At 71.4% G+C, this 56061-nt stretch carries 53 protein-coding genes (2 of these 53 running past the window's edge); 22 read left to right on the top strand and 31 right to left on the bottom strand.

The features are described 5' to 3' along the window. On the bottom strand, window positions 1–354 hold the start of the coding sequence (locus ACFRAL_RS01150) for an HAD-IIA family hydrolase (RefSeq protein WP_336394231.1). The gene continues 456 nt to the left of window position 1, outside the view; only the first 354 of its 810 coding nucleotides appear in the window; it begins with the start codon at window positions 352–354; its stop codon lies off the left edge, out of view. 40 nt (window positions 355–394) lie between these two features. Between ACFRAL_RS01150 and ACFRAL_RS01145 the strand changes: the two genes are divergently transcribed. Continuing rightward, on the top strand, window positions 395–1354 hold the full coding sequence (locus ACFRAL_RS01145; protein ID WP_378878835.1) for an SDR family NAD(P)-dependent oxidoreductase: 960 nt from the start codon (window positions 395–397) through the stop codon (window positions 1352–1354). A gap of 118 nt (window positions 1355–1472) precedes the next feature. Here the strand turns inward: ACFRAL_RS01145 and ACFRAL_RS01140 are convergent, their stop codons facing one another. The 6 genes from ACFRAL_RS01140 to ACFRAL_RS01115 form a co-directional block, all read right to left on the bottom strand. Further along, on the bottom strand, window positions 1473–2108 hold the full coding sequence (locus tag ACFRAL_RS01140) for a metal-dependent transcriptional regulator (RefSeq protein ID WP_336394233.1): 636 nt from the start codon (window positions 2106–2108) through the stop codon (window positions 1473–1475). A 23-nt stretch (window positions 2109–2131) separates the two neighbouring features. Then, window positions 2132–3418, bottom strand: coding sequence for an Nramp family divalent metal transporter (locus ACFRAL_RS01135; protein ID WP_336395033.1), 1287 nt, complete (start codon window positions 3416–3418; stop codon window positions 2132–2134). Between the two features lie 82 nt (window positions 3419–3500). Next, window positions 3501–3914: an ATP-binding protein gene (locus ACFRAL_RS01130; RefSeq protein ID WP_336394234.1), complete on the bottom strand. Its 414-nt coding sequence runs from the start codon at window positions 3912–3914 to the stop codon at window positions 3501–3503. Next, window positions 3904–4236 (bottom strand): STAS domain-containing protein, encoded by a 333-nt coding sequence (locus ACFRAL_RS01125; protein ID WP_336394235.1) that lies wholly within the window; start codon window positions 4234–4236, stop codon window positions 3904–3906. The genes ACFRAL_RS01130 and ACFRAL_RS01125 overlap by 11 nt, the downstream gene beginning before the upstream one ends. After that, the gene (locus ACFRAL_RS01120; RefSeq protein ID WP_336394236.1) at window positions 4233–6194 is read right to left on the bottom strand and encodes a glycosyltransferase family 2 protein; all 1962 of its coding nucleotides are present in this window, start codon (window positions 6192–6194) and stop codon (window positions 4233–4235) included. Before ACFRAL_RS01120 ends, ACFRAL_RS01125 begins: the two co-directional genes overlap by 4 nt. Next, window positions 6191–7339 carry a PP2C family protein-serine/threonine phosphatase gene (locus ACFRAL_RS01115; RefSeq protein ID WP_378878831.1) on the bottom strand — a complete coding sequence of 383 codons (1149 nt, stop codon included), beginning with the start codon at window positions 7337–7339 and terminating at the stop codon, window positions 6191–6193. The genes ACFRAL_RS01120 and ACFRAL_RS01115 overlap by 4 nt, the downstream gene beginning before the upstream one ends. Before the next feature lie 124 nt (window positions 7340–7463). Between ACFRAL_RS01115 and ACFRAL_RS01110 the strand changes: the two genes are divergently transcribed. After that, the gene (locus ACFRAL_RS01110; RefSeq protein ID WP_378878829.1) at window positions 7464–8141 is read left to right on the top strand and encodes a TrmH family RNA methyltransferase; all 678 of its coding nucleotides are present in this window, start codon (window positions 7464–7466) and stop codon (window positions 8139–8141) included. A gap of 12 nt (window positions 8142–8153) precedes the next feature. On the opposite strand, the gene ACFRAL_RS01105 is transcribed toward ACFRAL_RS01110, so the two are convergent. From ACFRAL_RS01105 to ACFRAL_RS01095, 3 genes are all read right to left on the bottom strand, one after another. Then, on the bottom strand, window positions 8154–9368 hold the full coding sequence (locus ACFRAL_RS01105) for an FAD-dependent oxidoreductase (protein WP_336394238.1): 1215 nt from the start codon (window positions 9366–9368) through the stop codon (window positions 8154–8156). Further along, window positions 9365–10426 (bottom strand): semialdehyde dehydrogenase, encoded by a 1062-nt coding sequence (locus ACFRAL_RS01100; protein WP_336394239.1) that lies wholly within the window; start codon window positions 10424–10426, stop codon window positions 9365–9367. Before ACFRAL_RS01100 ends, ACFRAL_RS01105 begins: the two co-directional genes overlap by 4 nt. Window positions 10427–10514: 88 nt before the next feature. Then, window positions 10515–11834 carry an MATE family efflux transporter gene (locus ACFRAL_RS01095; RefSeq protein WP_336394240.1) on the bottom strand — a complete coding sequence of 440 codons (1320 nt, stop codon included), beginning with the start codon at window positions 11832–11834 and terminating at the stop codon, window positions 10515–10517. Between the two features lie 145 nt (window positions 11835–11979). On the opposite strand from ACFRAL_RS01095, the gene ACFRAL_RS01090 reads away from it, so the two are divergent. The 3 genes from ACFRAL_RS01090 to ACFRAL_RS01080 all read left to right on the top strand — a co-directional run bounded on the left by ACFRAL_RS01090 (window position 11980) and on the right by ACFRAL_RS01080 (window position 16119). Further along, window positions 11980–13962 carry a M13 family metallopeptidase gene (locus ACFRAL_RS01090; protein WP_378878825.1) on the top strand — a complete coding sequence of 661 codons (1983 nt, stop codon included), beginning with the start codon at window positions 11980–11982 and terminating at the stop codon, window positions 13960–13962. A 64-nt stretch (window positions 13963–14026) separates the two neighbouring features. Then, window positions 14027–14938: a serine hydrolase gene (locus tag ACFRAL_RS01085; protein WP_378878823.1), complete on the top strand. Its 912-nt coding sequence runs from the start codon at window positions 14027–14029 to the stop codon at window positions 14936–14938. Between the two features lie 68 nt (window positions 14939–15006). Next, window positions 15007–16119: a 5-methyltetrahydropteroyltriglutamate--homocysteine S-methyltransferase gene (locus tag ACFRAL_RS01080; protein ID WP_378878821.1), complete on the top strand. Its 1113-nt coding sequence runs from the start codon at window positions 15007–15009 to the stop codon at window positions 16117–16119. A gap of 144 nt (window positions 16120–16263) precedes the next feature. On the opposite strand, the gene ACFRAL_RS01075 is transcribed toward ACFRAL_RS01080, so the two are convergent. Genes ACFRAL_RS01075 through ACFRAL_RS01060 form a run of 4 tightly spaced genes read right to left on the bottom strand, consistent with a single transcriptional unit; the run spans window position 16264 to window position 19860 of the window. After that, window positions 16264–17226, bottom strand: a complete 963-nt coding sequence (locus tag ACFRAL_RS01075) for a VOC family protein (protein WP_378878819.1) — start codon at window positions 17224–17226, stop codon at window positions 16264–16266. Window positions 17227–17284: 58 nt separating this feature from the next. Beyond that, the gene (locus ACFRAL_RS01070; protein ID WP_378878817.1) at window positions 17285–18373 is read right to left on the bottom strand and encodes a 4-oxalomesaconate tautomerase; all 1089 of its coding nucleotides are present in this window, start codon (window positions 18371–18373) and stop codon (window positions 17285–17287) included. Next, window positions 18360–19088: a 4-carboxy-4-hydroxy-2-oxoadipate aldolase/oxaloacetate decarboxylase gene (locus ACFRAL_RS01065; protein WP_336394246.1), complete on the bottom strand. Its 729-nt coding sequence runs from the start codon at window positions 19086–19088 to the stop codon at window positions 18360–18362. The genes ACFRAL_RS01070 and ACFRAL_RS01065 overlap by 14 nt, the downstream gene beginning before the upstream one ends. A gap of 16 nt (window positions 19089–19104) precedes the next feature. Beyond that, window positions 19105–19860, bottom strand: coding sequence for a PIG-L deacetylase family protein (locus tag ACFRAL_RS01060; RefSeq protein ID WP_378878815.1), 756 nt, complete (start codon window positions 19858–19860; stop codon window positions 19105–19107). 150 nt (window positions 19861–20010) lie between these two features. Here ACFRAL_RS01060 and ACFRAL_RS01055 point away from each other — a divergent pair, with 150 nt between their 5' ends. Together ACFRAL_RS01055 and ACFRAL_RS01050 are read left to right on the top strand one after the other, a co-directional pair. After that, window positions 20011–21417 carry an aminomethyl transferase family protein gene (locus tag ACFRAL_RS01055; RefSeq protein ID WP_378878813.1) on the top strand — a complete coding sequence of 469 codons (1407 nt, stop codon included), beginning with the start codon at window positions 20011–20013 and terminating at the stop codon, window positions 21415–21417. Between the two features lie 63 nt (window positions 21418–21480). Then, on the top strand, window positions 21481–22356 hold the full coding sequence (locus ACFRAL_RS01050; RefSeq protein WP_336394249.1) for an IclR family transcriptional regulator: 876 nt from the start codon (window positions 21481–21483) through the stop codon (window positions 22354–22356). A 75-nt stretch (window positions 22357–22431) separates the two neighbouring features. On the opposite strand, the gene ACFRAL_RS01045 is transcribed toward ACFRAL_RS01050, so the two are convergent. The 4 genes from ACFRAL_RS01045 to ACFRAL_RS01030 form a co-directional block, all read right to left on the bottom strand. After that, window positions 22432–24054, bottom strand: coding sequence for a tannase/feruloyl esterase family alpha/beta hydrolase (locus tag ACFRAL_RS01045; RefSeq protein ID WP_378878811.1), 1623 nt, complete (start codon window positions 24052–24054; stop codon window positions 22432–22434). Window positions 24055–24224: 170 nt separating this feature from the next. Further along, window positions 24225–25004 carry a DUF1932 domain-containing protein gene (locus ACFRAL_RS01040; protein WP_378878809.1) on the bottom strand — a complete coding sequence of 260 codons (780 nt, stop codon included), beginning with the start codon at window positions 25002–25004 and terminating at the stop codon, window positions 24225–24227. 9 nt (window positions 25005–25013) lie between these two features. Further along, complete coding sequence (locus tag ACFRAL_RS01035; protein ID WP_378878807.1) at window positions 25014–25910, bottom strand: IclR family transcriptional regulator; 897 nt, start codon at window positions 25908–25910, stop codon at window positions 25014–25016. A 113-nt stretch (window positions 25911–26023) separates the two neighbouring features. After that, on the bottom strand, window positions 26024–27391 hold the full coding sequence (locus ACFRAL_RS01030; RefSeq protein ID WP_378878805.1) for an aminomethyl transferase family protein: 1368 nt from the start codon (window positions 27389–27391) through the stop codon (window positions 26024–26026). A 259-nt stretch (window positions 27392–27650) separates the two neighbouring features. On the opposite strand from ACFRAL_RS01030, the gene ACFRAL_RS01025 reads away from it, so the two are divergent. Genes ACFRAL_RS01025 through ACFRAL_RS01005 form a run of 5 tightly spaced genes read left to right on the top strand, consistent with a single transcriptional unit; the run spans window position 27651 to window position 32430 of the window. Next, the gene (locus tag ACFRAL_RS01025) at window positions 27651–28430 is read left to right on the top strand and encodes an ABC transporter ATP-binding protein (protein ID WP_336394254.1); all 780 of its coding nucleotides are present in this window, start codon (window positions 27651–27653) and stop codon (window positions 28428–28430) included. After that, window positions 28417–29127 (top strand): ABC transporter ATP-binding protein, encoded by a 711-nt coding sequence (locus tag ACFRAL_RS01020; RefSeq protein ID WP_336394255.1) that lies wholly within the window; start codon window positions 28417–28419, stop codon window positions 29125–29127. The genes ACFRAL_RS01025 and ACFRAL_RS01020 overlap by 14 nt, the downstream gene beginning before the upstream one ends. Window position 29128: 1 nt before the next feature. Then, a complete protein-coding gene (locus tag ACFRAL_RS01015; protein WP_336394256.1) occupies window positions 29129–30010 on the top strand; it encodes a branched-chain amino acid ABC transporter permease in 882 nt (293 codons plus the stop codon). Further along, window positions 30010–31140 carry a branched-chain amino acid ABC transporter permease gene (locus tag ACFRAL_RS01010; protein ID WP_336394257.1) on the top strand — a complete coding sequence of 377 codons (1131 nt, stop codon included), beginning with the start codon at window positions 30010–30012 and terminating at the stop codon, window positions 31138–31140. The genes ACFRAL_RS01015 and ACFRAL_RS01010 overlap by 1 nt, the downstream gene beginning before the upstream one ends. 18 nt (window positions 31141–31158) lie before the next feature. Then, a complete protein-coding gene (locus tag ACFRAL_RS01005) occupies window positions 31159–32430 on the top strand; it encodes an ABC transporter substrate-binding protein (RefSeq protein ID WP_336394258.1) in 1272 nt (423 codons plus the stop codon). A gap of 110 nt (window positions 32431–32540) precedes the next feature. On the opposite strand, the gene ACFRAL_RS01000 is transcribed toward ACFRAL_RS01005, so the two are convergent. Continuing rightward, on the bottom strand, window positions 32541–33200 hold the full coding sequence (locus ACFRAL_RS01000) for a GntR family transcriptional regulator (RefSeq protein WP_378878801.1): 660 nt from the start codon (window positions 33198–33200) through the stop codon (window positions 32541–32543). Between the two features lie 237 nt (window positions 33201–33437). On the opposite strand from ACFRAL_RS01000, the gene ACFRAL_RS00995 reads away from it, so the two are divergent. From ACFRAL_RS00995 to ACFRAL_RS00985, 3 genes are all read left to right on the top strand, one after another. Next, window positions 33438–34934: an aldehyde dehydrogenase family protein gene (locus ACFRAL_RS00995; RefSeq protein WP_336394260.1), complete on the top strand. Its 1497-nt coding sequence runs from the start codon at window positions 33438–33440 to the stop codon at window positions 34932–34934. A gap of 152 nt (window positions 34935–35086) precedes the next feature. Beyond that, window positions 35087–35758 (top strand): Type 1 glutamine amidotransferase-like domain-containing protein, encoded by a 672-nt coding sequence (locus tag ACFRAL_RS00990; RefSeq protein WP_378878799.1) that lies wholly within the window; start codon window positions 35087–35089, stop codon window positions 35756–35758. Between the two features lie 76 nt (window positions 35759–35834). Next, a complete protein-coding gene (locus ACFRAL_RS00985) occupies window positions 35835–37505 on the top strand; it encodes an alkaline phosphatase D family protein (RefSeq protein ID WP_378878797.1) in 1671 nt (556 codons plus the stop codon). A gap of 233 nt (window positions 37506–37738) precedes the next feature. Here ACFRAL_RS00985 and ACFRAL_RS00980 read toward each other — a convergent pair whose 3' ends face one another. The 4 genes from ACFRAL_RS00980 to ACFRAL_RS00965 all read right to left on the bottom strand — a co-directional run bounded on the left by ACFRAL_RS00980 (window position 37739) and on the right by ACFRAL_RS00965 (window position 41691). After that, on the bottom strand, window positions 37739–38383 hold the full coding sequence (locus ACFRAL_RS00980) for a PadR family transcriptional regulator (RefSeq protein WP_378878795.1): 645 nt from the start codon (window positions 38381–38383) through the stop codon (window positions 37739–37741). Between the two features lie 113 nt (window positions 38384–38496). Then, the gene (locus ACFRAL_RS00975; RefSeq protein ID WP_378878793.1) at window positions 38497–39906 is read right to left on the bottom strand and encodes an aminomethyl transferase family protein; all 1410 of its coding nucleotides are present in this window, start codon (window positions 39904–39906) and stop codon (window positions 38497–38499) included. Between the two features lie 28 nt (window positions 39907–39934). Beyond that, complete coding sequence (gene purU / locus ACFRAL_RS00970; protein ID WP_336394267.1) at window positions 39935–40810, bottom strand: formyltetrahydrofolate deformylase; 876 nt, start codon at window positions 40808–40810, stop codon at window positions 39935–39937. Next, window positions 40807–41691 carry a methylenetetrahydrofolate reductase gene (locus ACFRAL_RS00965; RefSeq protein ID WP_336394268.1) on the bottom strand — a complete coding sequence of 295 codons (885 nt, stop codon included), beginning with the start codon at window positions 41689–41691 and terminating at the stop codon, window positions 40807–40809. Before ACFRAL_RS00965 ends, purU begins: the two co-directional genes overlap by 4 nt. Before the next feature lie 331 nt (window positions 41692–42022). Between ACFRAL_RS00965 and ACFRAL_RS00960 the strand changes: the two genes are divergently transcribed. From ACFRAL_RS00960 to ACFRAL_RS00940, 5 genes are all read left to right on the top strand, one after another. After that, entirely contained in the window at window positions 42023–43012 is a 990-nt protein-coding gene (locus ACFRAL_RS00960) for an ABC transporter substrate-binding protein (RefSeq protein WP_336394269.1), read from the top strand. A 91-nt stretch (window positions 43013–43103) separates the two neighbouring features. Further along, on the top strand, window positions 43104–43943 hold the full coding sequence (locus ACFRAL_RS00955; protein WP_378878790.1) for an ABC transporter permease: 840 nt from the start codon (window positions 43104–43106) through the stop codon (window positions 43941–43943). Further along, window positions 43940–44764, top strand: a complete 825-nt coding sequence (locus tag ACFRAL_RS00950; protein WP_336394271.1) for an ABC transporter permease — start codon at window positions 43940–43942, stop codon at window positions 44762–44764. The genes ACFRAL_RS00955 and ACFRAL_RS00950 overlap by 4 nt, the downstream gene beginning before the upstream one ends. Further along, a complete protein-coding gene (locus ACFRAL_RS00945; protein ID WP_378878788.1) occupies window positions 44757–45560 on the top strand; it encodes an ABC transporter ATP-binding protein in 804 nt (267 codons plus the stop codon). The genes ACFRAL_RS00950 and ACFRAL_RS00945 overlap by 8 nt, the downstream gene beginning before the upstream one ends. Further along, window positions 45557–46381, top strand: coding sequence for a PaaX family transcriptional regulator C-terminal domain-containing protein (locus tag ACFRAL_RS00940; RefSeq protein ID WP_336394273.1), 825 nt, complete (start codon window positions 45557–45559; stop codon window positions 46379–46381). Before ACFRAL_RS00945 ends, ACFRAL_RS00940 begins: the two co-directional genes overlap by 4 nt. Before the next feature lie 171 nt (window positions 46382–46552). Here ACFRAL_RS00940 and ACFRAL_RS00935 read toward each other — a convergent pair whose 3' ends face one another. The 5 genes from ACFRAL_RS00935 to ACFRAL_RS00915 all read right to left on the bottom strand — a co-directional run bounded on the left by ACFRAL_RS00935 (window position 46553) and on the right by ACFRAL_RS00915 (window position 51698). After that, complete coding sequence (locus tag ACFRAL_RS00935; protein ID WP_336394274.1) at window positions 46553–48076, bottom strand: long-chain fatty acid--CoA ligase; 1524 nt, start codon at window positions 48074–48076, stop codon at window positions 46553–46555. Between the two features lie 49 nt (window positions 48077–48125). Beyond that, complete coding sequence (locus ACFRAL_RS00930) at window positions 48126–48578, bottom strand: MaoC family dehydratase (protein ID WP_378878785.1); 453 nt, start codon at window positions 48576–48578, stop codon at window positions 48126–48128. A 21-nt stretch (window positions 48579–48599) separates the two neighbouring features. Next, on the bottom strand, window positions 48600–49790 hold the full coding sequence (locus tag ACFRAL_RS00925) for an acyl-CoA dehydrogenase family protein (protein WP_378878783.1): 1191 nt from the start codon (window positions 49788–49790) through the stop codon (window positions 48600–48602). A 1-nt stretch (window position 49791) separates the two neighbouring features. Beyond that, a complete protein-coding gene (locus ACFRAL_RS00920; protein WP_378878781.1) occupies window positions 49792–50679 on the bottom strand; it encodes an amidohydrolase family protein in 888 nt (295 codons plus the stop codon). Between the two features lie 68 nt (window positions 50680–50747). Further along, the gene (locus tag ACFRAL_RS00915) at window positions 50748–51698 is read right to left on the bottom strand and encodes an SDR family oxidoreductase (protein WP_378878779.1); all 951 of its coding nucleotides are present in this window, start codon (window positions 51696–51698) and stop codon (window positions 50748–50750) included. A gap of 130 nt (window positions 51699–51828) precedes the next feature. On the opposite strand from ACFRAL_RS00915, the gene ACFRAL_RS00910 reads away from it, so the two are divergent. Further along, on the top strand, window positions 51829–52293 hold the full coding sequence (locus ACFRAL_RS00910) for a MarR family winged helix-turn-helix transcriptional regulator (RefSeq protein WP_336394279.1): 465 nt from the start codon (window positions 51829–51831) through the stop codon (window positions 52291–52293). A gap of 65 nt (window positions 52294–52358) precedes the next feature. Here the strand turns inward: ACFRAL_RS00910 and ACFRAL_RS00905 are convergent, their stop codons facing one another. The 3 genes from ACFRAL_RS00905 to ACFRAL_RS00895 form a co-directional block, all read right to left on the bottom strand. Then, window positions 52359–53585, bottom strand: coding sequence for an MFS transporter (locus ACFRAL_RS00905; RefSeq protein ID WP_378878777.1), 1227 nt, complete (start codon window positions 53583–53585; stop codon window positions 52359–52361). Window positions 53586–53667: 82 nt separating this feature from the next. Continuing rightward, the gene (locus ACFRAL_RS00900; protein WP_378878775.1) at window positions 53668–54855 is read right to left on the bottom strand and encodes a 4-hydroxybenzoate 3-monooxygenase; all 1188 of its coding nucleotides are present in this window, start codon (window positions 54853–54855) and stop codon (window positions 53668–53670) included. Between the two features lie 257 nt (window positions 54856–55112). Next, a complete protein-coding gene (locus ACFRAL_RS00895) occupies window positions 55113–55865 on the bottom strand; it encodes an IclR family transcriptional regulator (RefSeq protein WP_378878773.1) in 753 nt (250 codons plus the stop codon). 51 nt (window positions 55866–55916) lie between these two features. Here ACFRAL_RS00895 and ACFRAL_RS00890 point away from each other — a divergent pair, with 51 nt between their 5' ends. Continuing rightward, window positions 55917–56061, top strand: partial view of an IclR family transcriptional regulator gene (locus ACFRAL_RS00890; RefSeq protein WP_378878771.1) — the beginning only. It continues 614 nt past the right edge of the window; the window shows 145 of its 759 coding nt (coding positions 1–145); the start codon lies at window positions 55917–55919; its stop codon lies beyond the right edge, outside the window.

Below are 56061 nucleotides of genomic sequence, written 5' to 3'. Positions count from 1 at the left end.
GTAGTCGGGGTTCGTCTCGGTCATGATGAACCCGGCCTCGTGGAGCGCCGTCGTCAGGCCCGCCTCGCCGATCACGAACGCCGTCCCGCCGGGCATCTGCGACTTCAGGAAGTCCGCCGTCGCGAGCGCCGACGTCCAGATGGACTCCTCGGGCACCAGGAGTCCGGAGGCCCGCAGCCGGGCGGCGAGGTCGCGGGGCGTGAAGATCGAGTTGTTGGTCAGCACCAGGAACGGCACGCCCTGCTCGCGCCACTGCTGCAGCAGGTCCGAAGCCCCCGGGATCGGCGTGTTCTCGTGCACGAGGACGCCGTCCATGTCGGTGAGCCAGCAATCGATGTCGGACCGGGTGCGCATGCGTCCAGACTAGGCGGCGGGCAGGCGTAGGGTCGAAGCCGTGACGTGGGACCCCCGCAGCCTCCCCGACCTGGCGGGTCGGGTGTATCTGGTGACCGGCTCGAACACCGGTCTCGGCTACTTCGCGTCCGAGCAGCTGGTGCGGGCGGGGGCGCGGGTGATCATGTCGGCGCGGCATCCGAATCGTCTGTCGGGGGCCCGCGCCGCGATCCGCAGGAGGGTTCCGGATGCCGCACCCGACGCCACCGATCCGCTCATCCTCGACACGTCCAACCTCGGATCGGTGCGCTCCGCGGCCGCCAGCATCCGCGGCCGCGGCCCCCTGGACGGCGTGCTGCTCAACGCCGGGATCGTCCACCCGCCGAAGGTGCGCCAGACGACGATCGACGGCAACGAGGTCGTCTTCGCCACGAACGCGCTCGGCCACTTCGCCCTCGCCGGCGAGCTGCTGACGGCGCTCGCCGAGGCCGCCGGGCGCATGGTGTGGGTCGGCAGCATGTCGACGTCGCTCACCCCCTACGACCCGGTCGACCCGCAGCTCGTCGAGAACTACTCGGCGTGGCGCGCCTATGTGCAGTCCAAGGTCGCCACCGCGGCGCTGGGCTTCGAGGCCGACCGGCGCCTGCGGGCTGCGGGGGTCGACGTCGCGAGCATCGTCGCCCACCCCGGGTACTCGATCGGCGGGCGCACGCCCGGCATCGTCGGCGTCAACGAGCCGTCGCGCGCCAAGCGGTTCCGCGACAACCTCCAGGCGGCCTTCTCGCAGTCCAAGGAGCACGGGGCGTGGCCGCTGGTGCGCGCCCTGACCGATCCCGAGGCCGAGAGCGGCGGCTTCTGGGGCCCCCGCACCGGCTCGCGCGGCGAGCCGCGGGAGCAGACCGCCGCGAAGGTCACGCGCGACCCCGAGGTCGGCGCCCGGCTGTGGCAGGTGGCCGAGCAGGCGACCGGCGTCCGGTGGCCGTTCGACGCCGCCGCACGCATCGGCGCCGCCCGGCGCTGACGGCCGCCTGGCCGACACAGCGTCGGAGGTCTTCGGCGACACGCCGGGTGGCGGCATCCGCTGTCGGCGTGTCGTCCGGATGTTCCGATCCCGTGCTCCCGGACGGAGCAGGAGGGTGTCAGGCGGTGAGCCACACGGCGTCGGAGGCGCCGGCGGGAAGTGCGACGTCGGTTCCGCCGATGCGGAGGGTGACGGCGTCCGTCACCGTCACCGTCGTGCCCACCGCGACGCCGGCCGTCTCGACCGCGCGCAGCAGCTCGGGGTCCCGGTCGCTCACCCGCAGCACGCGGCCCACGTGCCCCGACGGCGCGGTGGCCAGCAGCACGAAGGGCTCGCGGTGCACCTCGCCCGCGGCATCCGGGATCGCATCGCCGTGCGGGTCGAACCGCGGGCGCCCCAGGCGCTCGTCGATGCCCTCGAGCAGCCGGTCGCTGATGGCGTGCTCGAGCACCTCGGCCTCGTCGTGCACCTCGTCCCACGCGTAGCCGAACTCCTGCACGAGCCATGTCTCGATGAGCCGGTGCCGGCGGATGATCGCCGCCGCCCGGCGCACGCCGTCGTCCGAGAGCGCGATCGGGCCGTAGGGGCGATGGGTCACCAGGCCCTGCGCCGCGAGCTTCTGCACCATCTCGGTGACGCTCGACGGCGCCAGGCCCAGCTCGGCGGCCAGCTGCGACGGGGTGATGCGATCGTCCTGCCACTCGGTGTGGTGGTAGATCGTCTTCAGATAGTCGTCGACGGCGGGGGAGGGCACGTCAAAAGGGTACCGGGGCCGCCTCACGCGCCCGTCAGCACGAGCCAGAGCAGCACGCCGTTGAGCGTGATGAGGAAGACGGATGCCGCGATCCCCGCGACCGTCGTCCACACCCGGTTGCGGTACCCGCCGAGCACCTCGCGCTTGGCGGTGAGCGCGACCAGCGGCACCAGCGCGAACGGGATGCCGAACGACAGCACCACCTGGCTGAGCACGAGCGCGACCGTCGGGTCGAAGCCGATCGCCAGGATGATCAGCGCCGGGATGAGGGTGACCAGGCGCCGGGCCAGCAGCGGCACGCGGATGTGCAGCAGCCCGTGCATGATCTCGGCGCCGGCGTAGGCGCCCACCGAGGTGCTGGCCAGGCCGCTCGCCAGCAGGCCGACGGCGAACAGCGTCGCGACGAGCGGTCCGAGCCCGGCGTACAGCGCGGCGTAGGCGCCCTCCAGGGAGTCGGTTCCGGGGACGCCCGCGAGGTTGGCCGCGGCCAGGAGCAGGATGCAGAGGTTCACCGTGCCCGCGATGAGCATCGCGATGGTCACGTCCCACTTCGTCGCGCGCAGCAGGCGCCGGGTCGAGATGCCGCGCAGCTCGGCCAGCGTCGCGTCGGGCGCGGTGCGGTCGCTCAGCGCCGACGCGGCGGCCGGCCGCGGGGCGAACCGGTCGCGGGCGAGCGCGCTGTGGGCGTAGATCGCGTGGGGCATGATCGTCGCGCCGAGGATCGAGGCGGCCAGGAGCACCGAGTCGGTGCCCTCGAAGCGTGGGACGAGCCCGCTTGCGACGCCGGCCGGGTCGGGCGGCGCGACGAGCACGCCGAACGAGAAGCCGATCGCGATCACCACGAGAAGACCGATGACGACGAACTCGAAGGGACGCGGACCCTTGCGCGACTGGATGAGCAGCAGGCCGATCGACACGGCGCCGGTGATCGCGCCGCCCCAGACCAGCGGGATGCCGAACAGCAGGTACAGCGCGACGGCCCCGCCGATCACCTCGGCGATGTCGGTCGCCATCGCGACGAGCTCGGCCTGCAGCCAGTAGGCGCGGCGGCCCCACGGACTGCGGATGCGACGCCCCAGCGTCTCGGGCAGGCTCTGGCCGGTGACGATCCCGAGCTTGGCGGAGAGGTACTGGATGAGCCACGCCATCACGTTGCCGACGACGACCACCCACACCAGCAGGTACCCGTAGCGGGCCCCGGCGGTCATGTTGCTGGCGACGTTGCCGGGGTCGAGGTACGCCACGCCCGCCACGAGCGCCGGGCCGATGAGCCACGCCAGGCGCGGCAGTGTCAGGCCGCGCCGGCGCACGCCAGTGGGGGCATCCGTGAGTTCGGCAGTTTTCGGCACACCGAAACCATACCCGGATTTCGGTGTGCCGAAAAGTGGCGCGTCAGGTGTCGCGGCGCCGGCGGCGCAGCCGCCAGACGTTGCCGCCCTCGGTCTCGTGGATGAGCTCGTCGCACGCGGCCAGCGCGATCGCGAGGCCGCGCCCGGACTCGGCGTCCGCCTCCGGCATGGAGACGGCGCTGAGGTCGAGGAGCGCCGGATCCGCCGTGTCACTGAAGACGGCCGACAGCGCCTCGTCGTCGGCATCCAGCTCGACCGTCACGTGGATCGGCTCGCGCGCCTGCGCGTGCTCGGCGACGTTGGCCGCCACCTCGCTCACCGCCAGGCGGAACAGCATCGCGTCCTCGTCGCCCACGCCCGCGGTGCGACGGAAGAGCTCGTCGAGCGCGTCGTGCACGTGGTCGACGAGCGCGTCGTCGACGATGCCCTCCCAGCGGAGGTCGGCCTCAGTCGCCATCGAATGCCGCCTCCGGGCTCGGGTGATCGCGCAGCACGCGATCCAGGTTGGTGAGCTTGAGCACGCGCTTGACCGGCTCGGTCGCCGCCGCGATCCGCAGATCGCCGCCGGCGAGGCGGGCCGACTTGAGCCCGCCGATGAGGGCGCCGAGCCCCGACGAGTCGACGAACTCGGTGCCGGAGAGGTCGACGACGATGCGCGTGCTGCCCGTGCCCACGAGCTCGTCCACCGCCTGGCGCAGCCGCGGCACCGATGTCGCGGTCAGCCGGCCTTCGGGACGGACGAGCGCGTAGTCCGTCCCGGGCGTCACTGTCAGATTCACGGAGCCTCCTCGGGCTTCGGGGCGATGGGGCGCGTCGGCCCCCGGTACAGGGCGGCCTGGACGATGACGCTCAGCACGGCCAGGTCGTAGACCACCCACACGGTGTTGACGAGCGTGCCGGTGCCGTCCGAGGTGCCGACGGCCAGCCGGGCGAGGCCGATCACCAGCGCCAGCACGAGGACGGCGATCGCGGTCAGCTGCGGCCAGATCTCGCGCCACGGCGGTCCGGACTCGTCGCGGCCGTCCTTCTTCGTCACCGCGAACCCCAGCGGGCGTCCGAGGACCACGTTCGCGAACGCCGACGTGCACGCCTTGATCCACACCGGGAACAGCGCGAGGGAGTACTGCTGGCCGCGCCAGGTCCGCAGGCCCCTCGCGACCACCAGGAAGAGGACCTGGTTCACGATGAAGTAGGGCAGGAACCGCGCGAAGAAGTCCACGCTCCACGCGGTCACCGGCATCACGCCGAACACGAGGTAGATGACCGGTGCGGCGAGATAGACCAGTGCGGTGAAGCCGGAGAGGTAGCTCCACATCGTCGCGAAGTACATGAGCCGCTGGCCGGTGGAGAGCCCCTTCTTGGCCAGCGGGTTGTCGCGCAGCATCACCTGGAGCGTGCCCTGGGCCCACCGCAGCCGCTGCGTCAGCATGGTGCGCAGGTCCTCGGGCGCGAGGCCTCGCGCGAGGATCTCGTGGTGGTAGACGCTGCGCCATCCGAGGGAGTGCAGCTGCATCGCGGTGGCCATGTCCTCGGTGACGGAGATCGTCGCCATCGGCTGGACGGGCTGGGCCTCGTCGGGGCGATCGACCCGCAGCGCCTGCAGGAGGGCCGCCACCGACCCGACGGCGCCGAGCGGCGACAGCTCCCGCGTCGTGAGGGCGTCCAGGCCGGCGTCGTCGATGACGACCGCGTCGAGCTCGGCGTCGCGCTGCACCGGCAGCTCGCCGATCGACGCGAGGTCGGCCCGCATGCGGGCCAGATCGCCGCGCACGAGCTCGCGGGAGGCCGTGTCGACCGCCGACTGCACGCGGTAGGTCACCTCGCCGATCGGATCGCCCGCGTCCAGGCGCACGCGCGCCTGGGTGACCTCGCCGCCGAGCAGTCGCAGCTGGAGCCGCACGGCCGGGTCGGCGGTGCGGTCTCTCGCGGCCTTCACCAGCAGCGCCTCCGCCGCGCGCAGCGTGCGGGCGGTGGACTGCTCGACGTCGCGGACGTACCCCACGATGCCGAGCTGCATCAGGGCGTCGCGGCGCAGCACGGCGTTGGAGCCGCAGAAGAACGCGGCGTTCCAGCCGTCCTTGCCCTGCTGGATGGGCCCGTAGAACAGCGGCGCCTGACTGCCGAGCGGATCGGCGTCGTCGACGTTCATGAACCACTGCGGCGTCTGCACGAGTGCGACCTCGGGGTCGTCGGCGAAGTAGCCGAGCGTGCGATGCAGGATCAGCGGGTCGGGCACCTGGTCGGCGTCGAGGATGAGCAGGAACTCGCCCTCGGTGCTGAAGAGCGCGTTGTTGAGGTTGCCCGCCTTGGCGTGCCGGGGCTTGCCGTCCCAGTCGGACGAGCGCGTGATGTAGCCGACCCCCGCCTCGCGCGCGGCGGCCGCCATGTCGGGCCGTGCGCCGTCGTCGAGGATCCACGTCTCGTGCGGGTAGGCGATGCGCTTCGCGGCCCGCGCGGTGGCGATCACCATGTCGACGGGCTCGTTGTAGGTGGTGATGAGCACGTCGACCGTGCCCTGCGGCGGCGACACCGGTGCCGGGCGCTCCCGTGCGCGCCACATCGTGAGCGAGAACAGGAAGGTGTCGATGAGGCTGTACGTCTCGGCGATGACGAGCGGCACCGCGATCCACCACGCCGACCAGTTCACCGAGTCGAGCCAGCGCCAGGCGATGTAGTTGACCCCGAGCAGGACCGACAGCAGCGCGAGGATGCGGATCCAGACGAACCGCGCCGTCACGGATCCCGCCTCACGACGAGCACCGTGACGTCGTCGGGTGCCGCCTGCTGCAGCGCGAGACGCCGCGCTTCCTCGACCGCGCCGTGCGGGCCGAGGTCGCGCACCACGTCGTGCACGTGGCCGAACGGGTCGCCCGGGTCGAGGATGTCGAGGAGCCCGTCGCTGCACACCATGAAGACGTCGCCCGGCGCGAGCAGGGCGCCCGAGGTGGTCCGTGTCTCGTCGAAGCCCATGCCGAGCGGGAGCCCCGTCGACTGCAGCGGCTCCCACTCGCCGTGCGCCCGCAGGATGAAGGCGAGGCTGTGGCCGGCGTCGATGAACGAGACGCCGCCGGTCTCGAGGTCGACGTCGGCGGCGACCGCCGTGACGAAGATGTTCGCGCCGCCGAGGTCGGCCTCGAGCATGCGGTCCACCTCCGAGACGGTGTCGGCGAGGGAGCGCGTGGGAGCGGTGCGCAGCGACGCCCTGACGGCCGATGCGACGATCGCGGGACCCGTGCCCTTGCCCATGACGTCGGCGAGGGCCACCCGGAGGCGCCCGTCCACGACCTGCCAGTCGTAGACGTCGCCCAGAAGGCTTCCCGCCGGCGTCGCCGATGCGGCGAGCGTGTACCCGGGGACGTCGGGGGTGCGCGCGGGGAGCATGGCGCGCTGCACGACCGAGGCGTAGTCGAGCTCGTCGGCGTCGGTCAGCTCGGACTGCACCCACAGCGCGAGCTCCTTCAGCAGCACCCTCTCGCGATCGTCGAGCGTGCGCGGCCGGGTGTCGATGATGCAGAGCGTGCCGACCTGCTCGCCGCCCGGTGCCTTCAGCGGGTGGCCGGCGTAGAAGCGCAGATGCGGGTCGCCGAGGACGAACGGGCTCTCGGCGAAGGCTGCGTCGGTGGCGGCATCCTCGATCACGAGCGTGCCCTCCTGCCGGATGGTGACGTCGCAGAACGAGCCCTCCCGGGGTGCCTCCCGCCCTCCCAGGCCGATCTGGGCCTTGCGGAACTGCCTGTCGCGGTCGATGAGGGTGACGCTCACCATCGGCACGCCGAACATCTCCTGCGCCAGCCGGGCGACCCGGTCCACCCGCTCATCCGGCGGAGTGTCGAGTACCCCGAGTGCCTCGATGGCGCGCTGGCGCCTTTCGTCGTCGAACAACTGACCCCCCGGTCGTCACGATGACTCCAGTATGGTTCGGTCCCGGACCTGAGGGCGACTTCGCGACGCAAAGCGAACACGCGCCGACGCGGATCGGCGCGCCGCGCCGGGATACCCTTTCCCGGTGACCACGCCCGACCCGAGCGCATCGCGGCCCGAGCACGAGGGGACACCGCCTTCGGATGCCGCGGAACCGACGCTTCCGGTCGGGGTGGGGCCATGGCCGGGCGGACCGGACGCGTGGCCGGACGACGACCGCTACGACCGCGAGCTGCTCGCGCACGGGGACGCCCGCAACGTCGTCGACGCGTACCGCTACTGGACGATGGACGCCATCGTCGCCGACCTCGACGCCCGCCGGCACGCGTTCCACGTCGCGATCGAGAACTGGCAGCACGACATGAACATCGGCTCGATCGTGCGCAGCGCCAACGCGTTCCTCGCCGCCGAGGTGCACATCATCGGCAGGCGCCGGTGGAACCGGCGCGGCGCCATGGTCACCGACCGCTACCAGCACGTGCGCCACCACGAGACCGTCGCGGACTTCGCCGCGTGGGCGGATGCCGCATCCCTCCCCGTCATCGCGATCGACAACGTCGAGGGCTCGAAGCCGCTGCCGGCGGCCGACCTGCCCCAGGCGTGCGTGCTGCTCTTCGGTCAGGAAGGGCCAGGGCTCTCGCCGGAGGCGCTGGCCGCGGCATCCGGCGTCGTCGCGATCGAGCAGTACGGCTCCACCCGCTCCATCAACGCGAGCGCCGCGGCCGCCGTCGTGATGTACGAGTGGTGCCGCCGCTGGGCCTGAGCCGGCCCGCGGTCAGCCGCGTCCCGGGCTCAGGGCGGTCTCACCGCCCAGCCGCAGCGCGCCCTGCCGCGCGCCCTGACGTGCGGTGACCGCGGAGCGGGCGAGATCCGCCACGACCCCCGCGGCGCGAGCCCGCGAGGGCATGAAGCGCAGGAAGAACACCAGCCGCAGCATCCACGCGAGCGCACCCGTGAACGGCACGCCGTACAGCTCCGAGATGCCCCGGCCGGGGCCGAACGAGGCCGCGCGACCGAGCCCCCGGTACGCGAACGGGCGAGCCGGCCGGCCCGAGATCCGGCGCGCGATGGCGCGACCGATGTGGTCGCCGCCCTTCATGGCCCACAGCGCGTTCGCCGGCACGGGCTGCCGGGTCACCGGGTGGTCCACGCGCGCGCCGTCGCCCGCGGCCCACACGCCGTAGCGCACGGCGAGCGTCCGCTGGGTGCGCAGCCGCCCCCGCTCGTCTCGCCACGGGTCGAGTCCGGGGATGTGTACGGGGCTCTGCCCGGTCGTCGTGACGACGGTCGCCGTCATCAGCGTCGTGCCGTCTGCGAGCACCGCCGCCGTCGGCGTGACCTCGGCCAGTCGCACGCCCGTGACCACCCGCACGCCCAGCCGGGCGAGCTCCGCCTCGGCGCGCGAGCGCAGCCGCGGCTGATCGGACCACTCGCTGAGGATGCGCTCGCCGCCGTGCACGAGGGTGACGAGGTGCCCCCGGTCGGCGATGGCGGCCGCCAGCTCGGCCCCCGCGATCCCGCCGCCGGCGACGACGACGGGGGAGCCGGGGACGCTCGCGAGGTGATCGGCGAGCGCCGCGATCTCGCCCGGCCCCCGCAGCGTGCGGCCGTACCGGGCGAGCCCCGCGACGGCGTCCGTCGGCTCGGTCGCGCCCGTGCCGACGACGAGGTGGTCGTAGGCGATCGCCTCGACCGCGTCGTCGCCGCGTCGGTAGGAGACCGAGCGGCGGACGGCGTCGATGCGCAGCGCCCGGCCCTCGATGATCCGCGCGAGCGGCATGGCCTCGGCCAGCGGGGTGGCCACGCGGTCGTGACGGATGATGCCCGAGACCAGCTCGCCGGTGAACCCATGGAAGCGGTGCGCGCGATCGGCCGAGATCACGACGATCTCCAGGTCGCCGCGCCGCAGCTCGCGCGCCGCACGACGTGCGAGCGTGGCGTAGGCGTGCAGCGTGACATACCCGCCGCCGAGCAGCACGACGCGGGTCATGCGATCACCGCCGTGCGGGGCTCGAGTGCGACGGGTGCGCCGAAGCTCGTCGGGTCGGCGGCCCGGAAGCCGAGGTGCGCCAGGCGCCCCGCGCGCTCACGGATGGCGTCGACCTGCTCGAGCGTCGGGTTGCCCAGCGAGAAGTGGCCGCGGTGGCCGGTCAGTGCCAGGATCGCGGTCTCGGCGAAGCACGCGTACGAGCGGCCGTCGGGCAGCCCGATGTCGCCGCCGACCAGGCGCAGGCTGGGGATCGACACGATGCCGCCGTCGACGACGCGCACATCGGGACGAGCGGTGGCCAGGGCGGGCGAGGTGTTGCGCGGCTGCGTCGCATCGAGCACGATCGCGCCCGGTGCGAGGTGATCGGGTCCGAGCAGCGTGTCGGCCGACGCCGTGAGGAGGACCACGAGGTCGGCATCGCCGACGGCGTCGATCGAGTGCGCGGTGGCGACCTCGACGTCGGTCGCGACCGAGGCCGCGAGCGCCTCCAGGCGCGGCGCCGTGCGCGCGATCAGCGTCAGGCGGGCGCCGGCGGAGTCGCGTGCCAGCAGCCTCGTCACGGCGGTGCCGACGCTGCCGCTGGCGCCGACCACGGCGACGTGAGGGCGCGTGGTCCTCGTCGCGACGTGGGGGAGCAGCATCCGGATCTGGTCCTCGACGATCGCCGCCGTGAACGCGTTGCCGTTCGTCACGCCGATGTCGGAGCGGCCGCGCAGCGACGCGCCGCCCGCGGTCACGGTCGCCGTCAGCGCGCCGAGCCCGACGACGTCGGCGCCGAGCGCGGCGGCGCGGTCGACGGCGCGGCCCACGCGACGCCGGCCACCGTCGATGTCGGACAGCAGGTGACGGGCGCCGAACGGCACGAGCACGACGTGGCCGACGCGCTCGCCGCCGATCTGCACGCCCGCCATCGTGACCGGCGGGAGCGGCAGGCGCCGCAGCGCCGCGTCGTAGACGGCCTCGGGCATGAGCCCCAGCGGCCGCCACACGCGCGCGAGGTCTTCGCGCAGGCTGGCGCGGGGGTGGACGGTGAATGCGAACGTTCCGCTCTCGGACACGGCGGGCTCCTTCCGGCGCCGAGGTGAGGGCGCCATGCGATCAAGGAGCGGGCGGCCCGCACGCTGATACGTGGGTGCGAGCGCGCCCTCAGACGCCGACCGTCATCCAGACGGACCCGCGCACGCGCCAGCCGAGCGTGACCAGCCGGGCGAGCATGTAGACGCCGAAGAACGCGACCGCCAGCCACGCCAGGCCCGCCGCGCCGGCCGGCTGCAGCACGGCGACGAGCACCAGCGCGGGGAGGAACGGGACGAGGTTCAGCACGCCGACGATCGCCAGGTACTTCGCGTCGCCCGCGCCGATGAGCACGCCGTCGAGCACGAAGACGATGCCGCACACCGGCTGCGCCACGGCCAGCACGATGAGCGCCGGCTGCACCAGTGCGGCGATCGCGGGATCGCCGGTGAACAGCAGCCCGATCACCCCCGACAGCGCGGCGATCAACGCGCCCACGACGATGCCGAACCACGCGCCCCACGCGACGGTGCGCCCGAGCACACGGCGGACGAGGTGCGTGTCGTCGGCGCCGAGCCCCTTGCCGATGAGCGCCTGGGCCGCGATCGCCAGCGCGTCCAGCGCGAAGGCCGCGGTGGAGAAGATCGTGAAGGCGACCTGCCAGCCGGCCAGCTCGTCGGTGCCGAGGCCGGTCGCCACGGCCACCGTCGCCAGCAGCGCCACCCGCAGCGACACCGTCCGCAGGAACAGCCAGCCGCCCGATCGTGCCGAGCCGCGCACGCCCTCGCGCTGGGGGCGGACGGATGCCTCGTGCCGGCGCGCGAGCCGCCCCACGACGACCGCGTAGGCGGCCACCATCCCCCACTGCGCGACGACCGTCCCGAGGGCGGAGCCGGCGATGCCCCAGCCGAGCCCGTAGATGAACGCCCAGTTCAGCAGGGCGTTCGCGCCGAAGCCGAGTCCGGCGATCCACAGCGGCGTCACGGTGTCCTGCATGCCGCGCAGGAGACCCGTCGCGGCGAAGACCACCAGCATCGCGGGAAGCCCCCACATCGAGATGCCGAGGTAGATCTCGGCCTGCTCGGCGACGCCCGGCGACGCGCCGAAGAGGCCGACGAGGAACGGCGTACCGAGCGAGCCCATCAGGGCGAGGATCGCGCCCAGGCCCAGCGCGAGCCACATGCCGTCGATGCCGACCGAGACGGCGCGCGTGGGGTCTCCGGCGCCGAACCGGCGGGCGACCGCCGGGGTGGTGGAGTACGCCAGGAAGACCATCAGCCCGACGATCGTCTGCAGCACCGCCGAGGCGATGCCGAGGCCGGCGAGCGGCTCCACGCCGAGGTGCCCGACGAGGGCCGAGTCGACGATGAGGAACAGGGGCTCGGCGACGAGGGCGCCCAGCGCCGGCACGGCGAGCCGCAGGATGTCGCGGTTCAGCGTGTCGGTGGTCACGCTGAAGAGCCTAGAAGGCGGCGCCGACGGCGCGGCGCGGCATCCGTCCCCCTCCGCGTGCGCGGGGCCGGGCTTCATCACGATGCGACGGCGATCCATCCCCACGCGAGAATCGCCCAGGCATGGGGCGACTAACCTGGAACGCATGACCGACGCCCCCCGTTCCGGTCTCGCGCTCGAGGAGCTCAGCGCCGAGATCCGCCCGCAGGACGATCTGTTCCGCCACGTCAACGGCTCATGGCTGGAGCGCACCGAGATCCCGGACGACAAGGCGCGGTGGGGATCGTTCCACCTCATCGCGGAGCAGGCCGAGAAGGACGTGCACGCGATCATCGAGGAGTCGCAGCAGGCCGACCCGGGCACCGAGACCCGCAAGATCGGCGACCTCTACACGAGCTTCATGGACACCGGGCGCATCGAGGAGCTCGGCGGGGCGCCGCTGGCCGACGTGCTGGCCCGGGTCGACGCGATCGACTCCATCCCGGCGTTCCTCCGCACGGTCGGCGAGTTCGAGCGCGACGGGATCGCCGCGCTCATCCACCTCTACATCGAGCCCGACCCGGGCAACCCGCAGCGCTACGTGCCGTTCTTCATCCAGGGCGGCCTGTCGCTGCCGGACGAGAGCTACTACCGGCTCGACAGCTTCCAGGAGACACGCATCGCGTTCCGCACCCACGTGCAGCGCATCCTCGAGCTCGCGGGGGTCGCCGAGGCCGAGGCATCCGCGGATCTCATCGTCGCGCTCGAGACGGAGCTGGCCACCCACCACTGGGACAACGTCGCCAGCCGCGACGCGGTCAAGACCTACAACCTCAAGACCTGGGACGAGGTGCAGGAGCTGGTCGGCGTCGACCTCGCGCCGTGGCGCGACGGGATGGCCCCCGACCACGCCGACGCGTTCGCCGAGATCAACGTGTACCAGCCGAGCTTCCTCGAAGGCCTCGGCGTGATGCTGACCGACGAGCACCTCGAGGGCTGGAAGGCGTGGCTGCGCTTCGCGGTCGTGCACTCGGCGGCGCCGTTCCTGTCGGACGAGTTCGTCGCGGAGAACTTCTCGTTCTACGGCACCCAGCTCACCGGCGTCCCGGTCAACCGCGAGCGGTGGAAGCGGGGCGTGAGCCTCACCGAGGCCGCGATGGGCGAGGCGATCGGCCGCGTCTACGTCGAGCGCCACTTCCCGCCGTCGGCCAAGGACGCGATGGATGAGCTCGTCGCGAACCTCGTCGATGCGTACCGGCAGTCGATCTCCGAGCTGGAGTGGATGAGCCCCGAGACGCGCGAGCGCGCGCTGGCGAAGCTCGACACGTTCACGCCGAAGATCGGCTACCCGGTGAAGTGGAAGGATTACTCCACCCTCGAGATCGACGCGGAGGATCTCGTCGGCAACGTCCGCCGCGCGCACGTCTGGGAGCACGACCGCCAGCTCGCGAAGGTCGGCAAGCCGATCGACCGCGACGAGTGGTTCATGACGCCGCAGACGGTCAACGCGTACTACAACCCGCTGATGAACGAGATCGTGTTCCCGGCGGCGATCCTGCAGTATCCGTTCTTCGACGCCGACCGCGACGCCGCCGCGAACTACGGCGGCATCGGCGCGGTGATCGGCCACGAGATCGGCCACGGCTTCGACGACCAGGGCAGCCGCTTCGACGGCGACGGGTCGCTGCGGGACTGGTGGACCGACGAGGACCGTGCCGCCTTCGAGGAGCGCACGAAGAACCTCATCGACCAGTTCGACGCGCTCGTGCCGCTGGGTCTCGCCGAGGAGAACCACGTCAACGGCGCGCTCACCATCGGCGAGAACATCGGCGACCTCGGCGGACTCGGCATCGCGATCAAGGCGTACGCCCTGTCGCTGGGGACCGACGAGAACGGCGATCCGGCCGAGGCGCCGGTGATCGACGGCCTCACCGGAATCCAGAGACTGCTGCTGAGCTGGGGACAGATCTGGCAGCAGAAGGGGCGGGATGCCGAGACGATCCGCCTGCTGACGATCGACCCGCACTCGCCCAACGAGTTCCGGTGCAACCAGATCGTCCGCAACATCGACGCGTTCTACGATGCATTCGGCGTGACCGAGTCCGACGCCCTGTGGCTCGACGAGGATCAGCGCGTCACCATCTGGTGAGAAGCGGGCCGATCCCGGTCCGTCTGCCCCGCAACACGTTCAAGGGGAAGGGAAACCCGTGGGCATGGAGCCCAGAAAGGATGCCGAGTCGCTTCGGGGGGCGCGACGAGGCACCGGACGACGACTGCCGAAGAGGGCGGCAGCCGGACGTCGATCATTCACATCCACCCTCAAGGCGCTCGACGACCTCGCTGCGTCCGGCGCGAAGATCTCGGTGCGCATCACCGACCTCGACCGCGGCACCTCCGTCCTCTCGGGCGACGACTTCGTGACCCTGCCGGTCGCGGGGCTCGGTGTGGTGCCGCTGCTGATCGAGGTCGCCGCCGCGTTCGAGTCGGGCACGCTGGACCCGCTCGAGATCATCGACCGCGCGCACATGGAGCCGGTCGGCGTGGGCGGCGTGTGGCAGCACCTGAAGGCGCCGGCGCTGCCGCTGTCGGACCTCGCCGTGCTGACCGCCTCGACGGGCGACGCCCTCGCCGCGAACGCGCTGCTGCGCCGCGTCGGGCTGCCCGCCGTGCGCAGCCGCATCGAGGAGCTCGGGCTCGCGCGCTCGGCCCTGCTCGACCGCTTCCGCGACGAGCGCGGCCCCGACGACGCGCCGCACTTCGCGCTCGGCTCCGCCCGCGAGCTCGCCGAGGTCTTCGCCGCCCTGGTGAACTCGCAGGTCGTCTCGCCGAGCGTGAGCGCCCAGGTCGCGGAGTGGCTCAGCCTCAATCACGACCTGTCGCTCGTGGCATCCGCCACCGGTCTCGACCCGTTCTCGCACGAGAACGACGAGCACGGGCTGCTGTTCATCAACAAGACGGGCAGGGACTCCGGTGTGCGCGTCGAGGCGGGGGTGCTGGCCGGTCCACGGGCCGGGGTGTCGTACGCGCTCATCGTCTGCTTCGACGACCTCTCGATCTCGCACCGGCTGCGGGCGCACGAGGCGTTCCGCATCCTCGGCACCGACCTCATGGAGTACGTGTTCTGAGGCGTGGTCGGTGACGCCGGATGACGAGTGGATGCCTATGGCGGGAGGCATCGGGTAACCTCACCAGGGTGTCAACACCGCCGTTCCGCGCCGACATCGTCGGCAGCTTCCTCCGCCCCTCCGAACTCGCCGAAGCCCGCCGCCGGTTCGCGGCCGGCCAGATCGACGCCGACGCGCTGCGCGTGGCGGAGGACACGGCGATCGCCGAGCTCGTCGTGCGCGAGGCCGACGCCGGGCTGAAGCTCGCGACCGACGGCGAGTTCCGCCGCTCGTGGTGGCACTTCGACTTCTTCGGCCTGCTCGACGGCGTCGACATCGTCGAGCTCGACCACGGCATCCAGTTCCAGGGCGTGCAGACCAAGCCCCGCGGCATCGAGGTGACCGGGAAGATCGGGTTCAGCGACAGCCACCCCTTCCTCGACCACTTCCGCTCGCTCAAGAGCCTGCTCGAGCGCACGACCGGCGCCGTGCCGAAGTTCAGCATCCCGGCGCCGACGGTGCTCGACTTCCGCCTGGAGCCCGGGCACATCCTGACGCCCGAGTACGACGGCCGCGAGGACATCGTCGACGACCTCGTGCAGGCGTACCGCGACGCCGTCGCCGCGTTCTACGCCGCGGGCGCCCGCTACCTCCAGTTCGACGACACCGCGTGGGCCTACCTCTGCTCGGACGCCGAGCTCGAGAAGGCGCGGGGCCGTGGCATCCGCACCGACGGCATCGCGGAGCGGTACTCCGGCATCCTCAACCGCATCCTCGAGGGCAAGCCCGACGACCTCGTCATCACGACGCACGTGTGCCGCGGCAACTTCCGCTCGACGTGGATCTCGTCCGGCGGCTACGAGCCGGTCGCCGAGCAGCTGCTGGGCAACACCGCGTACGACGGCTACTTCCTCGAGTACGACAGCGAGCGCGCGGGCGGCTTCGAGCCGCTGCGCTTCCTGCCCGAGGGCGACAAGACGGTCGTGCTGGGACTCATCACGTCCAAGACCGGCGAGCTGGAGAACGTGGATGCCGTCAAGCAGCGCATCGACGAGGCATCCGCTTTCGCACCCCTCGGCCAGCTCGCGCTGAGCCCGCAGTGCGGCTTCGCCTCGACCGAGGAGGGCAACGTCCTGTCCGAGGACGAGCAGTGGGCGAAAGTCCGCGAGGTGGTCGACATCGCCGCCGACGTCTGGCGCTGACCCCTCCCTCCCCGGACTCTCCCCTCCCCGGCCTGAGGTTCCGGGTTTGGGGCGCGTGCCGTGCGTTCGGGGCGCGCGGGGCACGCCCCGAACGGACGCGGCGCGCCCCAAACCCGGTATGGTGAACCCCGAGAGCGGGCGAGGTCAGTGGTTGGGGACGTCGACCACGGGGGTGCCGTGGGTGTGGAAGGTCTCGATCGTCTTCATGCCCCACGCCTGACCCTTCTTGCGCTCGGCCTCGGACCATTCGACGACGGGCTGGTCGGGGTCCAGCAGCAGCCGGGCGCCGGCCTGCGCGAACTCGATCCGGTTGCCGCCGGGCTCCCAGACGTACAGGAAGAACGTCTGGTTGATGGCGTGCTTGTGGGGGCCCGACTCGATGTGGATGCCGTTCTCGAGGAAGATGTCGGCGGCCTTGAGGATGTCCTCGCGGGTGTCGGGGGCGAAGGCGATGTGGTGCAGGCGGTTGCCGTGCTTGGTCCAGTCGTCGGAGTAGACGACGTCGTAGGACTTCAGGGAAAAGTGGAACCACCACGCCGCGAACCGGCCGTTGTCGAGCCGGATGCGCTCGGACTCCCGCATCCCCAGCGCGTCGCGGAGGAAGGCGCCGTTGGCCTCGACGTCCTTCGCGAGATAGTTGATGTGGTCGAGGCGACGGGCGTTGACCCCGCGCCCGGGGAACCGTGAGGCCTGGTTCTTCAGCGCCGGCTTGTCGTCGGTCGCGACGTACCGCTCGGCCTCGTAGAAGATCGCCATCGCGTGGCCGTCGGGGTCGGTGAACTCGTACGTCGGGCCGCACCCGACGTCGCCGTCCACCCAGCCGCGGCCGAGGCCCGTCGCCTCGATGGCGGCGACCCGGCGCTCCAGCGCCTGCTGCGACGACGCGCGGAAGGAGGTGCGGCCGACGCCCGCGGCATCCGACGCCCTGAGCTTGATCGTGTAGAGCTGGTACTCGTCCCACGTGCGGAGGTAGACCGAATCGCCGTCCTCGGCGACGACCCGCATGGCCAGGAGCTCCTCGAAGAACCAGCGGCTCTCGGCGGGGGTGGGGGTGAGCAGCTCGACGTGGGCGAGGTGGGCGACGTCGAACGACGTGTCGGCGGTCATGGTGCGTCCTCTCTGACGGTCTCGGGCAGACGTGGGTCGGGCGGGGCCGGGAGCCGGGTCATCGGCGTGGCCTCGGGAAGACCGTGCCGTCGAACAGCTTGCGGGCGGTGCGCATGGTCGACGACGTGGCCCGCCAGGTGCCGTCGCCGTCGCGGCTGACGTGCACGTGCGACCGGGACGAGCCGGTCGGGTGCTCGATCTCGGTCTCGTCGCCGTCGAGCGGTCCGGCCAGGCCGGATCCGACGGCGCCGGGGATGCGCAGCGCCGCGGCGACGGATGCCGCCATCAGCACGCCGATCGCCGTGTGCACGCGCGCCGGGATGAAGGCCCTGGTCGAGATCGCGCCGCCGTGGCGCGCCGGCGAGAGGAGGATCATCTTCGGCACGGTCTGCGGCGCGACGTCTCCGAGGCCCATCAGCGGGCCCGCGGCCAGCCGGATGCGATCGATGCGCGCGGCGAGCTCGGCGTCGCCCTCCAGCGCGGCGGGCGGCTCGCTGCCGTCGACGCCGAACTCGTCGGCGCGCAGCAGTGCCACCGGCATCCCGTTGTCGATGAGCGTCACGGTGTGGCCGTCAATCTCGTCCGTCGCGCTGCCGGTCGGAAGCAGGGGCTTCTCGGGTCCGCCGCCGACCTCCAGCTCGATGGCCGATGCCGTGCCCGGCACGCCGTCGATCGCGGCGTCGCCGTCGTAGTCGGGGCGGCCGTCGGCCGTCGCGAAGACGGCGGTCGCGGTGTCACCCGTGTTGAGCAGCCGGATGCGGACCGTCGTGCGTTCGCCCGTCGCCGGGACGAGGCCCCGCTCGACGGCGAACGGGCCGATGCCCGCCAGCAGGTTGCCGCAGGTCTGGGCGTCCGCGACGGTCGCCGCGTCGACCCCCACCTGGAGGAAGAGATAGTCGACGTCGATGCCGTCCGCGGTCGACGGCGACACGATCGCGACCTTGCTGGTGAGCGGGTGCGCGCCGCCGATGCCGTCGATCTGGCGCGGATCGGGCGAGCCCATGATCCGCAGCAGCAGGTCGTCGCGCTCGGCCGGGTCGTCCGGCAGATCCGCCGCGAGGAAGTAGGCGCCCTTGGAGGTGCCCCCGCGCATCAGCATGCACCGGATGCCGTCGCGCGCGGCCGCAGCCGGGTCAGGCGCCGCCATCGCCCCGCGCCCCGCCCCGCGCGTCGTACTGCGCCTGCGTCAGGTACTCCACGCCGAGCTCGGAGAGCAGCGGGCGCAGGCCTTTGCGGTCGAGGCTGAGCTGCGCGCCCGACGCGTAGGCCGCGCGGTCGGCCTCCTCCTTCGCCACGCGCGCATCGGCCGCGCGCAGCACGTCGGCCGCGCGCTCGCGGGGGACCACCACCACGCCGTCGTCGTCGGCCACCACGACGTCGCCCGGCCGCACCGTCGCCCCGGCGACGACGATCGGCACGTTCACCGAGCCCGGCGTCGCCTTCACCGTGCCTTGCGCGTGCACGGCGCCCGACCAGACCGGGAATCCCATCTCCCGCAGGTCCGCGATGTCGCGCACGCCCGTCGTGGTGACGAGGCCGCGCACGCCGCGGGCGGTGAGCGCCGTGGCGAACAGGTCGCCGAAGGCTCCGTCGCTGGACGGCGACGTCGTCGCCACGACGAGGAGGTCGCCCTCGCGGCACTGCTCGATCGCGGCGTGGATCATCAGGTTGTCGCCGGGGTGGCTGAGCACCGTCACCGCGGTGCCGGCGACGCGAACGCCGTCCTGGATCGGACGGATGCCGGGACCGACGAGCCCGGACCTGCCCATCGCCTCGTGCACGGTCGCGACGCCGTGGACTCCGAGCGCGGCGGCGGTCGCGGCATCCGCTCTGGCGATGTCGGTGACGACGACGGGCTTCATCGCGACGCGTCCTTGATCACGAGAGGACGCCGGTCACCTGCGGGAAGTAACGCATGTACGCCTCGCCCATCGTCTCGTGGGGGAGCCCGAGGTTGGGGCCGGCGTTGCGCTTGAGCTGCACGCCGCGTCGCACCGCGAGGTCGGTGTAGTACGACCACATGTGCTTCTGCGCGGGGAGGCACTCCATCGCCGCGCGCTTGCGCGGGAACGCCTCGGAGATGTCGAGGAGCACGTTGGGCGTGAAGTCGCACTGCTCGGGCTGATGCGGCTCGAAGAAGAACACCGGCGGGGCGCCGATGATGTCGTCCTTGCCGGGGTACCCGCCGTCGGAGTTCGCGACGCCGATGGCCTGGGCGAGCACGCGGGCCTCGAGCGCCATGCGCGCCGCGGCCGGGTGGTCGCCGTTGTACGGGTCGTGCAGGGTGTGCGTCAGCACGACCGTGGGCTGCACGCGCCGGTAGAGGTCGACGAGGCGTGAGACGGCCTCGCGCGACTCGACGAGCGGGTAGTCGCCGAGGTCGAGGAACTCGATCTCGGCACCGAGAGCGGATGCCGCGGCCTCGGCCTCGTCGCGGCGGACGGCCTTGATCTCCTCGAGCGACCTGCCTTCGAGCCACTGGCTGGCGGACTCGCCGCGCTCGCCGTAGGACAGGCAGGCCACCACGGCGCGGTCGCCGCGGAGGGCCGCGGCGGCGATCGCGCCGCCCGCTCGCCAGACGAAGTCCCCGGCGTGGGCGCTGACGACGAGGAGCGTGTCGGCGGTGACTGTCATGGGGCCAGCGAATCACACCCATGGCGAAATGGTCAACAAATTGTCTACAATCGTGGCGACCATATACCTCTGGACGTAGGTATAGCCGACACGTAGCATCGCGCTCAGGTCACCCCGCACGAACCACTGGACGAGGAAGTCGAGACAGGCATGGCGAGCAATCTGCAGGAGCTGCTGGACGAGAAGGGGAACGTCGTCGAGATGCTGCGCAACTCGCAGCTCGGCACGTACATCTACCCGGTGGTCCCGGCCGAGTTCACGAACTGGCGCCGCGAGCAGAAGGCGTGGCGCGAGACGGCCGTGCTCTACGACCAGACGCATCACATGGTGAACTTCTTCATGACCGGGCCGGACGCGCTGAAGCTGCTGTCGGACACCGGGATCAACTCGTTCGCGAAGTTCCCCGTGAACACCGCGAAGCAGTTCGTGCCGACGTCGTCGACCGGCGGGGTCATCGGCGACGGCATCCTCTTCCATCTCGCCGAGGACGAGTACGTCTACGTCGGCCGGGCGCCCGGCGCGAACTGGCTGCAGTTCCACGCCGAGACCGGCGGCTACGACATCGAGACGCGCTACGACGACCGCTCGCCGTCGCGCCCCTACGGCCAGGCGGTCACCCGCGAGTTCTACCGCTTCCAGATCCAGGGCCCGAACGCGTGGCCGATCATCGAGAAGCTCGCCGGCCGCGAGGTGGAGCAGGTGCGGTTCTTCCACATGGGCGAGCTCGAGATCGCCGGGGAGCACGTGCGCACGCTCCGGCACGGCATGGCCGGCGCCCCGGGCCTGGAGATCTGGGGGCCGTACGAGCAGCACGGCCGGATCCGCGACGCCGTGCTGGAGGCGGGCCGCGAGTTCGGGATCGAGCCGTGCGGGTCGCGCGCGTACTCGTCGAACACCCTCGAGTCGGGGTGGATCCCGTCGCCGCTGCCCGCGATCTACACCGGCGGCGACATCGAGCGCCGCTACCGCGAGTGGCTGCCCGCGAACAGCTACGAGGCGATCAACGCGCTCGCCGGCTCGTTCGTGTCGGACGACATCGAGGACTACTACCTCAACCCGTGGGACCTCGGCTACGGCTCGTTCGTGAAGTTCGACCACGACTTCATCGGCCGCGACGCGCTCGAGCAGGTGGACCCCGAGGCGCAGCGCAAGAAGGTCACGCTCGCGTGGAACGACGAGGACCTCGGCCGCATCCTCACCAGCGTGCTCGACCGCGAGGGGCCGGGATACCAGTTCTTCGACCTGCCCAACGCGAACTACGGCTCGTCGAACTACGACGCCGTGATCGACGCGGACGGGAGCACCGTGGGCCTGTCGCTGTTCACCGGCGTGACGGCGAACGAGAGGCGCGGCCTGTCGCTGGCCACGGTCGACCGCGACGTGCCGATCGGCGCCGAGGTGCGGGTGGTGTGGGGCGAGCCGGACGGCGGCTCGGGCAAGACCACCGTCGAGCCGCACGAGCAGATCGAGGTCCGCGCGGTCGTCAGTCCCGTGCCGTACGCGGTGACGGCCCGGCAGGAGTACCACGGCGGCTGGCGCACGACGGGCGTCGCCTGACGCTGCCCGGTCCCGGCGACCGGCGGGTGCGGCATCCGTCGTCACCCGGCAGGGAGGAGTGAGGTGGCACGCGCCTCGGACGGCGAGTCCGTCCTGCACAAGCACCTGCGGGTGCTGCAGGCGTTCGACCTGCTGCGCCCGTGCCTCACGCTCACCGAGATCGTCGAGGAGACCGGGCTGGCCGCATCGACCGCCCATCGCCTGGTCGCCGAGCTGGAGCGGGAGGAGCTGCTGGAGCGGATGCCGGACCGGTCGTACCGGCTCGGCATCCGGCTGTGGGAGTTCGCCGCCCGCACGCCCGGGGCCGTCGGCCTGCGCGAGCTCGCGCGTCCGTGGCTCGAAGCGGTCCATGCGCGGGTGCGTCAGCACGCGCAGCTCGGTGTGCGCAGCGGCCGGGACGTGCTGTTCCTCGAGCGGCTCTCGACGCGCGAGGCGGTGGTGAACGCGACGATCATCGGCGGACGCGTGCCGCTTCCGGTCAGCTCGAGCGGGCTCGTGCTGCTCGCACACGCCGGGCCCGGCGTCGTGGACGACGTGATCGCCGCCGGATGGCCGGCGTTCACGCCGGCGACGATCCGCGGCGGCGACGAGCTGCGCGCCGTCCTGCGGCGGGTGCGCGCCGACGGCTTCGCGCTCACCGACGGGCATGTCCACCCAGGAACGCGCGGTCTCGCCGTGCCGATCGCGGACGCGCGGACCGGCGCGCTGCACGCCGCGCTCGGCGTCGTCGTGCCGAGCGACGGCACGTCGCCCCAGCCGCTCGTCGAGCTGCTGACGGTGGCGGCCGCGGGGATCGCCCGCACCCTCGACGAGGCGGGCGCGGCCGACGGCGGCCAGGGCATCCGCACGTGGGCGAGCACCTCGCGCAGGTCGCTGGACTACTTCTCGTCGCTCGGGAAGCGATCCGCCGGCTCACCGCCCGCACAACGGGCCGGCTGACCGCGCACATCCGAAGGCCCCGGCATCGTGCAGATGCCGGGGCCCTCGGATGCCGTCACGCGACGGCGCCGCGCCTCACCCGGTCACGCACGTGAACGAGCTCGCGTCGTCGACCGAGCCGGTCCCGGAGTACTCGGGCCAGGCCGGGTACTCGCACATCGGACGGGTGCGGTCTGCGCCGGCGGTGCCGTCGCCCGCCACGAGGTCCGACGGGGCGACGCCGTTCTCGACCCAGTCCACGATCGCACCGAGCCCGTCGTACTGCGCGACGAACCGGCCCTGGCCGTGACCCCAGCCGGGCACCATGTAGAACTTCGCGAACGAGTCCAGGCGCTTGCCGAACTCGTCCTGCAGCGACTCCCAGTACTGCACGGTGTTGTGCGGCGTGATGAAGTCGTCGATCGTGCCGTGGGTCAGGATGACCTTCCCGCCGTGCGCGCGGAATCGGTTGAGCGAGACATCCGTCACATCCATGATCTCGCCGACCTCCTGCACGCGATCCGCGTAGTCGAGCGGATCGACGGTGTACGGGTCGAAGCCGGGAGGGTCGCCCGCCACGCCGTAGCGCATGGTCGCCGCGAAGACCTGGAACTGCAGCCCCTGCGCCAGCGGCCCGCTCCCGAAGCCGGCGAAGCCCTGGTAGAGGGCTCCCTCGAACAGCGCGCTCCGGGCGAAGATCGAGTTGCCCTCGATGTCGATGCCCAGGTCGTAGTCGGTCGTGATCTTCAGCGCCGCGTCGATCTCGACCTCCGACAGGCACGTGTCGACCGTCGCCGGGTCCGTGCCCGCGGGGCATGCGAGCGTCTGGACGTCGAACGCCTCGCCGCATCCCTGCACGTCGCTGACGATCCCGTCGACGGCCCCGTCGAGACCGTCGCACGCGGCGTACACCGCGCCGGTGATGGTGGCCGTCTCGGCGGCGTTGAGGTGGCCGGCGCCGCCCTCCAGCAGGAGCGCGTCGCGGAAGTTCACCGCGCCGACGTGCATCATCGTGACGTTGTAGGCGGGGTAGTTGGCCACGATGCCGTCGTAGTCCTTCGGATACCGCGCCGCGGCGTCGAGTGCCTCGTGCCCGCCCTGGGACCCGCCGATGAAGTACGACCACGTGGCGTCGACGCCGTAGGCGGCGTCGATGACGGCCGCCGCCGCGTCGTGCGCCTTCTTCACCGACCACTGCCCGTAGTTGAGGAACAGCTCCTCGTCGAGCTGGAACGTGCCGTCGAATCCGGGAGCGCCCTGATGCCCGCCGTCGGAGCCGAGCGTGACCCAGCCCTGGGTGAGGGCGGTGGGGGTGCCGGCCGGCTGGGCCGTGTAGTTCCCGGTCGCCGTCACGAGCGAGCCGTCGAAGCCGCCGCCGCCGAACTGCAGCGTGCGTCCGTTCCACGCAGCGGGGAGGTTGACCTGGAACTGCATGTCCTGCGGAGCCGAGACGGCGCGGATCCAGCCGGTCACGGCGCAGTAGCTGCCCGTGGCGTCCCAGGTCGCGGTCTCGACGACGGCGCCCCGCGTGGGCAGGTCGATCGCCTTCTCGGCGATCTCCAGCCCGACGAGCGAGGTGCACGTCGCAGGGGTGAGCACCGGTGGTGAGGCGTGGGGGCCGCCGGGGGCAGCGGCTGCCGGGGCGACCCCGGCCGTGAGGGCGAGGACTGCGGCGATGCCCACCGACACCGCCGTCAGCCGCCTGGACGTTGACTTCATCGACGCTCCTTCGCGTGGTGATGCGCTGCCGTCGTGGGGTCGGCGGCGTGCGTGTGCCGCGACCATGTCAGCTCGCCGCGCGCCCCACAACACGACTTCCGTCCAATGCGCTGTGCCGTTGTGCCGGCGGGGCATGCCGGGTATGGTTCCCGGCGCGCAGGTGGCGGGGCTCAGCCGGCGTCGCGCTCGGCGACGAGACGCTCGAACCACGCGAGGGTCGCCCGGGTCATGTCGGCGGGCTGCCCCGACGACTCCAGCGCCGCCAGCGCCGCCCGCACCTCGTGCTCGCGGCGCACCGCGTGCTGGGAGCTGCCCTCGACGAGCCGGTCCACGAGCGCGGCCCCGTCGGGCCCGAGCTCCGCGGCCATCTGCGTCCGCATCCAGTCCTCGGCGCCGGCCGCCCGCGCTGCGCCGAGGCCCTCCAGCACGAGGGCGGCGAGCCCCTTCATGAACAGGCTCCGCAGCAGTCGCAGCCGGGCGGCCTCGCCCACGGCGCCGTCGACGACCTCGACCGGCACCTCGAACGGCGCCATCCGTGCCGCGAACTCGCGCGCACCCGGGCCGCTGGCCAGCAGGGGGGTGCGATGACCGGCGCGCACGACGGGTGCGAGAACCGCGACATCCGCCATCTCCACTCCTCGCTCGGCGGCCAGCCGGCCGATCTGCTGCTTCAGCTCGGGGGCGGCGGTGTTGAGGTCGGCGTACACGGAGCCCGCCGCGACGTGCGGGAGGGCGTCACGGGCGACGGATGCCGCGGCATGGCCGGTCACGAGACTCAGCGCCACGTCGGCCCCGGCCAGAGCGTCGGCGAGCGTGGCGGACTGAGGGACCTCGGGGTCGCCGAGGTCGTGCGCCGGATCGAACCCGCGGACCTCCGCGCCCGCCCGGGCGAGGCCGCGCGCGTAGCGGCGGCCGGCCTCGCCGAGCCCCAGGACCGCGATCCTCGTCATGGCCGAACCCTAGAGCACGGCCGCGCGGTCGGCGCCGGCGGGCGGGATCCCGTCGTGCGGGTCGGCGTCGAGGCTCTCGAGGTACTCCAGCGACCGGCGGGACCCGCTCACCAGCGAGCGGATGCCGTGCGTGCGCTCGTCGACGTCGGGCCGGTACGCGATGGCGAGGTCGTGCGCGATGCCGGCGGCGGCGCGGCGCAGCAGCTCGACGTACGGGTGGGGCGAGACCTTGTCGTTGGGGACGACGACGCCGATCGCGGCGTACACCGTCCCGCCGGGGCCGATCACAGGCACCGCGATGCCGCGCGATTCGGGGTGGATGTGCCCCTCGGTCATCGCGTACCCGTTCTCGCGCACCGTCCTCAGCTGCGCCTGCAGGTCGGCCCCGGTCCGGATCGTCCGCTCGGTATAGGCGCGCAGCCCGCCCGCGATCACGTCGGCGACGACCGACGCGTCGGCGTGCGCGAGCAGCACCAGGCCGGTCGACGACGCGTGCAACGGGATGCGGCCGCCGATGAGCGTGGCGTTGACCACGGCGTCGCGCGTGGACATGCGGTCGATGAAGAGCACGTCCCGCCCGCTCAGCACGCCCAGCTGCGTGTGCTGCCGCACGCGCTCGTGGACGGCGCCGAGCCACGGGCGCGCGATCTCGCGCAGCCCGACCGCCCCCGGCGTGCGGCTGGCGAACTCCCACAGCCGCACGCCGAGGCGGTAGGTCCGGTCCGGAAGCCGCTCGAGCAGCCCCTCGTGCTCCAGCTCGGCGATGAGGCGGTGGGCGCTGGACCGGGGGATCCCGGCGGCGTCGGCGATCTCGCTGAGCGTGAGGAACGGATGCCACGCGTCGAAGCTCTCGAGCACGCGCAGGTGGCGGTGCAGCACCGACTCGCCGGCCGATCCTCGTGCCACGGCATCCTCCTCGACGACGTCGCCATGCTAACCCCGCGCCGCGCGCGCTCTTCCGTTGAACGGAAACGAGACAGGCGCGGCGCCGGGTCAGCGAACCCCCTCTGCCGGTCTCGTCAGGCGTTCTGGCGGTACACCGTGCGGGCGTAGTCGTGGTACGGAGCGGGGGCGACGGTCGCGCGGATCCGCACCTGGCGGTGGTCGGCGTCCACCGAGTCCTTGCGCGAGATCGGGTCCTCGCCCCAGACGACCTCGACCTCGTCGCCGTCGCGGAGGCCGACGTCCAGCGTGGCCAGCGACATGTAGAGCTGGTCGTACGCCACGTATCCGGCATCCGTCGAGATCCCCACGCGCTGCCCGTCCTTCAGGATCTCGTCCATCTGGTACAGCCCGTAGCGGGCCTTGGGGAAGTCCAGGTACTTCGCGGGCGTGCCGGGCTCGACCTGCGAGCGGACGACCGCGGCGACGTCGTCGGCGTTCCAGATCAGCGTGACCTTGCGGCGCCGCTGGTCCTCGGCGTGCTTTTCGAGCGCCTCGCGGCCGTGGAAGTCATGGTCGAAGCGCACCGAGCGCCCGAGGCCGATGTCGAACGGCGTCATGTAGAAGTCGTGGACGTCGGTCGAGTACAGCGAGCCGGCGACCGAGCCGATGCGTGCAGCGGGGAGCCACGCGCGGTACTCGGCGAAGTCGTCGTCGAAGACGGCGGGGAACGGCGTCGGCACCCATCCCGACTCGAGCGGCGACGACGAGTACGCCTTCGCGCCGACGCGGCGGATGCCGTGCTCGGCGCCGGCCTCCATGAGGGCGTTCAGGACGATCTCGTTGTCCTCCCATGGGCCGTAGAACTCGAAGCCGGGCTGCCCCGCCATCCCGTGGCGGAGCGCCTTGACCGGCCGCCCGGCGATCTCGACGTCGCCGATGTGGAAGAACTTGATGTCCGGCGCCGGTCCGCCGAACACCTTCTCCATGACGAGATCGGCCGCCGGGCCCTGCAGCTCGTAGCGGTAGAAGGTGGGCGGCCCCTGGCGCATGTGCGAGTTGGCCTCGAGCCGGTAGCGCACGTCCTTGCCGGCCGCCTGTGCCTTCTCGACGTTGAACCGCACCCAGTCGATGAGGATGTGGTGGCCGATGAGCACGAGCCCCTCGGGGCCGTCGGCGTTGTAGAACAGGATCCCGTCGCCGATGAGGTAGCCGTCCTTGTTGACGGAGATGAGCTGTTTCGCGACCCCCGGGCGGAACGTCGCGAACGTGTTCGGCGAGATCGAGCTGAGGAGCGGGATGAGGTCCTCGCCGTCGAGGAACAGCTGCGTCATGTGGTGCGACTGGTCCATCAGCGCCACCGTGGTGTTCCAGGCCCGCTGCTCATCGCGCCAGTTGGTGAACTCCGGCGCCACCGGGAAGGTGAACGCCGGCCAGTTCTGGTTGCGCAGCAGCTCCACGGGGCTCCCCGCGCGATCGATCGCCTGCGCGAGTGTCTCGGTCATCATCGACCCTCTTTCTGGTTGTGGTCAGCTGCGGTCAGCGTAGGAGCGGCCCCTCCGCGCTTCCCGGCGCCGTTCCGTTCAACGGAATCGGATGCCACGACCCCCGATGCCGCGCGCCACGATCGAACCGCAGGGTCACGGTTGTGAATCTTCACACCAAAATCGTTGACAATCTTTCCGGGGATCCGTAGTTTTCCCAGCAGGGGAGGACTCGAGTCCCCTTGATCGACCACGACGCGACGACGCGAAAGGTGGGGCCATGGGCGCTCGGCTCGAAGTCCGCGACGTCAGCCTTCACTTCGGCGGCGTCAGCGTGCTCGAGGACGTCACGTTCACCGTCGAGCCCGGACAGATCTTCGGACTGGTCGGGCCCAACGGGGCCGGCAAGACCTCGCTGTTCAACTGCGTCAGCGGTCACTACCGGCCGAGCTCCGGCTCGATCACGGTCGATGGCGCGGAGGTGCTGGGCTCGTCCCCGGCCACGCTCGCGCGGCGGGGATTGGCGCGCACGTTCCAGCATCCGGCGCTCCAGCTGCGCGAGACCGTGCTGGAGAACGTCCTGCTCGGCGCGCACACGCGCCTCCCCGGCGGTCCGGTGGAGTGGTCGCTGCGCATCCCGCGCACCGTGCGCGCCGAGCGGGCGCTGCGCGAGGAGGCCCTCGCCCTCCTCGAGCGAAACGGCCTGGGGTGGGCGGCGAAGATGCGCGCCGACGAACTCTCGCACGGCCTGCACAAGGGCATCGAGCTGTGCCGGGCGCTGCTGACGAAGCCCGGGCTCCTGCTGCTGGACGAGCCGGCCGCGGGCCTGCCGCACTCCGAGGTCGAACAGCTCATCGAGACCGTGCGCCGCGTGCGAGACGACGACATCACGGTGATCATCGTCGAGCACAACATGGGTCTCATCTCGGCCCTCACCGACCGGGTGGTCGTGCTCGACCACGGCCGCAAGCTGATGGAGGGTTCGGCGGCGCAGGCCCAGTCCGACCCGCGCGTCATCGAGGCCTACATCGGGAAGGACGCGGTCGATGACGCTGCTTGAGCTCGCCGACGTCCGCGCCTTCTACGGCCGCGTGCAGGTGCTCGAGGGCGTGTCGCTCACGGTGCCGGACGGCGGCGCCGTCGGCATCCTCGGCGCGAACGGCGCCGGCAAGACCACCACGCTGCGGGCGATCTCTGGCACCGTGCGCTCCGCCGGCACGATCCGCTTCGACGGGAAGGACCTCCACGGGCTCCGCCCCGATCAGGTCGCGGCGCTCGGGATCGCGCACGTCCCGGAGGGGCGCGGCACCCTCGCCGACCTGACCGTGCGCGAGAACCTCAGGGTCGGCGCCTACAAGCGCAAGGACCGCAAGGGCATCGCGTCGGACATGGACTACTGCCTCGACCTGTTCCCGCAGCTGCAGGACAGGATCCGCTCGAACGGCTCCGCGCTCTCCGGCGGCGAGCAGCAGATGCTCGCGATCGCCCGCGCCATCATGTCCAAGCCGCGCCTGCTGCTGCTGGACGAGGCATCCCTCGGGCTCGCCCCCAGCACCGCCAAGGCCGTGTACCAGGCGATCGGGCGTCTGCGCAGCGAGTCCGGCATCGCGATGCTGGTGGTCGAGCAGAACGCCAACCTCGCCTTCACCCTCGTCGACAGCGCCACCGTGCTCGAGACGGGGCGCAACGTCCTCACCGGCTCGTCGGCGGAGCTGCGGGGTATGGACGAGATCCGCCGCGCGTACCTGGGAGGCTGACGTGGGCACCTTCATCCAGCTCGTCATCGACGGCCTCTCCACCGGGTCGATCTACGCCGCGCTCGCCCTCGCCATCGTGCTCGTCAACCAGGCGACCGGGCTCATCAACTTCGCGCAGGGCGGCATGGCCGTGCTGTCGGCCTACATCGCGTGGGCGCTGAACGGCTTCGGCATCCCGCTCCTGCTCGCCATCCTCGGCGCCGTGGTCATCTCGTTCTTCCTCGGGGCGGTCATCGAGCGCTACCTCATCCGCCGGTTCGAGCGCGGCGACCCCGATACCGCCGTCGTCGTCACGATCGGCCTGCTCACCCTCATCACCGGGTTCTGCGCCTGGATCTGGACGTACAACAACCGGCTGTTCCCGTCGCTGTTCCCGCTGGAGACCATCCAGGTCGCGGGGGCGGTGGTCAGCGTCCGCTCCCTCGGCACCTTCATCGTGATCGTCGCGATCATGCTGCTGCTGCAGGCGCTGTTCCTCGGCACGAAGCTCGGCCTCGCGCTCCGGGCGGTCGCCATCAACCCGGCATCCGCCGCGTTCTCCGGCGTCAACGTCGGCCGCAACCTCATGATCGGCTGGGGCCTGGCTGCCGTCCTCGGCGCGGTCGCGGGCGTGCTCGTGGCACCGCAGCTCACCCTGACGCCCGGGATGATGGACTCCGCCCTCGTCTACGCCCTCGCGGCGTGCATCCTCGGCGGCCTGTCGAGCCCCATCGGCGTCGTGGCGGCCGCGTGGCTCATCGGCGTGCTGGAGAACCTCGCCGCCGTCTACGTGCCGTTCATCGGCCACGACCTCAAGATCGCGGTGCCCTTCATCCTCATCTTCGTCGTGCTCATCGTGCGGCCACAGGGCCTGTTCGGTCGGAAAGCGGTGGTGCGCGTCTGATGGCTGCGAACACGGACCCCACGAACCGGACCCCGGTGCTCGGCCGCCCGTGGGTGCGCTGGGCGGTCACCGGCGCCGTCGTCGTGCTGCTGATCGTGCTGCCGCTGATCCTCCCGGAGTTCGCCAACCAGACGATCGCCCGCATCGGCGTCTTCGCGGTCGCCGTGCTCGGGCTCAACGTCGTGATGGGGTACACCGGCCAGGTCTCGCTCGGCCAGATCTTCTTCGTCGGCGTCGGCGCGTACGTGACCGCGTACGGCGTGAACGCCGACTGGAACATCGCGCTGATCTTCGTGCTGGCCTGCCTCGTGCCGGCCGTCATCGGCCTGCTCATCGCCCTGGCGGCGGCACGGCTCGGCGGACTGGCCATCGCCATGGTGACCATCGCCCTGCCGATCGTCGGCGTGCCGCTGGCCAAGCGCCTGTCGGACTTCACCGGCGGATCGCAGGGCACCTCGGCGCGCTTCTCCAGCGCGCCGGAGTGGACCGGCCTGTACGACGACCAGTGGCAGCTGTACATCGTGTTCCTGATCGGCGGGATCACCTTCCTGCTCACCAGCAACCTCGTCCGCGGCAAGTACGGCCGCGCGTTCGCGATCGTGAAGGGGAACGAAGCCGTCGCCGGGTCGCTGGGCGTCTCGCCGTACCGCTACAAGGTGCTCGCGTTCACGATCGCCTCGCTCATCGGCGGCGTGAGCGGCTTCCTGTACATGGTCGTGATCCAGTACACCTCGCCCGAGACGCTGCACTTCGGGCATTCGATCGAGCTGCTCGCGGCGATGGTGATCGGCGGTGCCGGCAGCATCATCGGCTCGCTTCTCGGCGGGGTCTGGTACGTCATCGTGCCGTACATCACCGGGATCATCGACCCGAACATCACCGCTCTGCTGCAGGGCGCGATCCTCCTGATCGTGCTGTTCATCCTGCCCGGCGGCCTGGTGTCGCTGCCGCGACTGTGGCGGCGACGCGGGCGCCGCGCCGACAGCGGCCCGGGACCGGCCGGCGGTGCGATGCAGGCGGATGCCGCGGCATCCGTCACCGGCGCTCCCACCGTGGGGGACGCCTTGGGCGCTCCCTCGACCGGCACCGCACCGACGCAATCACCACCACCCCCTACGACGAAGTCGTAATCACAGAGAGGCAGATCCATGAGCACGAATCGCAGAAGGATGCGCGTCGCCTCGGTCGTCGCGGGGATCGGCATCGTCGCCGTCCTCGCCGCCGGCTGCGCGCGCGGCGGAGACTCGCCGGACAGCACCGACGACGGCGGCGCCGCCGAGGCGAGTCCCGGCATCACCGACGACTCGATCACCCTCGGCATCACCACGCCGCTGTCGGGGCCCACCGCGGGACCGGGCACCTGCACCGTCGCCGGCGTCACCGCGTACTTCGGCGCCAGGAACGCCGAGGGCGGCGTGGAGTTCGGCGACGGCAACACCCGCACCGTCGAGATCGAGGCGCTGGACGACGAGTACGACCCGCAGAAGGCCAAGGCCAACTACGACCAGCTCAAGAGCAGCGTCTTCGCGATGACCGCCGGCCTCGGCACGCCCACCAACCGGGCGTGGCTCGACGCGGCGATCGCCGACGAGGTGCCGCAGGTGCTGATCATGACGGGCGACCCGATCTTCAGCAACCAGGAGGAGAGCCCCTGGCAGCTCGGGTTCGTGCCGATCTACCAGAACGAGGGCGAGGCGTTCGGCGAGCTGCTGGCCGGGTCCGCCGAAGACCACAAGGTCGCGATCCTCTCGCAGAACGACGACTACGGCGAGGGCTACGTCGAGGGCTTCAAGACGGCCATCGAGGGCGCCGACAACATCGAGATCGTGAAGGAGCTCACCTACGAGGCCACCGACACCTCGGTCGACGCGCAGCTGACCGAGCTGGCAGGGTCCGGTGCCGACGTGTTCTTCAACGCGATGTCGATCACCCCGCTGGTGATCTCGTCGCTGCAGAAGTCGCAGGAGCTCGGCTGGCTCCCGTCGTGGTTCCTCCCGTCGAACACGTCGAGCCCGACCGCCATCCTCGAACCGGGCGGCGCCACGGCGTTCCCCGGCGTCTACACGGTGGCGTTCGCCCAGTCGGCGGCGGCGCCGACGTTCGCCGAGAGCGAGGAGGGGGCGGCGTTCCTCGAGCAGCTCGCGGAGTACGCGAACTACCCGGACGTCCCGGCGTTCCCGCACTGCGTCTGGTCGTACCAGATCGGGGCGACGCTCGAGGAGGTGTTCGGCAAGATGACCGAGCCGACGCGCGAGAACTTCATGGAGGCGCTGCGTGACGTCTCGGGCTTCACGGCACCGCTCATGCTCGAGGGCTCCACGGTCGACACGACCCAGGACGGGCAGCCGGCGGTCTCGACCGTGCAGGTGCAGAAGTACAACGGCAAGGGCTACGCCCCGGCCGAGAGCTGGGACGAGTGACCTGAGGTCACGAGGACGGGCGGCCGGAGGCATCCGGCCGCCCTTTCTCTGCGTGCCGGCGTTGCCGCATCGGCTGAACCGGGAGACGGATGCCGCGCCCCGGCCGCGGATCACTCCATGCTGTGGAGCACCTCGACGATGCCCGACAGGTGCGCGCGGGTCGCGGCCTCGGCGGCGTCGGGGTCCTTGGCGAGGATCGCGTCGATGATGGCGATGTGCTCCGGGGCGGAGGTCGCGGCGCGGCCGGGGTGGAACGCGAGGCGGAACTGGTGCCGCGCGGACTGCGCGCGCAGGCGCTCGAGCAGCTGCGTGGCGGTGCCGTGGCGGCTGAGGTCGCGGATGCGGCGGTCGAGCTCCTGGTTGAGGCGCGAGTACGCCATGAGGTCGCCCGAGCCGATCGCGCGCTCGATGTCGGCGCGGAGGGCGCGCAGCTGCGCGGCGTCGGCCGCCGTCACGTTCTCGGCCGCCTTGCGCGCGCAGAGCGTCTCGAGCCCGATGCGCACCTCCACGATCTCGATGGCCTCGTCGACCGAGATCGCGCGGACGCGCGCGCCGCGGTTGGGGAGCCGCTCGACGAGGCCTTCGCCGGCGAGGTTCATCAGGGCGTTGCGCACCGATGCGCGGGAGGCGCCGTAGCGTTCGCTGAGATCGGCCTCGATGAGGCGCTGGTGGGGTGCGAACTGGGCGTCGAGGATCGCGTCGCGGATCTGCTGCGTGAGGTCGGGGCGGTCGGTCGTGTCGGTCTCGCCGAGCACCGCGGCATCCGTCATCTCGGTCTTCCCCTTTCGGCGCCGTTGTCCGTGCACTGACACTATCTCGCGATCAGGACGGGCTTGCGAAGCATTTCATACGAAATCTGCGCGAAAATCGTCGACAATCTTGATCCGTCCGGCTCCGAGGGGCAGGCTGGAAGAGACGTCGATCCGCGCAGACCCGGCGCGGGACCGCGGACGACCGGCGCGCGACGGCGTCGCGCGGCGGGAACCAACACAGAGAGGTGGACGTTCATGAGCGATACGGCGACAGGGACTTCGGTGCGGACCGGCCTGTACATCGGAGGTGAGGAGCGCTTCACCGACGACGTGCTGACGATCCCCGACCCCGGAAGGCCTGGTGCGGTCGTCGGCGAGGCGGCCGCGGCATCCGCGTCGGATGTGACGGATGCCGTCGCGGCGGCGAAGAAGGCGTTCCCGGCCTGGTCGGCGCTCAGCGCCCAGGAGCGCGCGGCGAAGATGGCCGAGGCGATCGCCGGCATCGCCGACGACCGTGACACGGACGCCGCGATCCTGTCGCAGGAGAACGGCAAGATCCGCATGGAGGGGTGGATCGACGCGCTCGTGTTCGAGATCCGCTGGAACCTCGCGCTGATGCTCGCCGACGAGGTCGACGCGTCCAAGACGCTGCCGCCCGTGCCGGGCGCCATCCCGGTGTCGACCGAGGTGGCGTATCAGCCGCTGGGCGTGGTGACGGTGATCGTCCCGTTCAACTGGCCGATCGCGATCCTGGGGGCATCCCTCCCGCACGCGCTGCTGGCCGGCAACACCGCGATCGTGAAGCCGCCGCCCTCGGCGCCGCTCGCGACGACCCGGGTGGTGCAGCGGGTGGCCGAGAAGCTGCCGCCCGGCGTGCTCAACATCGTGACCGGTCGCGACCAGGACATGGCCGGGCTCATCCAGAACCCCGACATCGCCAAGGTCTGCTTCACCGGCAGCGTCAACGGCGGCAAGCGGATCATGGAGATGGCGTCCAAGACCCTGACGCGCGTGACGCTGGAGCTCGGCGGCAACGACGCGGCGGTGTTCCTCGAGGACGCGATCCTCGACGACGCGCACCTCGACCGGCTGTACGCCGCGATCTACGACACCACCGGCCAGATCTGCATGAACGCCAAGCGCGTGTTCGTGCACCGCTCGCGGATGGACGAGCTCGTCGCGGGGCTCACGTCCCGCCTCGAGCAGGCCAAGCTCGGGCACGGTCTGGAGGAGGGCACCACGATGGGCCCGCTGCACCAGCCGGCGCAGAAGGCCTTCGTGGACGAGATCATCCAGGAGGCGAAGGATGCCGGCGCCGACGTGCGCGAGTTCGGCGAGCTTCCCGGTGGTGACCTGGCAGGCGGCAACTTCGTGCGCCCGGCGATCGTGGTGGACCCCGACCCGCAGCTGCGGGTGGTGACGCAGGAGCAGTTCGGTCCCGTCATCCCGGTGATCCCGTTCGACGACGAGGCCGAGGGCGTGCGCCTCGCGAACGACACGTGGGGCGGGCTGTGCGGCTCGGTGTGGACCGGGTCGCCCGAGGCGGCGCAGCGCGTCGGGTCGCAGCTCGTGTGCGGCTACGTGTGGGTCAACGACCATGGCGCGACGCGCCTGGACCTTCGGGCGCCGTTCGGCGGCATGAAGCAGTCCGGCTTCGGGCGTGAGCAGGGCATCGAAGGCGTCCGCGCCTTCCAGGACACCCGGTCGATCGCCACGATCGACCCGGAGGCGCTCGCGTCCATGGCCCACTGACGTCGTCCGGCACCATCCCTTTTCCGGGTTTGGGGCGCACGCCGTGCGTTCGGGGCGCACGCGGTGCGCCCCGAACGTGCACGGCGCGCCCCAAACCCGGAAAGTAGGGTGATCGGGCAGGGCCTGACGAGTCGAGCAGCAGGGAAGGGAACATGAAGCTTCTTCTCACGTCTGCGGGCGTCACCAATCCGAGCATCCGCGGTGCCCTCGAAGACCTGCTCGGCAAGCCGATCAGCGAGTCCAGCGCACTGTGCATACCCACCGCCCAGTACGGCCACCCGTGGCTGGGACCCGGCGTCAAGGCCTGGGAGTTCATCAGCGGGAAGTCCGAGAATCCCATGGTGGATCTGGGCTGGAGGTCCATCGGAGTGCTGGAGCTCACGGCGCTGCCGAGCATCGATGAAGAGCGCTGGAAGCCGCTCGTCCTCGAGACCGACGTCCTGCTGGCTGCCGGTGGCGACGCGCTCTACCTCAGCCACTGGCTGCAAGAGTCGCGGCTGGCCGACATGTTCCCGTCGATGGCGGAGACTGTGTGGGTGGGCATGAGCGCCGGAAGCATGGTGATGACACCGCGGATCGGCCAGGAGTTCGTGGGCTGGAAGCCGCCGGCCGGCGACGACAGCGCGCTCGGGCTCGTCGACTTCTCGATCTGCCCGCACCTCGCGGCCGACGGTGAGCCGGGCAACTCCCTCGCCGCAGCGGAGAGATGGGCTGCCGGCATCCGTCACCCGTCGTACGCCATCGACGACCAGACGGCCCTGAGGGTGACCGATGACGGGGTGGAGGTCATCACGGAAGGTCAGTGGAGGTACTTCGCCGAGTAGACCCGCGGGCCCGAGTCCGCCGCGCCGGAGGGCCCGCTCCCTGGCCGCTGCGCTGTGGAGGAGGTAGAACAGCTTCATGGCAACCCCGCTGGTGCTGGGACCGATGCTGCGTTACGTCGATGACACATCGGCCAGCATCTGGGTGGAGACGCGCGCCGACGGTGTCGTCAGCGTCCACGCCGACGGGCGATCGTGGCAGGCCCGCACCTTCGCGGTGCACGGCCACCACTTCGCGCTCGTCGAGGTCGACGGGCTCGAGCCCGGCAGCGTCTCGCCGTACTCGGTCGAGATCGATGGGGTACGCGTGTGGCCGGAGCCCGATTCCCAGTACCCGGCGTCGGTGATCGCCACGCGGGCGCCCGGGCGACGGTCGCGGATCGCCTACGGTTCGTGCCGCACCAGCGTCCCTCACGACCGGTCCGGCAATCGGACCCATGGTGTCGACTCGCTGCGCGCCTTCGCGCTCGCGGTGGCAGACGGCCGCGAGGCCCGGCCGGACCTGCTGCTCTTCCTCGGCGACCAGGTGTACGCCGACTCGACCACGAAGGAGATGCAGGAGTTCATCCGCAGCCGCCGTGACATCCATGAGGAACCCGGCAAGGAGCTCAAGGACTTCGAGGAGTACGCCCACCTCTACCAGCTGGCGTGGTCGGACGACGCCAATCGGTGGCTGCTCTCGTCCGTGCCGAGCGCGATGATCTTCGACGACCACGACATCCGTGACGACTGGAACGCCTCGCTCGACTGGAAGAAGGACATCCAGGCCACGAGCTGGTGGCACGAACGCATCGTCGCCGGCTTGGCGTCGTACTGGGTGTACCAGCACCTCGGCAACCTGTCTCCTCGCGAGCGGGCCGCCGACGAGATGTGGCAGCAGGTCACCGGGCGCCGCGACGGCGCTTCGCCCGACCTCACTGCCGTGCTGGACGCGTTCGCCGACCGGTGCGACAAGGACCCGGACAGCTATCTCTGGAGCTACTCCCGAGACTTCGACGGAACACGCCTCATCGTCCTGGATTCACGCGCCGCGCGAGACCTCACTCCGTCGGCGCGGGGGCTGCTGGACGCTCAGGAGCTCAGGTGGTTCGACGACCATATGCGGGGCGGATTCCGCCACGTCCTCATCGCCACCTCGCTCCCGTTCCTCCTGCCGTTGGGTCTGCATCATGTCGAGGCATGGGATGAGGCCATCGCGCAGGGTGCGTGGGGTCGGCCGGCGGCGTGGGTCGGCGAACGGCTGCGGCGGGCCTTCGACCTGGAGCACTGGGGGGCGTTCCAGAACAGCTTCCAGGCGGTTGCCGGGATCGCGACGGAGCTGGCGGACGGCGACCGGGGCCCGGCGCCGCAGACGGTGACCTTCCTGTCCGGTGACGTGCACTTCTCGTATCTGGCTGAGGTCGAGCGCCAGAGCGGCAGCCGCATCGTGCAGGCCGTGTGCTCTCCCATGCGGAACCCGCTGCCCCGCTTCCTGCGGTGGTTCTCGGTCGTGATGTCGTACGGCGCCGCGACGCCGATGGGTGCCGCAGCCGCGCATTCCGCGAAGGTCCCCGACCCGCCCTTCCGCTGGAAGACGGTGAAGGGCCCGTGGTTCGACAACAACGTCGCGCTGCTGGTGGACGGACCCGACGGCCTCACCATGACCTGGCACACCGGCGTGGTCGAGGACGGAGACGAGCTTCATCCCCGTCTCGAGGAGGTGGCGTCCATCACGGTGCCCGCGGAGCGGGACGCCACGGTGTCGTCCTGACCGGCTGCCGGGTTGGTCGCGCGCATCGGAAACGCAAAGCCGCCGTTGCGGAGGATGCCGGCCGGGCGCTCGACGAGGCGTTCGCCGAGCTCCTCCGGCGTCTGAGTGAAGACGAGGTCGCCGCCGCCGTGACGACACTGCGGCGCCTGGCGTTCGAGCTCGAGGGCCCGGACGGCGAGGGCTGACCCCGGGGAAGCGCCGACGCGCCTCGCGGCACACCGAGCCTGCGAGACCTACCCCTTCGCGGCGCCGGACACCGCCGCGCCGGAGACCTCGGCTGCGGAACCCGAGACAGCCGAGCCGTCCAGGCGATCGACCAGCTCCAGCCCGCGGCGCGCCCAGGCGATCTCGCCCTGGGCGCGCTCGACGAGCCCCTCGTAGGCGAAGCGCTTGTAGGCGATGGTGCGCTCGCGGTCGGCGTCCGACGTCACGGCCAGCCGCCGCACGAGCATGGGGTTGGCGACCGCGTCGATGCGCTCGAGCTCGCCCTCCCACTGCGCGAGCTCGCCCTCCCACTGCGCGATGTGCCGCTCGAGGAAGGCGCGCGCGGCCTCGGGCGGGGCCGCCTCGAGGTAGGCGGCACGCAGGTGGGCGGGGTCGCGCACCCGCTGGTAGTCCAGGGGAGCGGCCATCCAGTCGAGGAACGCCTGGTTGCCGGCATCCGTCACGTGATACATCCGGCGCGTGCCGCGCTCGCCTCGCGGCTGCTCCTCGCCCTCGATGAGGCCGAGCTCCTCCATCTTGCGCAGCTCCGGATAGATCTGCGAGTCGGGCGCATGCCACACGTGGCCGACGGACTGGTGGAACTGCTTCTGCAGGTCGTAGCCCGACAGCGGGCCGACCCGCAGGATCGCCAGCAGCGCATACCGCAGACTCATGCGACTCCTCTCCCTCCCGAGACTAGCGAGCGGCGGATGCCTCCTCCGCCGCCGTGACGGAATGTGCGAGGGGGCCCGCCCGGCGCGGGCGGACCCCCTCGGGTCGGTGCGGGTCAGGCGGATTCCTGGTACCCGGTGCGCCAGCCGCCGTGGTACGTCTGGCGGGCGACCGTCGAGTACGGCACCGGAGAGACGACGGCGCGGACCTCGAGCTGCTTGTGCGGCTCGACCGACGCCTTCTTCGTGCCCCCGTCGGGCTCGCCCCACACGACCGTGACCTCGGCGCCCTCGGGCACGTCGGGGTTGACCGTCGCGAGCGACAGTGCGCGCTTCTCGTTCGCGCTGTAGCCGGTGAACATCGAGAATCCGACGACGTCGCCGCCGGCATCCGTCACCGCGTCGTAGTTCGCCGACCCGTAGTTCGCCAGCGGCAGGTCGAAGAACTTGTAGCTGTCGCCCTCGGTGTCGAAGAGCGACGCGAAGATCTTCGTGACGTCCTCGGCGTTCCACGCCAGCGTGACCTTGCGGCGCTGGGTGGCCGGGTCGATCTTCTCGAGGGCGTCGCGGCCGATGAAGTCGTGGTCGAACTTGACGAACGAGCCGTAGCCGAGCTCCCACGGGGTGAGGTAGTAGTCCTCGATGTTCTGCGACACGAACGAGCCCGCGAGCGTTCCGGTCGCCTCATAGCTGTCGACGCCCAGCCACTCGCGGTAGCCGCGCTCGGCCTCGCCCGAGTAGATGGCGGGAAGCGGCGACGGGATCCAGCCCGACTCCAGGGTGTTCGACGGATAGGCCCGCGAGCCCACCGGCACGAGGCCGAACTCGGCGCCCGCCTCGACGATGAGGTCGCGCACGCGGTGGTGGTCCTCGTACGGGCCCCACACCTCGAGACCCGGGGCTCCTGCCATGCCGTGGCGCAGCGTGCGGACGTTCGCCCCGCCGATCTGCATCTCGGACATGGCGAAGAACCTCAGCTGCTCGAGCGGGCCGCCGTTGAGCTTCTCGATGACCTGCCAGGCGGCCGGCCCCTGGATCTGGAACCGGTAGTAGCGCCGGCTCACGGCGTCGCCGTACGGGCGCGACGGCGAACGCCGGTCGACCGTGACGTCGAGGTTCGCGTAGCCGCCGGTCTCACCGTGGTACATCAGCCAGTTCGACGCGGGAGCGCGGCCGACGTACACGTACTCGTCCTCGGCCTCGTGGAACAGGATGCCGTCGCCGATGACGTGGCCCGACGCGGTCGTGGGCACGTACTGCTTGGCGCGGTTCACCGGGAACGTCGCGACCGAGTTGATGGCCGTGTCGGAGATCAGCTTGATCGCGTCGGAGCCCTTGAGGAACACATTGTCCATGTGGTGCGACTGGTCGTAGAGCACGGCGGTGTCGCGCCACGCCTTCTGCTCCTTGATCCAGTTCTGGAAGTCCGCGGGGACCACCGGGTAGATGTACGAGCCGATCTGCGAGTTGCGCAGCATCTCGACGGCGTTCTGCGCGTCGATGAGCTCCTGCAGATTCTTCGCCATGGGGGAACCTCTCTGTTCTGGTGATGGGTCAGGTGAAGACGATGGTGTGGTTGCCGTGCCGGATCACGCGGTCCTCGGCGTGCCACTGCACGGCACGGGAGAGCACGGCCCGCTCGACGTACGCCCCGCGGGCCTGCAGGTCCGCGGCGGACATCGAGTGGTCCACCCGCGCGACGTCCTGCTCGATGATCGGACCCTCGTCCAGGTCCTCGGTGACGTAGTGGCTCGTCGCGCCGATGAGCTTGACGCCCCGCTCCTTGGCCTTGCGGTAGGGCGCGGCGCCGATGAAGGCGGGGAGGAAGGAGTGGTGGATGTTGATCACCGGCACGCCGACCTCGTCCAGGAACGTGTCCGAGAGGATCTGCATGTAGCGGGCGAGCACGACGAAGTCGGCGTTGCCCTTCAGCAGCTCGACGATCTTCGCCTCGGCCGCCGACTTGTCGGGCCCCTGCGACGGCACGTGGAAGAACGGGATGCCGAAGCTGCGGACGTCCTCGGCGGTGTTGGTGTGGTTGGAGATCACCATGGGGATCGTCACCGGCAGCTCGCCGCGGCGGTGGCGCCACAGCAGCTCGAGCAGACAGTGGTCGCTGGTCGAGACCAGGATCGCCATGCGCTTGGGGATGGACTGGTCGGTCACGCGCCACTCCATCTCGAGCGGACCGAGCGTCTTGTCGAGATCGGCTTCGATCTCGGGCAGGGCCGCCTGCAGGTCAGGCCGGTGGAACACGACGCGCTGGAAGAACTCGCCGCCCTCGGGGTTGTCGGAGTACTGGTCGAGGGTGACGATGTTGCCCTTGTTGCGGGCGATCAGCGCTGTCACCGCCGCGACGAGACCCGGCTGATCGGGACCGTGGACGATCAGGCAGGCGTGGTCGCGGTGCGTCTCGAGGTGGGCCGTCATCGGCGCGCCCCCGAGGACTGCGCGGCCACGAACTCGCGCGCCCACGTGCTCGTCGCGAGCAGTCCGCCGAACGTGTAGAAGTGCAGCTTGACGTCGCCGGACTTCGGGTCGGCGGCGAGCAGCTCCGCGAGGTCGGAGACGAAGCGGTCGGGTCCGGCGGTGCCCATGAGGTTGGTCAGCGAGAAGCCGTACTTCTTCACGATCATGGCGTTGGCGCCGATGCCGAACCGGCGGGCGAAGCCGAGCAGGCGCTTGATGCCGGCGGGACCGGGGGTGCCGATGCGGATCTGCGCGTCGATGCCGCGCTCGCGCACCTGGTCGATCCACGCCATGACCGGGTCGGTGTCGAAGGCGAACTGCGTGAGGACGACGGCATCCAGCCCCTGCTGCGCGAGGGCGAGCGCCTTCTCGTCGAGGTGGCGCCACAGCACGTCTTCCGGGATGTCGGGGTGACCCTCGGGGTAGCCGGCGATCGACACCTCGCGCGCGCCGTACTTCTTCAGCAGGCCCGACCGGATCAGGGTGAGGGCGTCGGGGTACGGGCCTGCGGGCTCGGCGGGGTCGCCGCCCACCGCGAAGACGTGCTCGGTGGCCCCGACCTCCTGCAGGCGGGCGAGGAACTCCTCGAGCTGCTCCTGCGACTCCAGCCGCCGTGCCGAGATGTGGGCGACGGGGACGAAGCCCATCTCCTTGACGGCCTTGGCCGCGGCGACCCGCATCTCGAGGTCCTCGTTGCCGAGGAACGTCACGTTGATCTTCGTCCCCTGCGGGATGGTCTCGCGGGCCTCCTCGAGGCCGGGAACGTCCTTGCCCGTCATCTCGAGCGAGAAGCCGTCGACCAGAGCGGCCGCCGAGGGGGAGGCGGGAGTCGGGTGCGCCATGGGAGGTCCTTTCCTCGTCCGGGTGCGTCGCTGCGTCCCGGTATCCAGAGAATACCTATCACCATAGGTAATGGCAATAGGCACGTCGTGTGCGTGACCTCCATGTTCGGTGCGCGGACCGCGGTGGCGACGGTTCGATTCCGTTGAGCGGATGCCGCACCCGCCCGGAACCTGTTCTTCAAGAAAATCGTGACGGGCGTCACGAAACCATTGACAATCGCTCGAGGGTGGCGCACCATGACTCTTGTCCGGCACGCCGAGGTGGGGACTCCGACTCCGGTCGGACGGACCCGGCGGCCGGTGAACCCGCACAGTCATGAGAGGCCCGTCAATGAAGAAGAGTCTTGCCACCGTCGGCGTACTCGCCGCCGCCGCTATCGCCCTGGCCGGCTGCACCGATTCCGGCGCCGATCCCGCCTCGAGCCCGTCCGACGGCGGAGACGCCGGCTCGGGCGACCTGACGACCGTCCGCGTCGCAGCCCTCCCCATCGCCGAGACCGGCGCGCTCTGGGCCGCGATCGACGAGGGCATCTTCGAGGAGCACGGCCTCGAGATCGAGGTCGTCCCATCGCAGGGCGGCGCCAACGCGATCCCGGCGCTGCTCAGCGGCGACATCCAGTTCGCCATCGGCCAGCCGTTCGGCCCGATCCGCGCCGACCTCCAGGACCTCGGCGTCGTCATCGTCGGCAACTACGCCAACAGCATCGCCGAGGGCGACGACGTCAACGCCGTCGTGGCGCTCGGCGACTCGGGCATCGCGCGTCCCGCCGACCTGGCGGGCAAGAAGGTGTCGGTCAACACGATCGGCGCGGCCGGTGACCTCACCATCCGCAAGGCCGTGCAGGACGACGGCGGCGACCCCTCGACGATCGAGTTCGTCGAGGTCGCCTTCCCCGACGTGCCGGCGCAGCTCGAGGCCGGCACCATGGATGCCGCCTGGGCTCCCGACCCGTTCCGCGGCATGATCGTGGGCGGCGGCGGCGTCTCGGTCGTCCAGCCCTACCAGGCGACGATCCCCGGGCTGACGGTGCTGACCAACATCACGACGCAGGCGCTCATGGACGAGGACCCCGAGCTCGTCACGGCCTACTCCGAGGCGATGGCTGAGGCCCTCGACTGGGCGGCCGGCAACGAGGAGGCGGTCCGCGCCGCGATCGCGACGAACCTCGAGATCCCCGAGGAGGCGGCCGCCGGCATCACGCTGCCGACCTTCACGTGGGACCTCGCCGACGCCGGCATCGAAGACCTCGGCGCGCTGGCGGTCGAGTTCGCGTACATCGACGCCGAGCCCGACTACGACCGCCTGCTGCAGCAGCAGTGACGGCGTGGAGTGAGCGGATGCCGCGCGCTGCGGCATCCGCTCCCTCCCTCCTGCCCTCCCGACGCCGCCCCTCCACCGATCGGACCCGCCGATGGCCGTCGCCGACGCCCCCATGATCGTCGCCACACCGCCGCGCCGACGCAGCGCGCGACGGATGCGCACCCTCCGCAAGTTCGCCCTCGGCGTCGCCGGCGTCGTCGGATTCCTCGTCACATGGCAGCTGCTGCCGACGCTCGGCCTGGTCGATCCGCGCTACTTCCCCAGCGCGACCACGACGCTCGCCGCGCTCGGGCAGGAGCTGCGGGACCTCGAGTTCTGGCGCAACGTCTGGCGCACGATGACCGCCTGGGGCATCGGCCTGGCCATCGCCACCGTGCTCGCGACGGTGCTCGGCACGGTCATCGGACTCGTCCCGTTCCTGCGCCGTGCGACCCACACCACGGTGGAGTTCCTCCGCCCGATCCCGTCGGTCGCACTCATCCCGCTCGCCATCCTCATGTTCGGGCTGCGGATCGAGGCGGCGCTCGTCATCATCGTCTACGCCAGCTTCTGGCAGGTCTTCATCCAGGTGCTGTACGGCGTCGCCGACGTCGACACGGTCGCCCGTGACACCGCCCGCAGCTTCGGCCTCTCGCGCGGCTCGCGGATCGTGAACCTGGTGTTCCCGACCGCCCTGCCGTACCTCATGACGGGTCTGCGGCTCGCGGCGGCGGTCGCGCTGATCCTGGCCATCACGGCCGAGATGTTCATCGGCAACCCGGGCCTCGGGCGCGAGATCGTGTTCGCGCAGTCCGCGGGCAACTGGCCCACCGTGTATGCGCTCGTCATCGTGACCGGCATCCTGGGCCTGCTCATCAACCTGGTGTTCCGCGCGATCGAGCGTCGCTCGCTGGCCTGGCACCAGTCGGTGCGAGGGGAGGAAGTGCTGTGACGCTCTACACCAGCACCGTGGTGACCCCCCGGCGGCCGTCCCGCGTCTGGGCGAAGATCGGCGAGAACACGCTGTACGCGATCGGGCTGCCCCTTCTGCTGCTCATCATCTGGGGCATCTGGGCGAGCTTCACGACGGCCACGTTCTTCCCGCCGCCGCTCGAGATCCTCGACGCGTTCATCGACACCTGGATCGGTCCGGCCTTCATCACCGACGTGCTGCCGAGCCTCGGCCGCCTCGCGATCGGCATCGTCATCTCGATCCTCGTCGGCATCGTCGCGGGCACCCTCATCGGCCTGAACCGATGGCTGCGCGAGCTGCTGGAGCCGATGCTGGAGTTCTTCCGCGCGGTCCCCCCTCCCGTGCTGCTGCCCATCGTCGTCGTGCTGATGGGACCGACCGACGCGATGAAGATCGTCGTGATCGTGGTGGGCTCGGTGTGGCCGATCCTGCTCAACACGATCGAGGGCGTGCGCGCCACGGACTCGGTCATGACCGAGACGGCCCGCTCTTTCGCCGTGACGCCCATGGAGCGCCTGCGCTACCTGGTGCTGCCCGCGGCGAGTCCGCGCATCATGGCCGGCGTGCGGCAGTCGCTGTCGATCGCCCTCATCCTGATGGTGATCTCGGAGCTGGCGTACTCGTCGTCCGGCCTGGGCTATCAGATCGTCTACTTCCAGCGCAATTACCTCATCGCCGAGATGTGGAGCGGCATCCTGCTGCTCGGCCTCATCGGCATCCTGCTCGCGACGATCTTCGGGCTCGTCGAGCGTCGCGTGCTGCGCTGGTACCACGGAATCAAGGAGGTGGAGCGTGCCTGACACGCTGCTGAAGGTCGAGCACCTGCGCAAGGTGTACGAATCGACGACCGGGAACGTCGAGGCGATCGGCGACATCAGCTTCCGGATGGATGCCGGCGAGCTGGTGTGCATCGTCGGCCCCTCCGGGTGCGGCAAGACGACGCTGCTGAAGTGCATCGCCGGCCTGCTGCGGCCCACCTCCGGGGTGGTGGAGCTCGACGGCAAGCGCGTGACCGCGCCGCCGCCCAAGATGGCGCTCGTGTTCCAGGAGTACGGCCGCAGCCTCTACCCCTGGCTCACCGTGCGCGGCAACGTCGAGCTGCCCCTCAAGCACAAGAAGCTCTCGCGCACCGACCGCGACCGGCTCATCGACGACGCGCTGACGGCCGTCGGCCTCGACCACGCCGCCAAGAGCTACCCGTGGCAGCTGTCCGGCGGCATGCAGCAGCGCGTCGCGATCGCCCGCGCCGTCGCGTACCAGCCCGAGGTGCTCATCATGGACGAGCCGTTCGCCGCCGTCGACGCCCAGACCCGCGCCGACCTCGAGGACCTGGTGCGCACGCTCCACCGCGAGCGGGGCATGTCGATCCTCTTCGTGACGCACGACATCGACGAGTCGGTCTACCTCGGCGAACGGGTGATCGTGCTGTCGAAGTCGCCGACCTGGGTGCAGGAGGACCTCGCGATCGACCTCGAGGCCGACCGCGACCAGATCACCACCCGCGCGCTGCCCCGCTTCACCGAGCTGCGCACCCACGTGTACGAGCAGATCCAGCGTGCCAAGCGCGGCGAGGCCGTCCGCCCGGGGGCGGCGTGAGCGTTCTCCCCGTCGAGGGCTCGGTCCTCACGCGCAAGCCGAGGCAGCTGCTGCTGGCCTTCTTCGGCGAGTTCGTGTGCGACCGGTACTTCGCACCGCTGCGCGCGAGCGTGCTGATCGGCACCCTCGAGAGCGCGGGCGTGGCGGCCTCCGCCGTGCGCACCAACCTCGACCGCATGGTCGCGAGCGGGGTGCTCGAACGCCGGCGCCTCGGGCGCGAGATCGGGTTCGAGCTGACCTCCCACGGCAGCGAGGTGCTGCGCGAGGCGTCGGGCCGCGTGAACGGGCCCGCGCCGTTCGAGCCCCAGGGCGAGGGCTGGACGCTCGTCACCTTCAGCGTCCCCGAGCACCTCCGCGACCTGCGGCACCGCCTGCGCGCCGCGCTGACGTGGTCGGGATTCGCGGTGCTGCGCGACGGGCTGTGGATCGCCCCCGGGGCGGTGGACCTCGCCGCCGCGCTGGATGCGATCATCCCCGACCTGCCCCCGGGCTCGGTCACCGCGTTCTCGGCGACCGAGCTCGACGGGTTCCCGATGGCCGAGGCGGTGCGCGTGGCGTGGGACATCGAGCGCATCCGCGAGGCGCACCTCGAGTTCATCGCGCACTGGGAGCGCGAGGATGCGGCATCCGATCTCCCTCCCGTCACCGCGCGGACCCTGCTCGTCGCCGACTGGCTCGCGCTGCTGCGCGCCGACCCGCGGCTGCCGCGCCAGTACATGGGCGAGGACTGGCCGGCCGACCGCTCCGCCGAGCTGTTCACGCGGCGGCACCGAGAGTTCGCCTTCCCGGCCGTGCGGGACTTCGCCGGCCTCGTCGACTGAGCACTGCCGTCGGTCCCAGCGCGCGTACCGGCCTCGCGACCCTTGGCTCTCAACAGGTCAACCGCGGTTCTACAGGACCGATCCGGTCCGCTGCCTCCTGTAGAGGGCCGGTTGACCTGTCGGCGTGGGCGCGCGGGCCGGGGGAGACTGCCGGGGGGTCGAGCCGCGTGCTCACCGGCTCTCGCCGAACCGCGCGCGCAGGTCGGCCTTGCGCACCTTGCCCGAGGCGGTGCGCGGCAGCTCCTCCACCACGACGACGTTCTTCGGCAGCTTGTAGCGCGCGAGCACGCCGTCCAGGTGGGAGCGCACGATCTCGGTGTCCACCTCCGCACCCTCCTTGAGGGTCACGACCGCCCACGGCACCTCGCCCCAGCGCTCGTCGGGCACGCCGACGACAGCGACGCCCGAGATGCCCTCGATGTCGGAGATGAGGTTCTCGACCTCGGCGGGATAGATGTTCTCGCCTCCCGAGATGATCATGTCCTTGAGGCGATCGGCGATGTAGAGGTAGCCGTCGGCATCGAGGTAGCCGAGATCGCCCGAGCGGAACCAGCGGTCGTCGGTGAACGCGGCCGCCGTCGCCTCGGGCTGGCCGTGATAGCCGAGGAAGACGTTGGGCCCCGAGATCTCGATCTCGCCGACGGTGCCGCGCGGCACGACGTCGCCGTGCTCGTCGGTGATGCGCACCTCGGTGAAGAAGTGCGGGAGGCCGACGCTGCCCTGCTTCTCACGGGTCTTCGACGGTGCGAGCGACGTCGCGCCCGGCGAGGTCTCGGTCATGCCGTAGCCCTGCGAGAACGACAGCCCGCGCTCCTCGTAGGCATTGAGGATGCGGGTGGGCACGGCCGAGCCGCCGCACGTGAGCTTCCGCAGCGTCGAGATGTCGGTCGCCGCCCAGTCCGGGTGGTCGGCCAGCATCTGGTACGTGGTCGGCACGCCGCTGAGCATCGTTACGCCGTGGCGCTGGATCTGCGCGAGCGCGCGACCGGGCTCGAAGCCCTTCTCGAGGACGAGCGTCGCGCCCTTGAGGATCACCGGCAGCGCGCCCATGCCCAGCGACGCGACGTGGAACAGCGGCGAGATCATCAGCGAGACGTCGGTCGAGACGACGTCGTAGTCGACGATGCAGTTGACCGCGACCCACGTGAGGTTGCCGTGGCTCAGCACGGCCCCCTTCGGACGCCCCGTGGTGCCCGACGTGTAGATGATGGCCGCCGGGTCGTCCAGGCCCACGTCGGCGACGGTGTGGCCGCCGGGGGCCTCGGCCACGAGGCGGGCGAGACCCGGGTGCCCCGGCAGCCCCTCGCCGGTCACGATGACGTGGGCGATGCGCCCCGCCTCGATGCCCGGCATCGCGCGTTCCAGGAACTCGGGGTCGAGCACGACGGCGCGTGCCCCCGAGTCGACGAGGATGTGCTGCATCTCGGGAGCGGCGAGCCGCGTGTTCAGCGGCACGAAGACGGCGCCCAGCTGCGCCGCGCCGAACATCACCTGCAGGAACTGCGGGCTGTTCTCGCCGATGTAGGCGACGGCGTCGCCACGGCGGATGCCGCGATGCCACAGCACGGCGGCGACATGGTCGGCGGCATCCGCCAGCCGGCGATAGCTCAGCTCGTCGTCGCCGAAGACGACGGCCGTCTTGTCGGGGTCCTTCAGCCGCCGCTTGGCGAGCCAGAACCCGATTCCCTCGTGCATCGTTGCGGGGTCCTCTCCCTCGAGGAAGCGTGCGGGTCGGACGAGCCGATCAGGCGTAGAAGCGGTACAGGCCGCGCGCCGCGACGGCGGGCTTCTCGGCGCCCTCGATCTCGATGGTCTGGTCGACGGCGAACTGGTAGCCGCCGCGCACCTCGGTGACCTCGGCGATGACGGCGGTCATGCGCACGCGGGCGCCCACCGGCACGGGCGAGACGAACCGGACCTTGTCGAGGCCGTAGTTCACGCGCGTCGTGACGCCGGTCACGTCGAAGAGCTCCGACCAGAACTTGACCGCGAGCGACAGGGTGAGGAAGCCGTGCGCGATGGGACCGCCGAACGGCCCCTCCGCCGCGCGCGCCGGGTCGACGTGGATCCACTGGTGGTCGTCGGTGGCATTGGCGAAGAGGTTCACGCGGTCCTGCGTGATCTCGAACCACTCGGTGTGGCCGAGGTCGGTGCCGGCGAGGCCGGCGACGTCGGCGTAGTCGACGGTGGTGGTCATGGTTTCTCCTTCGTGGACGGGTCAGGTGAAGGCCGACGCGCCGGTGAGCGCGCGGCCGACGATGAGGGCGTTGATCTCGTGCGTGCCCTCGTAGGAGTACACGGCTTCGGCATCGGCGAAGAACCGCGCGACGTCGTGCTCGAGCAGGATGCCGTTGCCGCCGAGCACCTCGCGGCCGAGCGCGACCGTCTCGCGCGCGAGGCGCGCGGTCTGCATCTTGGCCAGGGCGGAGTTCTCGTCGGCGAACTCGCCCTGGTCCTGCCGGGCGGACAGCTGCACCACGAGGGCGAGCGAGGCGACGGTGTTGCCGAGCATGCGCGCCAGCTTCTCCTGCACGAGCTGGAAGCCGCCGATGGGGCGCTCGAACTGGTGGCGCTCGCGCACGTAGCGGACCGCGGCGTCGAGGGCGCCGGCCTGCAGGCCGGTGGCGATCCACGCCACGTCGGAGCGCATCGCCCGCAGGATCCGCGAGACGTCGCGCCAGCCGTTCACGTTGTGGAGGCGCGCCGTCTCGGCCACGCTCACGCCGTCGAGGCTGATGATCGCGTTCTGCATCGGACGCAGCGCGACCTTGCCGGTCATCGCCTCGAGCCGCACGCCCTCGGCGTCGGTCGGCACCAGGAACGCCTTGACGGCGTGGTCGTCGACGTCGCGCGCGAAGACCAGGAGGACGTCGGATGCCGCGGCCCCGCCGATCCACTTCTTCCGGCCGTCGATCACCCAGTCGCCGCCGTCGCGCCGCGCGGCCGTCGCGAGCCCGCCGGCGATATCGGAGCCGTGCTCCGGCTCGGTGAGCGCGAACACGCCCCTGAGTTCGAAGCTGCGCACACGGGGGTCGAGCTCGGCAGCCTGCTCCGGCGACCCGCCCAGCGCGACGGCGGTGCGGAAGAGCCCGGACTGCGCGTTGTACAGGGTGGCCACCGACACGTCGGTGCGGGCCAGCACGTAGTTGCGGAAGCCCGAGTACATGCTCGACGCCGCCTCGGCGGCATCCACCCCCTCCGGCTGCATCAGATCGAGGGGGATGAGCGCGTCCAGGACGCCGGCCGGCATGGTCGCCGTCTCCCACGCTTGGGCGAGGAGCGGACGGATGCTGCGATCCAGCGTCTCCTGCAGCCGCGCGAGCGCCGCGCGCGCGGCCGGGCTCAGGTGCGCGGCAGCGATCGCATACGGGTCGAACCCGAACGTCGCATCCGACTCGAGCGCAGGCATGTCAGCCCCCGAGTCCCAGCAGGCGTGCCGCGTTGTCCTTCAGGATGCCGGGCAGGACCTCGGGCTTGAAGGAGCCGGCGGTCTCGGCATCCGTCATCCAGCGGTCGGGGGTGAGGAGCGGGAAGTCCGAGCCGAACAGCACGCGCCTCTTGAGGTAGGAGTTCGCGGCGCGCACCAGCGACTCCGGGAAGTACTTCGGGCTCCAGCCGGACAGGTCGATCCAGGTGTTGTGCTTGTGCGTGGCGACCGAGAGCGCCTCGTCCTGCCAGGGGACCGAGGGGTGGGCCATGATGATCTGCAGGTCGGGGAAGCGCGCGGCCACCGGGTCGAGCAGGATCGGGTTGGACAGGCCGAGCAGCAGCCCCCGCCCGCCCGGCAGGCCGGCGCCGATGCCGGTCTGGCCGGTGTGGAAGAGCGCGACGACCCCGGCCTCCTGCAGCGCCTCGTACAGCGGGAAGCGTGCCTCGTCGGAGGGGTCGAAGCCCTGGACCGTCGGGTGGAACTTGAAGCCGCGCACGCCGTGCTCGTCGATGAGCCGCCGCACGCGGTCGAGCGCATCGGGCCGACGCGGGTCGACCGAGCCGAACGGGATGAGCACGTCGTTGTTGCGGGCGGCGCCCTCGGCGATGTCGGCGCTCGAGAGCGGGGCGTGCCCCAGCTGCGTCTCGGCGTCGACGGTGAACACGACGGCGGCCATGCGCCGCTCGCGGTAGTACGCGGCGACCGAGTCCAGGTCGGGGTTCGGCCCGTCGGTGCTGAAGTACTTCGCCGCGGCGTCGGCGAGATCGCCCGGCAGCGAGGCGTGCCCGTGCCCGTCGACCTCGATGTGCACGTGCACGTCGATCGCCGTGATCGCGTCGAGGTCGATCGCGGGTTCGTAGCGGGTCATGTCGGGCCTTCCGGGTCTTCGGTCCCGTGCCTGCCGAAGGGCGCTTCGACAGGCACGGGACCGACGGGTCAGGGGCGCTGGAGGTCGTCGGGGAGCGGCGGGAACTTCTCGCCGACCGTCTGCAGGTCGCCCACCGCGTCGCCGAAGCCGGCGGCGAGATCGTCGTACGACCAGCCGCCATCGTGGAAGGCGGTCGCGACCGGCTCGGGGTGCGACCACAGCTGCAGCCGGTCGCCGCCGATCCCGATGGCCTGGCCGGTGACGCCGGCGGCGGCATCCGATGCCAGGTACGCGATGAGCCCGGCCACGTCGTCGGAGGTGCCGAAGCCGAGGTCGTGGCGGAAGAACGGGGGCATCGGCTCGCCGGCCGCCTCGGCCTCGACGGCGGCGGCGAAGTACGGGACGGTGGCCGTCATGGCGGTCGCGGCGACCGGGATGACGGCGTTGGCGGTGATGCCCGCGCGCTTGAGCTCGAGCGCCCACGTGCGCACCATGCCGACGATGCCGGCCTTGGCGGCGGCGTAGTTGGTCTGCCCGAAGTTGCCGCGCTGCCCGGTCGGCGAGCCGATCGCGATGATCCGGCCGGGGACCTCGTTCTCGCGCATCCAGGTGGCGGCCGCCCGCACGCACGTGAAGGTGCCGCGGAGGTGGACGTTGATGACGGTGTCGAAGTCGTCGTCGCTCATCTTCCACAGCACGGTGTCGCGCAGCACGCCGGCGTTCGTGACGAGGATGTCGAGCCGGCCGAAGGTGTCGACCGCGGTGCGCACGAGCTGCTCGGCGGTCTCGGTCGGACCCACGGGGGCCGCCACCGCGGCGGCGCGTCCGCCCTCGGCCTCGATCGCGGCGACCGCCTCGGCGGCCGTGGCCTCGTCGACGTCGTTGATCACCACGGCCGCTCCCTGCCGGGCGAGCTCCTGCGCGTAGGCGAGGCCGAGCCCGCGCCCGGAGCCGGTGACGATCGCGACCTTGCCGTCGAGGGGGCGGGCGGTGCCGCTCGGGGTGGCGTCGGATGACATGCGTGAGACTCCTTCGTGTCGCGGCCCGGTCGGCGCGGGGCGCCGTACCGGGTTCGGGACCCATTGAAGACCCAACCGTTGAAAATGTCAATCATTCCGTTCATCCACGAACTGGGTTACGCTCGTGGCCATGCCGAAATCCGCCGACGCCGTCGCCCCGTCGGGCCTGCGCGCCTCGGTGCTCGCCGACGACGTGAGCTTCCTGCTCGCGCGTGCGAACGCGATCGCGCTCGCCGCGGGCAACGCGGCGCTGGCAGAGCACGGGCTGAAGGCGCGGTCGTTCTCGGTGCTGGTCCTGGCGTCGGGCGATGCCCGGCCCTCGCAGCGCGACCTCGCCGAGTTCCTGCGCCTCGACCCGAGCCAGGTCGTCAGCCTCGTCGACGACCTGCAGTCCCGCGGTCTGGTCGAGCGGCAGCCCGACCCCTCCGACCGGCGCGCGAACGTCGTCGTCGCCACGGATGCGGGGCGCACGCTCGCGGCCGCCGCCCGGGAGGCCGCGCGCGTCGCGGAGGAGCGCGTGCACGCGCAGCTGTCGGAGGAGGAGCGCGAGCTGCTCACCGGCCTGCTGCGCCGGCTCGCCTTCCCCGACGACTGACGGCTCTGCGGTGCTGGGTCGGTGTTGGAGAGCGGCGCCGGCGGGGCGCGGCATCCGTCATCGCGTCAGCGGCGGTCGAGCACGTAGCGGTCGCGGCCGGCGAACACCCCGACGACAGTGAGGCCCACGAGCACGGCCAGGACCAGCGCGAGCGACGCGGTCCACCCGCCGGTGAGGCTGTGGAGTCCGCCGAATGCCACCGGCCCGAGCGCGGCGATCACGTAGCCGACCGACTGCGACATGCCCGACAGCGCGGCGGAGGTGTCGTGATCGCGGGCGCGCTGCGCCATCAGCGTGAGCGACATCGCGAGGGTCGCGCCGCCGGTGAGGCCGATGAGGGAGCCCCACACCAGCACGGCGCCGGGGGCGAGCATCAGGCCGACGACGCCGATGACCGCGAGCGACGGGATCAGCGCGGGGGCCCAGCGCTCGAGGCTCCCGCGGAGGATCAGCGGCAGCAGCAGGCAGCCGGCGAGCGAGAACAGCTGGTAGACCATGACGTCGACGCCGGCGACGACCTCCGAGCGACCGGTGGACATCGACAGCGGCGCGAGCCAGGTCACGAACATGTAGAACATGGATGCCTGCAGCCCCATGTAGACCGCGACCAGCCAGGCGATCGGATCCGACCAGATCCCGGTGCGACCGCGCGGCGCCTTCGCGCGATCGTGCACGCTGCGGGCCCCGCGGTGCGCCCACCACCACGCCGCGACGGCGAAGGGCAGCAGGGCCGCGCCCGTGACGAGCAGCGCGAATCGCCAGCCCGCCGCCTCGCCGCCGACCTCGATGTGCGAGATGGGCACGACGACTCCGGACGAGACCGCACCCATGCCGGCCAGCAGCGCGGTGTACACGGCGGTCATCGCCGGGACGCGGCCCGGGAACTCGCGCTTGACCACGGCCGGCATGAGGACGTTGATGATCGCGATCCCGACGCCGATGATCGCCGTGCCGATCCACAGGCTCACGACCGGCCCCGGGATCGACCGCACGAGCGTGCCGGCCAGCAGCACGAGCAGCGACCACAGCAGCACGCGGGGCTGGCCGAAGCGGCGGCTGAGCTCGTGCGCGACGGGGGAGAACAGCGCCCACGCGACCAGCGGCACCGCCGCGAGCACGCCGAGCGCGGTCAGCGACATCCCGGTGTCGGCGCCGATCTGGTCGAGCAGCGGCCCGAGCCCCGTGATGGCCGGGCGCATGTTGGCCGCGACCAGGCACACCGCCGTCAGCAGCATCGCCACCGACGCCGTCCGCGGCGTGCGCGGCGGAGCGGTCCGCGACGATGGGGTCATAGGGCTCGGACTATAGCCCACGCGGCGGGCGTGGCATCCGTCCATTCCCGTTCAGCGGCAGCCCTCGTGCGAGGAAGGGGCGTCAGGCGAGGCCCTCGAGGGGCCAGCCGGTGTAGGCCTCCGCCAGGAAGCGGCGGCCGGCCTCGGACTCGACCACCGACTGCAGCTCGCCGAGCTGACGCAGGCGGTCGAAGTCCGACGCGTCGGGGGCGACGTGGAGCATGTTCGTCATCCACCAGGAGAAGTGCTGAGCCTTCCAGATGCGGTGCAGCGCCTTCTCGGGGAACTGCTGGAGGAGGCGGTCGTCGTTCTCCAGCAGCAACGCGCGCAGCGCGCGCTCAAGCACGATCACGTCGGCGACCGCGAGGTTCATGCCCTTCGCGCCGGTGGGCGGCACGGTGTGGGCGGCGTCGCCGATGAGGGCGACGCGACCGTGCAGCAGCTCGTGGGCGACGAAGCTGCGGAACCGCAGCACGTCCCGCTGGAAGATCGGACCCTCCTTGAGGGTCGTGCCGGGCACGCGCTTCTGCAGCTCCTCCCACAGCTGCTCCTCGCTCAGCGCGTTGGGGTCGGCGTTCGGGTCGCACTGGAAGTACATGCGCTGCACCGTGGGGCTGCGCTGGCTGATGAGCGCGAAACCGTCGGGGGAGTTGCTGTAGATGAGCTCCTCGGCGCTCGGCGGCGCCTCGCAGAGGATGCCGAACCACGCGAACGGGTACTCGCGGAAGTAGCCGCCGGTCGACGAGCCGGTGACCGCCTCGCGCACGACGCTGCGCGAGCCGTCCGAGCCGACGACGAAGTCCGCCTCGATCTCGAGCGGAGCGCCGTCGGCGTCGGTCGCGATGACGCGCGGACGATCGGATGCCGCATCCTCGACGCGCACGGCGGTGACGCCGAAGCGGAGGTCCTGGCCCTTGTCCAGGCGTGCGGCGATGAGGTCTTTGAGCGCCTCGTGCTGCGGGTACAGCCACACGCCACGGCCGACGAGCTCGGCGAAGTCGATGCGGTGGCCGGCGCCCGAGAAGCGCAGCTCGATGCCGTCGTGACGGTTGCCCACGGTGCGGACGCGGCTCGACGCTCCGGACGCGTCGAGGATCTCGACGGTTCCCTGCTCCAGGATGCCGGCGCGGATCGTCGTCTCGATCTCCTCGCGCGAGCGCTGGTCGATGACGATCGACTCGATGCCGGCGTTGCCGAGGAGATGCGCCAGCAGGAGTCCGGCGGGTCCGGCGCCGACGATGGCGACGCGGGTGCTGATCGTGGTGGTCATGACGTCTCCTTCGACGACGTGAGGGGGTGCGGATGCCTCGCCCCAGTGTGACCCCGCTCCACCTCGCCGGCGTGTAGATTCCCGTTCATCGGGATGACTCTCACCCCCCTCCCTTGCCGACATCGCGGCTACTCGGCGAATGACCACGCTGTGGGCACCCAGGACGTGGTCGCTCGTCGAGGAACCGCGAACTCGGCGGGGGTGGGGGTGGGGGTGGGGATGGGGTGGGATGACGGATGCCGCGGGCCGGCGTGGGCTCAGCGGCGGTCGGTGCGGAGGGCGGCCTCGACGCCGGCGGCGGCGGCGCGGAGCGCCGCGACGGCGGCGTCGGGCGGCGTCTCGCGGGGGAGCACCACCGACAGCGCGGCCACGACCTCGCCCGCGTCGCGGATCGGCACCGCCACGCCGGTCGACACCGACTCGATCGATCCCGGCGCCACCACCACGCCGGTGCGACGGACCTCGGCGAGCAGGCGGCGCAGGCGCGCGGCATCCGTCACCGTCTCGGGCGCGAGGGCGCGCAGCGGTCCGGCGAGCACCCGCTCGCGGAGGGCGGCCGGCGCGTGCGCCAGCAGCACGAGGCCCGACGACGAGGCGTGCAGCGGCAGGCGTCCGGCGATGCGGGTGATGTTGGCGCCCGCGTCGGGATGCGAGAGGCGCTCCAGGAAGAGCGCCTCGTCCTGCTCGAGCACCGCGAGCTGGGTGTGCTCGCGGATCGCCGCCTGCACCCGCTCCATGTGGGGCAGCGCGGCCTGCCGGAGGCGCAGCGCCGTGGAGCCGCGGAGGGCCAGCTCCCACAGCCGCATCCCGAGGTGCACGCGACGGTCCTCATCGCGCTCGAGCAGCCCGGCGGCGACGAGCTCGTCGACGATGCGGTGCGCGGTGGACGACGGCAGCCCGGCGCGGCGCCCGATCTCGGCGGCCGACTGCATCGACCGTTCGGCCGTGAACGTCTCGAGCACGCGCACGATGCGCTCGGTCATCGAGTCGCCGGTCGGCGAGTTGGCCATGCGCCCACTGTGACACACGCCCGGGCGGGTAACGTCGCTCGGGGAGGAGCCATGGCGGACGGCGAGGGCGTGCTCGAGCGCACCCTGAGGGTGCTCGACTGCTTCACCGACGACGAGCCGGCCGTCACCGCGGCGGCGCTCGCCGCGCGCACCGGCCTCGCCTCGTCGACGCTGCACCGCCTGCTCGCGACCCTCG

This window comes from Microbacterium sp. NPDC056736, assembly GCF_042790415.1.
Lineage (GTDB): Bacteria > Actinomycetota > Actinomycetes > Actinomycetales > Microbacteriaceae > Microbacterium.
The sequence above is the reverse complement of the archived record's forward strand: the minus strand, read 5'-3'. Positions and strand labels throughout refer to the sequence as shown.

Bases quoted from the DNA above. Each gene is read 5' to 3' on its own strand.
- ACFRAL_RS00900 (WP_378878775.1), bottom strand. From the start codon at position 54,855: ATGACCACCACGATCAGCACCCGCGTCGCCATCGTCGGCGCCGGACCC.
- ACFRAL_RS01000 (WP_378878801.1), bottom strand. From the start codon at position 33,200: ATGACGGATGCCGCGGTGCTCGGCGAGACCGACACGACCGACCGCCCC.
- ACFRAL_RS00975 (WP_378878793.1), bottom strand. From the start codon at position 39,906: ATGGCGAAGAATCTGCAGGAGCTCATCGACGCGCAGAACGCCGTCGAG.
- ACFRAL_RS01130 (WP_336394234.1), bottom strand. From the start codon at position 3,914: ATGGCGACTGAGGCCGACCTCCGCTGGGAGGGCATCGTCGACGACGCG.
- ACFRAL_RS00960 (WP_336394269.1), top strand. From the start codon at position 42,023: ATGAAGAAGAGTCTTGCCACCGTCGGCGTACTCGCCGCCGCCGCTATC.
- ACFRAL_RS00990 (WP_378878799.1), top strand. From the start codon at position 35,087: ATGAAGCTTCTTCTCACGTCTGCGGGCGTCACCAATCCGAGCATCCGC.
- ACFRAL_RS00955 (WP_378878790.1), top strand. From the start codon at position 43,104: ATGGCCGTCGCCGACGCCCCCATGATCGTCGCCACACCGCCGCGCCGA.
- ACFRAL_RS01020 (WP_336394255.1), top strand. From the start codon at position 28,417: ATGACGCTGCTTGAGCTCGCCGACGTCCGCGCCTTCTACGGCCGCGTG.
- ACFRAL_RS01005 (WP_336394258.1), top strand. From the start codon at position 31,159: ATGAGCACGAATCGCAGAAGGATGCGCGTCGCCTCGGTCGTCGCGGGG.
- ACFRAL_RS01045 (WP_378878811.1), bottom strand. From the start codon at position 24,054: ATGAAGTCAACGTCCAGGCGGCTGACGGCGGTGTCGGTGGGCATCGCC.
- ACFRAL_RS01105 (WP_336394238.1), bottom strand. From the start codon at position 9,368: ATGACCCGCGTCGTGCTGCTCGGCGGCGGGTATGTCACGCTGCACGCC.
- ACFRAL_RS00895 (WP_378878773.1), bottom strand. From the start codon at position 55,865: ATGGCCAACTCGCCGACCGGCGACTCGATGACCGAGCGCATCGTGCGC.
- ACFRAL_RS01075 (WP_378878819.1), bottom strand. From the start codon at position 17,226: ATGACCGCCGACACGTCGTTCGACGTCGCCCACCTCGCCCACGTCGAG.
- ACFRAL_RS01055 (WP_378878813.1), top strand. From the start codon at position 20,011: ATGGCGAGCAATCTGCAGGAGCTGCTGGACGAGAAGGGGAACGTCGTC.
- ACFRAL_RS00905 (WP_378878777.1), bottom strand. From the start codon at position 53,585: ATGACCCCATCGTCGCGGACCGCTCCGCCGCGCACGCCGCGGACGGCG.
- ACFRAL_RS01070 (WP_378878817.1), bottom strand. From the start codon at position 18,373: ATGGCGGCGCCTGACCCGGCTGCGGCCGCGCGCGACGGCATCCGGTGC.
- ACFRAL_RS00965 (WP_336394268.1), bottom strand. From the start codon at position 41,691: ATGGCGCACCCGACTCCCGCCTCCCCCTCGGCGGCCGCTCTGGTCGAC.
- ACFRAL_RS00920 (WP_378878781.1), bottom strand. From the start codon at position 50,679: ATGACCCGCTACGAACCCGCGATCGACCTCGACGCGATCACGGCGATC.
- ACFRAL_RS00910 (WP_336394279.1), top strand. From the start codon at position 51,829: ATGCCGAAATCCGCCGACGCCGTCGCCCCGTCGGGCCTGCGCGCCTCG.
- ACFRAL_RS00935 (WP_336394274.1), bottom strand. From the start codon at position 48,076: ATGCACGAGGGAATCGGGTTCTGGCTCGCCAAGCGGCGGCTGAAGGAC.
- ACFRAL_RS01060 (WP_378878815.1), bottom strand. From the start codon at position 19,860: ATGACAGTCACCGCCGACACGCTCCTCGTCGTCAGCGCCCACGCCGGG.
- ACFRAL_RS00925 (WP_378878783.1), bottom strand. From the start codon at position 49,790: ATGCCTGCGCTCGAGTCGGATGCGACGTTCGGGTTCGACCCGTATGCG.
- ACFRAL_RS01040 (WP_378878809.1), bottom strand. From the start codon at position 25,004: ATGACGAGGATCGCGGTCCTGGGGCTCGGCGAGGCCGGCCGCCGCTAC.
- ACFRAL_RS01025 (WP_336394254.1), top strand. From the start codon at position 27,651: ATGGGCGCTCGGCTCGAAGTCCGCGACGTCAGCCTTCACTTCGGCGGC.
- ACFRAL_RS00980 (WP_378878795.1), bottom strand. From the start codon at position 38,383: ATGAGTCTGCGGTATGCGCTGCTGGCGATCCTGCGGGTCGGCCCGCTG.
- ACFRAL_RS00995 (WP_336394260.1), top strand. From the start codon at position 33,438: ATGAGCGATACGGCGACAGGGACTTCGGTGCGGACCGGCCTGTACATC.
- ACFRAL_RS01030 (WP_378878805.1), bottom strand. From the start codon at position 27,391: ATGACCGAGACACTCGCGCAGGCGATCGATCGCGCGGGGAGCCCCGTG.
- ACFRAL_RS00985 (WP_378878797.1), top strand. From the start codon at position 35,835: ATGGCAACCCCGCTGGTGCTGGGACCGATGCTGCGTTACGTCGATGAC.
- ACFRAL_RS00915 (WP_378878779.1), bottom strand. From the start codon at position 51,698: ATGTCATCCGACGCCACCCCGAGCGGCACCGCCCGCCCCCTCGACGGC.
- ACFRAL_RS01090 (WP_378878825.1), top strand. From the start codon at position 11,980: ATGACCGACGCCCCCCGTTCCGGTCTCGCGCTCGAGGAGCTCAGCGCC.
- purU (WP_336394267.1), bottom strand. From the start codon at position 40,810: ATGACGGCCCACCTCGAGACGCACCGCGACCACGCCTGCCTGATCGTC.
- ACFRAL_RS01010 (WP_336394257.1), top strand. From the start codon at position 30,010: ATGGCTGCGAACACGGACCCCACGAACCGGACCCCGGTGCTCGGCCGC.
- ACFRAL_RS01085 (WP_378878823.1), top strand. From the start codon at position 14,027: ATGGAGCCCAGAAAGGATGCCGAGTCGCTTCGGGGGGCGCGACGAGGC.
- ACFRAL_RS01065 (WP_336394246.1), bottom strand. From the start codon at position 19,088: ATGAAGCCCGTCGTCGTCACCGACATCGCCAGAGCGGATGCCGCGACC.
- ACFRAL_RS00930 (WP_378878785.1), bottom strand. From the start codon at position 48,578: ATGACCACCACCGTCGACTACGCCGACGTCGCCGGCCTCGCCGGCACC.